Annotated in this window: 52 protein-coding genes (2 of these 52 running past the window's edge); 26 read left to right on the top strand and 26 right to left on the bottom strand. The window is 72.7% G+C overall.

All coding sequences use genetic code 11. The features are described 5' to 3' along the window. A protein-coding gene (locus J4557_RS07885) for a serine/threonine protein kinase (protein WP_208265752.1) crosses the window boundary here: on the top strand, positions 1–331 show its 3' portion. The gene continues 1,346 nt to the left of window position 1, outside the view; the window shows 331 of its 1,677 coding nt (coding positions 1,347–1,677); the start codon falls outside the window, past its left edge; the stop codon is at positions 329–331. Positions 332–441: 110 nt separating this feature from the next. Here J4557_RS07885 and trxA read toward each other — a convergent pair whose 3' ends face one another. Beyond that, positions 442–756: a thioredoxin gene (trxA, locus tag J4557_RS07880; protein ID WP_208265751.1), complete on the bottom strand. Its 315-nt coding sequence runs from the start codon at positions 754–756 to the stop codon at positions 442–444. A gap of 89 nt (positions 757–845) precedes the next feature. Continuing rightward, entirely contained in the window at positions 846–1,805 is a 960-nt protein-coding gene (trxB, locus tag J4557_RS07875; protein ID WP_208265750.1) for a thioredoxin-disulfide reductase, read from the bottom strand. A gap of 198 nt (positions 1,806–2,003) precedes the next feature. Here trxB and J4557_RS07870 point away from each other — a divergent pair, with 198 nt between their 5' ends. Further along, positions 2,004–2,576 carry a dienelactone hydrolase family protein gene (locus tag J4557_RS07870; RefSeq protein ID WP_208265749.1) on the top strand — a complete coding sequence of 191 codons (573 nt, stop codon included), beginning with the start codon at positions 2,004–2,006 and terminating at the stop codon, positions 2,574–2,576. 72 nt (positions 2,577–2,648) lie between these two features. Next, the gene (locus J4557_RS07865) at positions 2,649–2,999 is read left to right on the top strand and encodes a TfoX/Sxy family protein (RefSeq protein WP_208265748.1); all 351 of its coding nucleotides are present in this window, start codon (positions 2,649–2,651) and stop codon (positions 2,997–2,999) included. Between the two features lie 101 nt (positions 3,000–3,100). On the opposite strand, the gene J4557_RS07860 is transcribed toward J4557_RS07865, so the two are convergent. The 6 genes from J4557_RS07860 to J4557_RS07835 all read right to left on the bottom strand — a co-directional run bounded on the left by J4557_RS07860 (position 3,101) and on the right by J4557_RS07835 (position 11,730). Next, a complete protein-coding gene (locus J4557_RS07860) occupies positions 3,101–3,883 on the bottom strand; it encodes an anti-sigma factor family protein (protein WP_208265747.1) in 783 nt (260 codons plus the stop codon). Next, positions 3,880–4,503 carry an RNA polymerase sigma factor SigM gene (sigM, locus tag J4557_RS07855; RefSeq protein ID WP_190857618.1) on the bottom strand — a complete coding sequence of 208 codons (624 nt, stop codon included), beginning with the start codon at positions 4,501–4,503 and terminating at the stop codon, positions 3,880–3,882. Before sigM ends, J4557_RS07860 begins: the two co-directional genes overlap by 4 nt. Positions 4,504–4,708: 205 nt before the next feature. Next, the gene (locus J4557_RS07850) at positions 4,709–6,403 is read right to left on the bottom strand and encodes a protein kinase family protein (protein WP_208265746.1); all 1,695 of its coding nucleotides are present in this window, start codon (positions 6,401–6,403) and stop codon (positions 4,709–4,711) included. A 179-nt stretch (positions 6,404–6,582) separates the two neighbouring features. Further along, positions 6,583–8,280 carry a murein biosynthesis integral membrane protein MurJ gene (gene murJ, locus J4557_RS07845; protein ID WP_208265745.1) on the bottom strand — a complete coding sequence of 566 codons (1,698 nt, stop codon included), beginning with the start codon at positions 8,278–8,280 and terminating at the stop codon, positions 6,583–6,585. Between the two features lie 28 nt (positions 8,281–8,308). Further along, entirely contained in the window at positions 8,309–11,002 is a 2,694-nt protein-coding gene (locus tag J4557_RS07840) for a DUF6049 family protein (RefSeq protein WP_208265744.1), read from the bottom strand. Between the two features lie 146 nt (positions 11,003–11,148). Next, positions 11,149–11,730 (bottom strand): aminoacyl-tRNA deacylase, encoded by a 582-nt coding sequence (locus J4557_RS07835; RefSeq protein WP_208265743.1) that lies wholly within the window; start codon positions 11,728–11,730, stop codon positions 11,149–11,151. A 340-nt stretch (positions 11,731–12,070) separates the two neighbouring features. Between J4557_RS07835 and J4557_RS07830 the strand changes: the two genes are divergently transcribed. The 3 genes from J4557_RS07830 (at position 12,071) to J4557_RS07820 (ending at position 16,163) form a co-directional block, all read left to right on the top strand. Then, on the top strand, positions 12,071–13,585 hold the full coding sequence (locus tag J4557_RS07830) for a CCA tRNA nucleotidyltransferase (protein WP_208265742.1): 1,515 nt from the start codon (positions 12,071–12,073) through the stop codon (positions 13,583–13,585). Continuing rightward, entirely contained in the window at positions 13,582–14,895 is a 1,314-nt protein-coding gene (locus tag J4557_RS07825; RefSeq protein WP_307799516.1) for an adenosylmethionine--8-amino-7-oxononanoate transaminase, read from the top strand. The genes J4557_RS07830 and J4557_RS07825 overlap by 4 nt, the downstream gene beginning before the upstream one ends. An 86-nt stretch (positions 14,896–14,981) precedes the next feature. Next, on the top strand, positions 14,982–16,163 hold the full coding sequence (locus tag J4557_RS07820; RefSeq protein WP_208265741.1) for a serine hydrolase domain-containing protein: 1,182 nt from the start codon (positions 14,982–14,984) through the stop codon (positions 16,161–16,163). Here J4557_RS07820 and J4557_RS07815 read toward each other — a convergent pair. From J4557_RS07815 to J4557_RS07800, 4 genes are all read right to left on the bottom strand, one after another. Beyond that, complete coding sequence (locus tag J4557_RS07815; protein ID WP_208265740.1) at positions 16,160–17,482, bottom strand: MFS transporter; 1,323 nt, start codon at positions 17,480–17,482, stop codon at positions 16,160–16,162. The two genes, J4557_RS07820 and J4557_RS07815, sit on opposite strands and share 4 nt — an antisense overlap. A gap of 69 nt (positions 17,483–17,551) precedes the next feature. Then, positions 17,552–19,321, bottom strand: a complete 1,770-nt coding sequence (locus tag J4557_RS07810; protein ID WP_208265739.1) for an ABC transporter substrate-binding protein — start codon at positions 19,319–19,321, stop codon at positions 17,552–17,554. A 197-nt stretch (positions 19,322–19,518) separates the two neighbouring features. Next, a complete protein-coding gene (locus J4557_RS07805; protein WP_208265738.1) occupies positions 19,519–20,598 on the bottom strand; it encodes an inositol-3-phosphate synthase in 1,080 nt (359 codons plus the stop codon). 112 nt (positions 20,599–20,710) lie between these two features. Beyond that, the gene (locus J4557_RS07800) at positions 20,711–21,331 is read right to left on the bottom strand and encodes a PadR family transcriptional regulator (protein ID WP_208265737.1); all 621 of its coding nucleotides are present in this window, start codon (positions 21,329–21,331) and stop codon (positions 20,711–20,713) included. A gap of 44 nt (positions 21,332–21,375) precedes the next feature. On the opposite strand from J4557_RS07800, the gene J4557_RS50760 reads away from it, so the two are divergent. The 4 genes from J4557_RS50760 to J4557_RS07780 all read left to right on the top strand — a co-directional run bounded on the left by J4557_RS50760 (position 21,376) and on the right by J4557_RS07780 (position 30,147). Then, positions 21,376–21,654: a DUF5318 family protein gene (locus tag J4557_RS50760; protein WP_307799513.1), complete on the top strand. Its 279-nt coding sequence runs from the start codon at positions 21,376–21,378 to the stop codon at positions 21,652–21,654. 1,345 nt (positions 21,655–22,999) lie between these two features. Further along, entirely contained in the window at positions 23,000–25,429 is a 2,430-nt protein-coding gene (locus J4557_RS07790; RefSeq protein ID WP_208265735.1) for a transglycosylase domain-containing protein, read from the top strand. Positions 25,430–26,165: 736 nt separating this feature from the next. Further along, entirely contained in the window at positions 26,166–28,541 is a 2,376-nt protein-coding gene (locus tag J4557_RS07785) for a transglycosylase domain-containing protein (RefSeq protein WP_243775410.1), read from the top strand. A gap of 163 nt (positions 28,542–28,704) precedes the next feature. Then, complete coding sequence (locus J4557_RS07780; protein ID WP_243775409.1) at positions 28,705–30,147, top strand: glycosyltransferase family 87 protein; 1,443 nt, start codon at positions 28,705–28,707, stop codon at positions 30,145–30,147. A gap of 55 nt (positions 30,148–30,202) precedes the next feature. On the opposite strand, the gene J4557_RS07775 is transcribed toward J4557_RS07780, so the two are convergent. After that, complete coding sequence (locus tag J4557_RS07775) at positions 30,203–31,129, bottom strand: MerR family transcriptional regulator (protein ID WP_208265734.1); 927 nt, start codon at positions 31,127–31,129, stop codon at positions 30,203–30,205. 129 nt (positions 31,130–31,258) lie between these two features. Next, a complete protein-coding gene (locus J4557_RS07770; RefSeq protein WP_208265733.1) occupies positions 31,259–31,750 on the bottom strand; it encodes a hypothetical protein in 492 nt (163 codons plus the stop codon). Between the two features lie 294 nt (positions 31,751–32,044). Between J4557_RS07770 and J4557_RS49355 the strand changes: the two genes are divergently transcribed. Beyond that, entirely contained in the window at positions 32,045–32,518 is a 474-nt protein-coding gene (locus tag J4557_RS49355; RefSeq protein WP_208265732.1) for a barstar family protein, read from the top strand. 33 nt (positions 32,519–32,551) lie between these two features. Here the strand turns inward: J4557_RS49355 and J4557_RS07760 are convergent, their stop codons facing one another. From J4557_RS07760 to J4557_RS07750, 3 genes are all read right to left on the bottom strand, one after another. Beyond that, positions 32,552–32,938: a DUF4190 domain-containing protein gene (locus J4557_RS07760; RefSeq protein WP_208265731.1), complete on the bottom strand. Its 387-nt coding sequence runs from the start codon at positions 32,936–32,938 to the stop codon at positions 32,552–32,554. 263 nt (positions 32,939–33,201) lie between these two features. Further along, a complete protein-coding gene (locus tag J4557_RS07755; protein WP_208265730.1) occupies positions 33,202–33,969 on the bottom strand; it encodes a deoxyribonuclease IV in 768 nt (255 codons plus the stop codon). Between the two features lie 158 nt (positions 33,970–34,127). Further along, positions 34,128–34,436 (bottom strand): hypothetical protein, encoded by a 309-nt coding sequence (locus J4557_RS07750; RefSeq protein WP_208265729.1) that lies wholly within the window; start codon positions 34,434–34,436, stop codon positions 34,128–34,130. A 259-nt stretch (positions 34,437–34,695) separates the two neighbouring features. On the opposite strand from J4557_RS07750, the gene J4557_RS07745 reads away from it, so the two are divergent. From J4557_RS07745 to J4557_RS07720, 6 genes are all read left to right on the top strand, one after another. Continuing rightward, positions 34,696–34,860, top strand: coding sequence for a hypothetical protein (locus J4557_RS07745; RefSeq protein WP_208265728.1), 165 nt, complete (start codon positions 34,696–34,698; stop codon positions 34,858–34,860). A 216-nt stretch (positions 34,861–35,076) separates the two neighbouring features. Continuing rightward, a complete protein-coding gene (gene rpsF / locus J4557_RS07740) occupies positions 35,077–35,367 on the top strand; it encodes a 30S ribosomal protein S6 (protein WP_151540987.1) in 291 nt (96 codons plus the stop codon). 37 nt (positions 35,368–35,404) lie between these two features. Then, a complete protein-coding gene (locus J4557_RS07735; RefSeq protein WP_208265727.1) occupies positions 35,405–35,983 on the top strand; it encodes a single-stranded DNA-binding protein in 579 nt (192 codons plus the stop codon). Positions 35,984–36,056: 73 nt separating this feature from the next. Next, positions 36,057–36,293, top strand: a complete 237-nt coding sequence (gene rpsR / locus J4557_RS07730; RefSeq protein ID WP_019631633.1) for a 30S ribosomal protein S18 — start codon at positions 36,057–36,059, stop codon at positions 36,291–36,293. 17 nt (positions 36,294–36,310) lie between these two features. Next, positions 36,311–36,757, top strand: a complete 447-nt coding sequence (gene rplI, locus J4557_RS07725) for a 50S ribosomal protein L9 (RefSeq protein WP_208265726.1) — start codon at positions 36,311–36,313, stop codon at positions 36,755–36,757. Positions 36,758–37,100: 343 nt separating this feature from the next. Then, on the top strand, positions 37,101–38,114 hold the full coding sequence (locus J4557_RS07720) for a peptidoglycan recognition protein family protein (protein ID WP_307799511.1): 1,014 nt from the start codon (positions 37,101–37,103) through the stop codon (positions 38,112–38,114). Between the two features lie 28 nt (positions 38,115–38,142). Here J4557_RS07720 and J4557_RS07715 read toward each other — a convergent pair whose 3' ends face one another. Then, entirely contained in the window at positions 38,143–38,331 is a 189-nt protein-coding gene (locus J4557_RS07715) for a hypothetical protein (protein ID WP_190863092.1), read from the bottom strand. A gap of 73 nt (positions 38,332–38,404) precedes the next feature. Next, complete coding sequence (locus tag J4557_RS07710) at positions 38,405–39,724, bottom strand: MATE family efflux transporter (RefSeq protein ID WP_208265725.1); 1,320 nt, start codon at positions 39,722–39,724, stop codon at positions 38,405–38,407. Between the two features lie 335 nt (positions 39,725–40,059). Here J4557_RS07710 and J4557_RS07705 point away from each other — a divergent pair, with 335 nt between their 5' ends. Further along, a complete protein-coding gene (locus J4557_RS07705; protein ID WP_208265724.1) occupies positions 40,060–43,896 on the top strand; it encodes a replicative DNA helicase in 3,837 nt (1,278 codons plus the stop codon). Positions 43,897–43,939: 43 nt separating this feature from the next. Next, on the top strand, positions 43,940–44,659 hold the full coding sequence (locus J4557_RS07700; protein WP_208265723.1) for a Type 1 glutamine amidotransferase-like domain-containing protein: 720 nt from the start codon (positions 43,940–43,942) through the stop codon (positions 44,657–44,659). Positions 44,660–44,750: 91 nt separating this feature from the next. Here J4557_RS07700 and J4557_RS07695 read toward each other — a convergent pair whose 3' ends face one another. Continuing rightward, positions 44,751–45,020 (bottom strand): hypothetical protein, encoded by a 270-nt coding sequence (locus J4557_RS07695; protein WP_208265722.1) that lies wholly within the window; start codon positions 45,018–45,020, stop codon positions 44,751–44,753. Between the two features lie 83 nt (positions 45,021–45,103). Here J4557_RS07695 and J4557_RS07690 point away from each other — a divergent pair, with 83 nt between their 5' ends. After that, complete coding sequence (locus tag J4557_RS07690) at positions 45,104–46,618, top strand: alpha/beta hydrolase (protein WP_208265721.1); 1,515 nt, start codon at positions 45,104–45,106, stop codon at positions 46,616–46,618. A 10-nt stretch (positions 46,619–46,628) separates the two neighbouring features. Here J4557_RS07690 and J4557_RS07685 read toward each other — a convergent pair whose 3' ends face one another. Then, entirely contained in the window at positions 46,629–47,141 is a 513-nt protein-coding gene (locus J4557_RS07685) for a GNAT family N-acetyltransferase (protein WP_208265720.1), read from the bottom strand. After that, complete coding sequence (locus J4557_RS07680) at positions 47,138–47,596, bottom strand: MarR family winged helix-turn-helix transcriptional regulator (protein WP_208265719.1); 459 nt, start codon at positions 47,594–47,596, stop codon at positions 47,138–47,140. Before J4557_RS07680 ends, J4557_RS07685 begins: the two co-directional genes overlap by 4 nt. Before the next feature lie 90 nt (positions 47,597–47,686). Here J4557_RS07680 and J4557_RS07675 point away from each other — a divergent pair, with 90 nt between their 5' ends. After that, positions 47,687–48,076, top strand: coding sequence for a nuclear transport factor 2 family protein (locus J4557_RS07675; RefSeq protein ID WP_243775408.1), 390 nt, complete (start codon positions 47,687–47,689; stop codon positions 48,074–48,076). A 6-nt stretch (positions 48,077–48,082) separates the two neighbouring features. On the opposite strand, the gene J4557_RS07670 is transcribed toward J4557_RS07675, so the two are convergent. Both J4557_RS07670 and J4557_RS51570 read right to left on the bottom strand, forming a co-directional pair. Next, complete coding sequence (locus J4557_RS07670) at positions 48,083–48,880, bottom strand: SDR family NAD(P)-dependent oxidoreductase (RefSeq protein WP_208265717.1); 798 nt, start codon at positions 48,878–48,880, stop codon at positions 48,083–48,085. A 115-nt stretch (positions 48,881–48,995) separates the two neighbouring features. Continuing rightward, entirely contained in the window at positions 48,996–50,141 is a 1,146-nt protein-coding gene (locus tag J4557_RS51570; protein ID WP_208265716.1) for a methyltransferase, read from the bottom strand. 48 nt (positions 50,142–50,189) lie between these two features. On the opposite strand from J4557_RS51570, the gene J4557_RS07660 reads away from it, so the two are divergent. Further along, positions 50,190–50,561 carry a YrdB family protein gene (locus J4557_RS07660; RefSeq protein WP_243775407.1) on the top strand — a complete coding sequence of 124 codons (372 nt, stop codon included), beginning with the start codon at positions 50,190–50,192 and terminating at the stop codon, positions 50,559–50,561. Between the two features lie 43 nt (positions 50,562–50,604). On the opposite strand, the gene J4557_RS07655 is transcribed toward J4557_RS07660, so the two are convergent. Continuing rightward, positions 50,605–51,492, bottom strand: a complete 888-nt coding sequence (locus J4557_RS07655) for a helix-turn-helix domain-containing protein (protein WP_208265715.1) — start codon at positions 51,490–51,492, stop codon at positions 50,605–50,607. A 92-nt stretch (positions 51,493–51,584) separates the two neighbouring features. Between J4557_RS07655 and J4557_RS07650 the strand changes: the two genes are divergently transcribed. Further along, positions 51,585–52,973 carry an MFS transporter gene (locus J4557_RS07650; RefSeq protein WP_208265714.1) on the top strand — a complete coding sequence of 463 codons (1,389 nt, stop codon included), beginning with the start codon at positions 51,585–51,587 and terminating at the stop codon, positions 52,971–52,973. A gap of 22 nt (positions 52,974–52,995) precedes the next feature. Next, complete coding sequence (locus J4557_RS07645) at positions 52,996–53,757, top strand: SDR family NAD(P)-dependent oxidoreductase (protein WP_208265713.1); 762 nt, start codon at positions 52,996–52,998, stop codon at positions 53,755–53,757. Between the two features lie 60 nt (positions 53,758–53,817). On the opposite strand, the gene J4557_RS07640 is transcribed toward J4557_RS07645, so the two are convergent. Next, entirely contained in the window at positions 53,818–54,180 is a 363-nt protein-coding gene (locus tag J4557_RS07640; RefSeq protein WP_208265712.1) for a nuclear transport factor 2 family protein, read from the bottom strand. Between the two features lie 215 nt (positions 54,181–54,395). On the opposite strand from J4557_RS07640, the gene J4557_RS07635 reads away from it, so the two are divergent. Both J4557_RS07635 and J4557_RS07630 read left to right on the top strand, forming a co-directional pair. Continuing rightward, positions 54,396–55,388, top strand: a complete 993-nt coding sequence (locus tag J4557_RS07635) for a DMT family transporter (protein WP_208265711.1) — start codon at positions 54,396–54,398, stop codon at positions 55,386–55,388. 30 nt (positions 55,389–55,418) lie between these two features. Next, positions 55,419–56,541: the 5' portion of an AlkA N-terminal domain-containing protein gene (locus J4557_RS07630; RefSeq protein ID WP_208265710.1), read on the top strand. 350 nt of this gene lie beyond the right edge of the window; 1,123 of the gene's 1,473 nt are visible here — the first part of the coding sequence; the start codon lies at positions 55,419–55,421; its stop codon lies off the right edge, out of view.

Here is a 56,541-nt window from a genome sequence, read left to right as displayed (position 1 = left end):
CCTGCGGGCGCAAGTGGCGGGCACCTACACGGTGCACGGCCCGTCCGCGCTGGACGAGCTGCGGGCGCAGGTGTGCAAGTACGTTCTGACCGAGGAGGGCGGGAAGGTCGTCATCATGAAGGGGGTGGGGCAGCCACGGTGCGCGGCGCGGAAGATCGTCAACAGCGACATCCCGCTGAGCGGGCTGTCCAGGCCGGACGCGGCGGCGGTGACGAACGGCTCCCTGGCGTTCCCCGGGCAGCAGGCGGCGGAAGCGAAGCTGAGGGAGCTCAACGACCACCTCAACGCCTGCAGGACGAACCCGTCCGGCCAGGACTGCCCGAATTCCTGACCTGCGTGGACGGCGCGCGGCCCGGTACCGCAGGGTACCGGGCCGCGCAGGTGGTGCTCGCGGGCGGCGAGGGCGGGGCACGCCCCGGCCCCCAGGGCCGCCACCTGGGATCAGATGAACTCGGCGAGGTCGCGCAGCAGGGCGGCCTTCGGCTTGGCGCCCATGATCTGCTTGACCACCTCGCCGTTCTTGTAGACGTTCATCGTCGGGATCTGCATGACGCCGTACGTGGCCGGCACCTGCGGGTTCTCGTCGATGTTCAGCTTGACGATCTCGATCTTGTCGCCGTGCGTCTTGGAGATCTCCTCCAGGATCGGCGCCACCATCCGGCACGGGCCGCACCACTCGGCCCAGAAGTCGACCAGGACCGGCTTGTCGCTGTCCAGGACCTCGGAGGCGAAGTCGGCGTCGGTCACGGCTTTCATGGTGTCTCCTTCGGTAACGGGCCCGGCGCGGTTCTCGGGCGCCGGGCCGGGCGTGCGGGCCCGTGCGGTCGGCTCCCGCGGGCCCGCGGTCAGGCCTGGGCCTGCGGGACGGTCTCCGCGGCGCCCTGATCCTGGAGCCAGCGCTCGGCGTCGATGGCCGCCGAGCAGCCGCTGGCGGCCGCGGTGATGGCTTGACGGTAGATGTGGTCGACCACGTCGCCACAGGCGAACACGCCGGGAATCTTCGTCCGGGTGGTCGGGGCGTCGACGAGGAGGTACCCGTCGGCGTCGGTCTCCAGCTGGCCGGTGAACAGCTCGCTGCGCGGGTCGTGGCCGATCGCGATGAACAGGCCGGTGATCTCCAGCGGCGTCCGCTCGTCGGTCTTGAGGTTGCGGACCTGCACGCCGGTGACCCGGTCCTCGCCGTCGATCTTCACGACCTCGCTGTCCCAGAGGAAGCGGATCTTGTCGTTGGCGAACGCCCGGTCCTGCATGATCTTGGACGCGCGGAGCTCGTCGCGGCGGTGGATGACGGTGACGGAGCGGGCGAACTTGGTCAGGAAGATCGCCTCCTCCATCGCGGTGTCGCCGCCGCCGACCACGGCGATGTCCTGCTCGCGGAAGAAGAAGCCGTCACAGGTGGCGCACCAGGACACGCCGCGTCCCGACAGCCGCTTCTCGTCCGGCAGGCCCAGCTCGCGGTAGCCGGAGCCGGTCGCGACGATGACCGACTTGGCCAGGTACGTCTCGTCGCCGACCTTGACGACCTTCGGGTCGGCGGCGAGGTCGACCTCGGTGACGTCGTCGGTGACCAGCTCGGCGCCGAACCGCTCGGCCTGCTTGCGCAGGTTGTCCATCAGGTCGGGGCCCATGACGCCGTCGGGGAAGCCGGGGAAGTTCTCCACGTCGGTGGTGTTCATCAGCGCGCCGCCGGCGGTCACCGACCCCTCGAACAGCAGCGGCCTCAGGTCGCCGCGGGCCGCGTAGATCGCGGCCGTGTAGCCCGCGGGGCCCGAGCCGATGATGATGACGTTACGGACGTCGCTCACTGTTGTGCGCCTCTCCTCTTGGCCTTCGGTGGCCTCACCGCACGGCCTGCCAGTCGCGTCAACCGATCCTAGGGCCAGGGGATTCCCGGCACGTTCGGCCCTTCCCGTGACCTGCCCCGCAATGCGCCGCCGACCCCTCCCCGGGCCGTCGTCCCGGCGGCCCCGGAGGCGGTCCGGTGCGGCCATAGGGTGGTGACCATGGCACGCATTCTGCTTCTCCACTCGATGTACGGGCTGCGTCCGGCGGTGCACCAGGCGGCGGACCGGCTCCGCGCCGCGGGGCACGAGGTGACCGTCCCCGACCTGTACGGCGGCCGGGTCGTCGACACGCCGGACGAGGGCGTCGAGATCAAGGAGGAGATCGGCCGGGACGAGCTGCTGCGCCGCGCGGTCGCGGCGGCGGCGCCGCTGCTGGACGGCGACGGGCTCGTGTACGCGGGGTTCTCGCTCGGCGGGTCCATCGCGCAGAACCTGGCCCTCGGCGACGACAGGGCGCGGGGCCTGCTGCTGATGCACGGGACATCCGACCTGCCCGACGACGCGTCCACCGAGATCCCGGTGCAGCTGCACGTCGCCGACCCCGACACCTACGAGCCGGTCGACTGGCTGAACGCCTGGTACCTGCGGATGCGCAAGGCGGGCGCGGACGTGGAGGTCTTCCGCTACCGGGGCGCCGGGCACCTGTTCACCGATCCGGACCTGCCCGACTACGAGCCCGAGGCCGCCGAGCGCGCCTGGACGATCGCCCTGGACTTCCTGGCGTCGCTGTAGCGGGCGGTGCTTGTGGCGGGCGGTGCCGTGACGGGCGGCGGATCGTCGTAGGCGCCGTGCATAATCCGGGCCATGGCTTACGACCGGGATCTGGCCGAGCTCATCCGCGAGCTGACGGCGGGTGAGGAACGCGTCACCGAGCGGCCGATGTTCGGCGGCCTGGCCTTCCTCGTCGGGGGCAACATGGCGGTCGCCGCGAGCCGCCAGGGCGGCCTGCTGGTCCGGCTGGACCCGGGGGAGGCCGCGGAGCTGGAGGACGGCGACCGGGTGCGCCCGATGGTCATGGGCGGCCGCGAGATGCGCGGCTGGCTGCACGTCGACGCGGACGCCGACGACCGGGCCGGGGACGTCGGACGGTGGGTGGCCCGCGGTGTCTCCTACGCGCGGTCGCTTCCCGCCAAGGACAGGACCAGGCGGCGCTGATCGTCAGGGGCCCGCGGTCCGTCGCCGCGGGCCGTCCGGTGCCCGCTGCCGGGCGGGGGCGGGCCCCCAGGCCGCCCCCTGGACGTCGTTCAGGCCGCGCGTCAGGCCGGCTCGTGGTCGAGCACGTGCGGGTCCTGCGCGCTGCAGTTCGGGCCGACGACCCAGACGTCCCAGCCACCGCCCGCCTCGCCCTGGAGCGCGATCACGGTCGCGGCGCGCCCGTCGTACCTGGCCTGGTCGACCAGGGCGGGCGTGCGGCCATGGGTGACGCCGGTGACGCAGCCGGACATCTGCGCGGTGGGCGGGGATCCGTCGAGCCGCAGCTCCTGCCCCTTGCCGAGCAGCCGGTCGACCTGGCCGACGACCTTGCCGGCCCGGTACTCGGTGCCGCTGCGGGTGACCTTGAAGGTCCCCTTGACCATCGTGGACTCCGACGGCGCGGCCGAGTGCGGCGCCGCGCCGGCGGACAGGCGCCGCGCGTTGTCCCCCTGCGGCGGGGTCGACGCCTGGCTGCCGCTGCCGTCCGAGCCGTCCAGCGCGATCTTGCCGACCGTCGCTCCGCCGCCGAGGACGACGATCGTCGCCGCCGCGGCGGACAGTATCCGCCAATGCCGCCTTCCGCGCCGCTGCTCCATGCTCACCACGGTGGCGTTGTGCATCGACTCCGCCGCGATGGCGGTGTCGATGCGCTCGGCCAGCGAGGGCGGCATGGACGGCGCGGGCGCCTCCGCCAGGATCCGGGAGACGTCCGCAAGGTCGGCGGAGCGGTCCCGGCACTCGGCGCAGGAATCGAGGTGCGCGTTGACGGAGGCGGCCTGGTCGTCTTCGAGCAGTCCTTCGGCCAGGTCGGCCAGGATGTCGTAGTCAAGATGTGCGGGGTTCACTTGGGCATGCCACCTCCTTCCACACCTCCGACGTTTTTGGAGTCGCGTCGGTTCCGGTGGTGGGTCAGAAGTGGCGCGAGCCGCGCCCGGCCCCGCGCGCAGCGGCTCTTGATCGTCCCCGGCGGGACCTCCATCACCTCGGCTGCGTCGTCGACGGAGTAGCCCATCATGTCGACCAGCACGAGCGCGGCGCGCTGCTCGAACGGGAGCTGCTCCAGCGCGGTGCGGACGTCCAGCGACACCCCGTGCGCGTCGGTCGGGTCGGGCATCTTGGGCGCGACGGCGTCGAACGTCGCGTCGTCGCCCATCGGGGTGGCCGGGCGGACGGACTTGCGGCGGATCCGGTCCAGGCAGGCGTTCACCACGATCCGGTGCAGCCAGGTCGTGACGGCGGCGTCGCCGCGGAACCGGCCGGCGGCGCGGAACGCCGACAGGCAGGCGTCCTGCAGCGCGTCGGCGGCCTCCTCCGGATCGCCGAGGGTGCGCAGCGCGACCGCCCACATCCGGTCCCGGTGCCGGTGCACCAGCTCCGCGAACGCGTGCGGATCCCCCTGGGCGTGGCGGGCGAGGAGCTCCTTGTCGGGGACCTCGTCGACTCGACGCATGCTCACCGACGTCATGAGCGACCGCTTTCTCGTACGGGCCGCCCCGCCGGTGCCGGGCGGCTGCGACCGGCTGCGGCTGCTCGGGTGGTCACCACGGTTTCCTGGGGGCGAGGGGACATGGATGCTCACTGGCACGATACAGACAACCGGCAGCTCACGTCACAGGTCGAGACGGCACGGAACGTCCCGGCGCGGGCGGGTGCGGCCCGCCGCGACGCGGTCAGCCGGCCGTCCCGGAGACGGAGATCTCATTGAGCTTGCCCTTGAAGCCTTCGGGCAGCCGGGTGAACCAGACGAGCACGTACTGGCCCTGCACCGCCGGGTTCGCCGCGAACGTCAGCTCGCCGCCGTTGCAGGACTGCTCGCCGACCGCCTTCATGGCGCCCGGCGCGCGGGAAGCACCGATCTTGACCTGGAGGGTTCCGCCGCTGGCCGGGCAGTTGACGCGGATCGTCGACACCTTGGCGGGAGTGCTCAGGGTCAGGGTGACGCCGAGCGCCTTGAGGAAGTTCCCGAACTGCTCGCTGTGGTAGGTCTGCGTCTCCCACACCGTGCCGGGGTCGCCGTCGATGACGGCCGAGGGGTTCTTCTGGCTGGTCCCGTCGAGGTGCTGGTCGGCCGGTTTCTGCGTGGCGGACGCGTCCTGGATCTTCAGCTTCACGGTCGTGGGCCGGGGCGGCGCGCTCTTCTGGCCCTGGTCGGTCTTCTGGCCCTTGGCGCCGTGGTCGTCGCCGGAACCGCCGCCGGACAGCGCCCACGCGCCGAGCCCGACGATGACGGTGAGGGCGGCGGCGGCAACGCCGAGCAGGGCCCGGTTGGCGGGCTTGCGAGCGGGCGACGCGATGGTCGGGGCGTTGGACGGGGGCGCCGGCGGAGGCGTGTCGTACCGGCCGCGCGGCGGCGGGACCTGCCCGGACTGGGCGGGCGGCGCGGGCTGCGCATGCTGTGCATGCTGTGCATGCTGCGCATGCTGCGCGGGCGCACCGCGCGCGCGCCTGCCGGGCCCGCGTGCGTCCTGGCCGTGCGCGGGCCGGGGCGGGTCCTGGACGGGGGGCTGGTGCGGCTGCGTCGTCGCGGCCGTCGAGGGGGTCGCGGGCCGCTTGGGCGCCGCCGGACGCGGGGACGGCGCCGTGCCGAGGCCCGCGAACAGCGGGAGCGGGGTGCGCGGCACGCCGCGCAGCGCCTTGGCCAGCTCGGAGGGCTCGGTGAGCGGCTCCGCGGTGCCGATGCCCAGGCAGCGGCACACGATCGCGTCGATCGCGTGCGAGATGCCGGCCTGCACCTGCCGGGGGGCCTGCGCGACGCCGTCCGCGGCGGGCGCGGCGGGCAGGTCGGAGCGCTCCTCGTCGCCGGGCCAGTGCGCGGTGAGCGCCGCGTACAGCATCCGGCCGAGGCCGCGGACGTCCTCGGCGGCGGGGTCGTCGGAGTAGCGGTCGCCGAGCACGGCGTCGGTGGCGACGCCGAGCAGCTTGACGGTGCCGCCGGTCGTCCAGACGAGGTCGCGCGGGGAGAGGCAGAGGTGCGCGAGCCCGGCCGCGTGCGCGGCGGCGATCGCCTCGGCGGCCTCGTACAGCAGGGTCGCGGCGCGGCCCGGCTCCAGGGGGGCCTTGGCGAGCATCTGCTCCAGCGTCTCGCCCGCCACCCACTCGCTGACGACGTAGGCGCTCTCGCCGCTGTCGTCGGCGTCGAACACCTGGGTGAGGCGGGGGTCGGTGAGGCGGCTGGCGGCGCGGGCGGAGGTGACGACCTCGCCGATGCGGGGGAACTCGGGGTCGAAGGTGCGGACGGCGACGGCCCTGGCCAGGATCTCGTCGATGGCCTTCCAGAGCGAGGACCCGCCCGAGTCGCTGATGCGCTCCTCGAGCCGGTAGCGGCCGGCGAGACGCGTGCCGGGTTCGATCACTGACGTGCTCACGGCAACGTCCTGCGCAGGTGGTCAGATCCCATGTTCGTGGCGTGGCAGCTTACGCCTCCGACCCTCCTCTTTGCGTTCCCCAGGGTGTCAGCCCGCAAGCCGTAGTCCCCCACATGGTAGTGGTTCGAACACGGGAATGGCGGCGTGATCCGGGCGCGTCCCCCTCACTTTGCCACGACTTACCGGCGTCCGCCCGGCAACCTGCGCGCGAACGTGGCGATCGTCGCCTGAACCTCGTCGACCCGCAGCAGTTTGGCGAACACCAGGTACAGCAGCCCGCCGCCGCCGGCGCCCACCACCAGGGTGATCAGAGCGGGCAGCAGCGTGTCGGTGCCGATGGCCGCGTCGGCGACGGCGTGCACCGCGTACGCGAACCCGATCAGCGGCCAGATCGCCACCAGCAGCTTCAGGTGGCCGCCGGCGATGCGGCGGCCGTCCATGCCGCCGAGCTTGCGGCGCAGCACCAGCCAGCACACGAGGGTGCCGACGGCGTTGGTGACGGCGTACCCCCCGGCCATGCCGACCACGATCCACTTGACGCCGAGCAGGTTGTAGGCGGCGAACGCCAGGATGATGTTGGCCGTGACGGACACCGCGCCGATCAGCGCGGGCGTCCGGGTGTCGCCGAAGGAGTAGAAGACCCGCAGCATCAGCTGGTAGGTCGAGAACGGCACCAGCGCGATCGCGAACATCTGCATGACGCGGGCGATCACCAGGGCGTTGTCGGCGCTGGTGTTGCCGTGCGCGAACAGCACCGTGGTGATCTCCGGGCCGAGGACCAGCATCAGCGCCGCCGCCGGCATGATGATCACCGAGGAGAGGCGCAGCCCGCTGGAGAACGCCGACCGCACGTCCGCGATCTTCCCCTCGGCGGCGAACCGGCTCATCCGGGGCAGCAGCGCGGTGATCACCGAGACGCCGACGATCGCGTACGGCAGCTGGAACATCTGGTAGGCGGTGAAGTACGGGGTGTACCCGTAGCCCTCGCCGTAGCCCTTGGCGGCCCCGAGGTCGCCGGCCCGGTTGGCGAGGGCGGTGACGACGGCGAGACCGGCCTGGGTGGCGACGACGTACACCAGCGTCCACCCGGCCATCCGGCCGACCGCCCCGATCTCGCCCCGCTTGAAGTCGAGGCGGGGCCGCCACCGGAACCCGGCGCGGCGCAGCGACGGCCACAGCGCGACCGTCTGCAGCACGATGCCGCCGGTCGTGCCGGCCGCCAGCACCATGAACTCGGTGTCGGAGATGCTGGACGGGTCGACCTTGCCGGCCGCCATCGCCAGGAACACGCCGCCGACGCCGATCACGACGATGTTGTTCAGGATGGGCGCCCACATCGGGGCGGCGAAGCTGTTGCGGGTGTTGAGCATCGCGCCGGCGAACGCGCCGACGCCGTAGAAGAAGATCTGCGGCAGGAAGAACCGGGCGAACATGACCGCGATGTGCCGCTGGTCGCCCTTGTAGCTGCCCGCGAGGACGTCGATGAACAGCGGCGCGGCGATCACCGCGACGACCGTCAGGACCGCGAGGCCGATGACCGCGAGCGTGAACACGCGCTGCTCGTACTGGTCGCCGTAGGCGCGGTCGCGTTCCTTGGCCCGCACCAGCAGCGGCACGACGACGCTGGTCAGGATGCCGCCGAGGAGCAGGTCGTAGATCTGGTTCGGGATCGTGTTCGCGGTGTTGTAGGCGTTGGCGAGCGCGCCGGTGCTCAGCGCCGCGACGAGGACGGCGGTGCGCAGGAAGCCGGTGACGCGGGACACCAGCGTGCCGACCGCCATGATCGCGCCGGAGCGCAGGATGCCTCCGGACGCGGCCTTGCCGCCGTCTGCGCCGCCGTCCGCGGGGGGCGGGACGTCCACGACGGTCTCGCCCATGGGGCCGCCCCCGCCGGGGAGCGGGATGTCAATCGCGGTCTCGGCCGCGATGTTCGCCGCGGTGCGCGGCGGGGCCGTCGGCCCCTGCCCCGGGTGGGCCGCCGGGTTCTGCGGCGCCGGAGGCCCCTGGGGGTGCTGGGGCGCCGGGGGCCGCTGATGGCGCGGCTGCTGGGGGTACGGGGGCTGCTGGCCCCGCGCCGGGTAGCCCTGCGGCGTCTGCTCCGGGTAGCCCTGAGGCCCTGGACGCCCCTGAGGACCCGGGTAGCCCTGCGGAGGACGTCCCGGGGGCGGGCCCTGCGGTGGACCCTGCTGAGGGCCCTGTCGCGGGTCCGGCGGGGGGCTCGGCGGCGGAGGCCCCTGCGGGCGGTACTCCGGACCCCGGGAACCCGGACCCTGGGAACCCGGGACCGGGGAATCCGTTCCCCGGTTCTCCGGTCTCTGCTGGTCCCACTCCGGTCGACCCGTCACCGGCTGCCTCCGCTTTCCGGCGGCGCCTCGCTCTGATGGCCCGCACTCCGACGCCCACGAAGAGTACGGCAAGTCCGCCACCGGTGATGAGCAGGGAGAGCCGCCCGTAACCCGTGGTGCGGACCATGATGACGACGCTGCTGAAGACCCTGTTCGACCCCGGGTCGCGCAGCTCCAGCCGGACGTTGAAGGTGCCGTTGCCCGCCGCCTGCGCGGGGAACCAGCGCTGCACCTGCTCCCCCGGGCGGAGGTCGATGACGTCCTCGCCCTTGTCGAGCTTGCCGAGCTGCAGCTTGGCGGGCGTCACGGACGTGGCGACCAGCCGCACCCGGACCGCCTGGCCGTGCAGCGTGTTCTTGACGGTGACCGGCAGCTTGCCGGAGCTGCCCGCCATGTTCGCGCGCCGGTTCTTGGTGGTGACGATGTGGACCCGCGCCATCTCGTGGTCGACCTCGTTCGACAGCTCGATCCTGGCGCTGCGGGCGCGGGACGGGGTCGTCCGCCAGGAGGCCGACTGCACGCGCAGCAGGGCGCGCTCGTAGGACACGCCGATCGGCGCGGTCATGATCGCGCGGAACCGGGCGGCGCGCCGGGCGATGGCGGTCACCTGGTCGAGGTAGGCGGCGCCGAGCTCGTACTTCTGGTACTCGTCGTTGTAGGCGCGCAGCTCCCGGGCCTGCGCGGGGGCCCGCTCGATCTTGTCGAGGCCCGTCGCGCGCAGCCAGCCGGCGCCCTTGGTGAACTTCAGCAGGTCGCCGGCGAGGCCGGGGGCGGGGTTCCAGGTCCGGTCGGGGGCGATGACGAGGGTGCGCTGGACGTTGGGCGCCTCACCGGCGATCACCGCGGTCTCGGCGAGGAACCGCTGCTCGGTGAGCACCGTGCCGCCGGGGGTCCGCGAGTTCGCGCTGACGATGTCGTTCAGGCCCGAGTCGTAGATCAGCGCCTTGCGGGTGCCCTGGTGGGCCGTCTGGATCGCGCTGGTGGCGTTCGCGGGCACGCCCGCGGGCAGGTCGCCGAACTGGAGGTCGCTCATCAGGAACGGCCCGCCGTTCTTGAGGCCGTACTTGGCGAGCGCGTCGAGCGTGTCGGGGCCCGCGACGCCGTACGGCGGCCACGCGTAGCGGGCGTCGGGCGCGCGGCCGAGGACGTCCGACGCGACGCCGGTGTTGCGCGGGTCGAACGCGGTCGCGATCGGGCCCGTCATCTTGTTGCGGGCGAGCGCCACGACGTCGGGGTCGGCGTAGGGGAGGGTGAAGTAACGGCCGCCCTTCGCCGCGTTCCGCAGCGCGGCCAGCCAGGCGGCCGCCGCGGGGCTCTTCTTCACCGCCTTGGCGGCCGTCTGCCCGCCGGGCGTCAGCACGTGGTAGCCGTGCTGCGCCATCTCCCGGACGTCGTCGAGGAGGGCCGGGTCGATCGCCCAGGTCACCGGGGTCCGGGGATTGGCCGCGACGGCGCCGACCAGGTCGTTCAGCCGGCCGGTGCCGGCCACCTCGCCGGCGAGCCGGTCGTCGAGGAAGACCGAGTCGCCGGCCCGGTGCTGCCGGTCGGCGAGGGGCAGCACCCAGCCGACCGCGACGGGCTTGAAGTGCGTCTGCTTCGGCATGAACGTCACGAACGTCGTCACGCCGCCGACGACCTGCTGGGCGGAGTTGAGGACCTCGACGCCGACCGGGTAGACGCCGGGCGTGGCGCCCGGCGGGATCAGGTGCAGCGCCGTGACCGGGACCTTGAACTGCCAGTCCTGCTTCCCGCCCGCGGCGGCCGCCTGCGGGATCTGCTTGGCCTGGCCGGGGAAGGGGAGCTGGTTCGCCGTCATCCGGGCGTACTGGTCGAGCTGGCTGCGGCTGGTGATCGGCTGGCGGCCGAAGCGCAGCCGCACGGTGGTGCCGGCGATCGCGTGCCCGGACCGGTTCTGCGCCGTGCCCCGGATGTCGAGCGTGGAGTTCGCCTTCAGCGGCTTGGGGCTGACCTTGGTCAGCGCGAGGCCGACCTGGCTGCGGGCGTGCGCCGCGTCGGGCGAGCCGGGCTGCGCGGCCTGCGGCCCCGCGGCTTCGGGCTGCGCGGCTTCGGGCGAGGCGGCTTCGGGTTGTGCGGCGCCGGGCTGGGCGGCCGCGACCGGGAGGAGCGCCGCGTCGGCGGCGAGCGTGCCGGGGAGCGCGGCGGTGCCCGGCGCGGCGGCGAGCGCGGGGCCCGCGCCGACCGCGAGCCAGGGCAGCAGGGCGGCCAGCGTCACCGCGCGTCTGACCGCTCTCACGCCGTGCCCGCCCTCACGCCGTGCCCGCTGACAGGTCCGCCCGGCGGCCGCCCGGCGCCGGGCCGGCCTCGGAGCGGAGGTCGTTTTCCCGCACCACGGCCCCGATGGTAGTCGGGACCGGCGGGGCGGCGGACTTCCGAGGCGGATCAGCCCACCGGATGGCGCCGTCCGGGCGTGTTCGGCCCGCCGTGCCGCGGCGCGGGCGCCGGAACGCCCGCCGGGGCGCCGAGATCGACCGGCTCGGCCTGGCACAACGCGGCGAGGTCGGGGCCGCGGATGCCGAGCGCCGTGGACGGCTCGCCGGTCGGGGTGTAGACGACGCCGGGGCCGGGCGGGCCGTCCACCAGCCGCCGGTCGATCAGCAGCGGCATCGACTCCGGCAGCAGCAGCGGGCAGACCAGCCCGGCCGCGTACTCGGTGACGGCGTTGACCAGGTCGGCGCGGGCCGGCCCGATCCGCCGGGCGCCCATGGCGCGGCGGACCGATTCGGCGGGCGGCCGGTCCCCCGCCCGGACGATCACCCCGGTGAGGAAGCGCCGGCCCGGACGCGCGTCGTCGGGGCCGGAGTCGTCACAGGCGAAGACGCGCGTCACCAGGCACCGGTCCGCCGGCAGGCCGAGCGCCTTCGGCAGCTCGTCGGCGTGCGCGATCCCGATGGGCAGGCGCACGATCTCGTGCACGGCCTCCCACTCGAGCAGCGCGCGGTGGAGGGTGAGCGCGTCCTTCATGTTCTGGCTCCGTCCTGCGGGGGGAACGTCCCGCACATCCCCGTGCCGGTCTCCCTGTGCCCCCGTAGGTCGCACTCTGCGGGGAATGTCCCCACATACCCGAGGTGTTCGGATCAACACTCGCCGAACGGCAGGTGAAGCCTCCCGACGGGCCTGACCCGCAGGTGCGGCGGACCGTACCGCCTGGGGATCCCGCTACCGTTGTGCGTACGGGAGGCTCACCGGCGGTCGCGCCGGCGGCATCGGGGTGCCCAGAACGTGACCCGGGGCCGACGCCGTGTGAAGGGCCCGGACCCGCCGAAAGTCCTTTGTCAGCCCGCTCACCAAGGAAATACGCTCGATGGCCGTGCTCGACCAGGTGCCCGACGACAACGAGAACCCCAGCGCCACGGCGCGGCGCAGGACCGCGATCGCGGAGCTGCTGCGCCGGATAGCGCCGGTCGCCGACGAGCTGGGCGAGCGGTTCGCCGCCGCCGGGTACGAGCTGGCGCTGGTCGGCGGGCCGGTCCGGGACGCGCTGCTGCGCCGCTCGTCCAAGGACGTCGACCTGACCACCGACGCGCCGCCGCAGCGGATCCTGGAGATCATCGACGGCTGGGCGGACGCGGTCTGGACGATCGGCATCGAGTTCGGCACGGTCGGCCTCCGCAAGGACGGCCACGAGCTGGAGATCACCACCTACCGCAGCGAGTCCTACGACCCGAAGTCCCGCAAGCCGGAGGTGTCGTACGGGACGTCCCTCGTCGAGGACCTGCGCCGCCGCGACTTCGCGGTGAACGCGATGGCGGCGCGGCTGCCCGGGTACGAGTTCGTCGACCCGTTCGGCGGCCTCACCGACCTGCAGCGCAAGGTGCTGCGGACGCCGGGGAAGCCGGAGGACTCGTTCAACGACGACCCGCTGCGGATGATGCGCGCCGCCCGGTTCGCCGCGCAGCTCGGCTTCACCGTCGCGCCCGACGTCGTCCAGGCGATGAAGGACATGGCGGGCCGCATCGAGATCGTCTCCGCCGAGCGGGTGCGCGACGAGCTGTCCAAGCTGATCTGCGGCCGGTACCCGCGCGAGGGCCTGGCGCTGCTGGTCGACACGGGGCTCGCCGCGCACGTGCTGCCGGAGCTGCCGAAGCTGCGGCTGGAGATCGACGAGCACCACCGGCACAAGGACGTCTACGAGCACTCGCTGATCGTGCTGGAGCAGGCGATCGCGCAGGAGGAGCAGGGGCCCGACCTCATCCTGCGGCTCGCGGCGCTGCTGCACGACATCGGCAAGCCGCGCACCCGCCGGTTCGAGTCCGGCGGCCGGGTGTCGTTCCACCACCACGAGGTCGTCGGCGCGAAGATGACCCGCAAGCGGCTGACCGCGCTGCGCTATCCGAAGGACGTCATCGCCGACGTGTCGCGCCTGGTGGAGCTGCACCTGCGGTTCCACGGCTACGGCACCGGCGAGTGGACGGACTCGGCCGTCCGCCGGTACGTCCGCGACGCCGGTCCCCTGCTCGCCCGGCTGCACAAGCTGACCCGGGCCGACTGCACCACCCGCAACAAGCGCAAGGCCGACCGGCTCCGCCGCACCTACGACGACCTGGAGGCGCGGATCGAGCGGCTCGCCGAGGAGGAGGAGCTCGCCTCGATCCGCCCGGAGCTCGACGGCAACGAGATCCAGGCGATCCTCGGCATCAGGCCGGGGCCGCTCGTCGGCCGGGCCTACAAGTTCCTCCTCGAGCTGCGCCTCGACCAGGGGATGGTCGGCAAGGAGGCCGCCGAGCGGGAGCTGCGCCGCTGGGCCGCCGGCGAGGGGATCGAGCCCGACCCGCCCGCCGGGGCGGCCGCCGGCCCGACGGCCTCGGAGGAGGAGTGATCCCGCTGCAGCTGGGCCGGATGAGCCCGGCCGAGGCCGAGCGGATGCTCGCGTTCGACCGCGAGCACATCTGGCACCCGTACGCGCCGATGCCCGCGACGGCGCCCGTCCAGCCCGTTGTGTCCGCGGACGGCGTCCGGCTCACCCTCGCCGACGGCACCGAGCTGATCGACGGGATGTCGTCGTGGTGGGCCGCGATCCACGGCTACAACCACCCGAAGCTGAACGCCGCCGTCACCGGGCAGCTCGGCAAGATGGCGCACGTGATGTTCGGCGGGCTGACCCACCCGCCCGCCGTGCGGCTCGCCGAGCGGCTCGTCGAGCTGACGCCCGAGCCGCTCACGAAGGTGTTCTTCGCCGACTCCGGCTCCGTCGCCGTCGAGGTCGCGATCAAGATGGCGATGCAGTACTGGCGGTCGCAGGGCCGCCCGGAACGGCACCGGCTGCTGACCGTCCGCGGCGGCTACCACGGCGACACCTTCGGCGACATGGCCGTCTGCGACCCCGTCAACGGCATGCACCACCTGTTCGGCGACGTCCTCGCCCGGCACGTGTTCGCGCCGGTGCCGCCGCTCGGCTACACCGCCGACCCCGACCAGGCGTACCTCGACGAGGTCGCGAGGCTCGCCGCCGAGCACGCCCACGAGCTCGCCGGGATCATCGCCGAGCCGATCGTCCAGGGCGCCGGCGGGATGCGCTTCTACGCCCCCGAGTACCTGCGCGCGCTCCGCGACATCGCCGACGAGCACGGCCTCCTGCTCGTCCTGGACGAGATCGCCACCGGGTTCGGCCGGACGGGCGAGATGTGGGGCTGCGACCACGCCGAGGTGGTCCCCGACATCATGTCCGTCGGCAAGGCCCTGACCGGCGGGTACATGACGATGGCCGCGACGCTGTGCACCGACCGCGTCGCGCACGGCATCACCTCCGGCGAGGCGGGCGCGCTCATGCACGGGCCGACGTTCATGGCGAACCCGCTCGCCGCCGCCGTCGCGTCCGCGTCCATCGACCTGCTGCTGTCCCGCGACTGGCGGGAGGAGGTCGACACCATCGAGGCCGTCCTCACCAGCGAGCTGTCCGGCGCCGGGGAGCTGCCCGCGGTCGCCGACGTCCGCGTCCTCGGCGCGATCGGCGTGGTCGAGGCCCGCGAACCCGTCGACGTGACCGCCGTCCAGGAGCTCGCGATGGCCCACGGAGTCTGGCTCCGCCCGTTCGGGAAGCTGGTCTACACGATGCCGCCGTACGTGTGCACCGAGGACGAGGTCGGGCACATCGGCTCCGCCCTCTACGCGATCGCCGAGTCCCTCTGAGCCGAACCGGGTAACGGCCGGGAAACACACGATCAGATTGCCTCTCCTCACCAGTTCGCCGCTGTGAGGGGAGAAGCAGGATGGGCATGAACCGACGTTCCGCGCTCGGGGTGATGGGGACCGTACCGCTCGCCGCGGGAGGGCTGCTGGCGGCCACCGGAACGGCGAGTGCCGGCGGCGCCACCGGGCGGGCACGGATTCCCGCAGGTCTGCGGCCAGGTGGCGAGTTCGACCGGTTCGTCCGGCAGCAGGCGGCCAACGACCGTTTCTCCGGCACCGTCCTGCTCGTGAACCGCGGGAGGACCGTGCTCTCCAGGTCCTACGGGATGGCCGACAAGGAACGCTCCATCCGCAACGGGCCGGACACCGTCTTCGCGCTCGCCTCCGTCAGCAAGGTCTTCGTCGGGGTGGCGGTCGCGCAGCTGGCCGAGGCGGGGAAGATCGCCTACGAGGCCAAACTGGGCACGTATCTCGACGGGTTCCCCGCCGAGATCGCCGACACCGTCACCGTGCACCAGATGCTCACCCACACCTCCGGCATGGGGGACTACCACCAGGAGAACCCCGAGTACCCGCGACTCCAGGACACCTGGACCAGCGCCGACCAGGTCATGGACGGCACCATGGCGCTCATCCGCCGGAACAGGCTGCACTTCACGCCGGGAACGGGCTACCTGTACAGCAACTCGGCCTTCGTCACGCTGGGCGCGATCGTGGCGAAGGTGTCCGGCCTGTCCTACTACGACTACGTCCGCCGGTACGTCTTCAAAGCGGCGGGGATGACCGGGGCGGACTTCTACGCCCGGCCGCAGGCGCGGAACGACCGGCGCATCGCCCACCCCTACACCACCACGTCCTCGGGGCAGCGCGAGGATCTGGCGGGACGCGACTTCATGGGACTGCCCGACGGCGGCGCCTTCGCCACCGCGCCGGACATGGCGCGCTTCACCTCGGCCCTGAACGGCCACAAGCTCCTCAGCCGTCTCCACACCGAACTCATCACCACCCCGAAGGTGCCGATCGCCACGCTGCCCCCCAAGGACGGCAAGCCCGCCAAAACGATGTTCGCGGGATACGGGCCGGACAGCGCGCTCGTCAACGGGCAGCGGATCCTCGGCCACAACGGCGGTTCCCAGGGCATCGACACCGCCTGGTACACCTACCCGTACTCGGAATGGACCACCGTGATCCTCTGCAACTACGACGCGCAGACCAGCGCACCGATCGAGTCGCTCCTGGAGAAGCTGATCCTCGCGCAGGACGCCTAGTCCCGCACCGGGACGGTCTTCGGGGCGCGCACCGACGCCGTCCAGAACGCCGCGGCGCCCGCCGCGTACGCGACGACCACCGCGACCAGGGTCATCGACGCGACCCCGTCCGACGGCAGCCAGGTCGCCGCGAGCGCGGCGGCCGCGGCGAACGTCGTGTTGAACAGCATGTCGTAGACCGAGAACACCCGGCCCCGGTACGCGTCGTCGATCGACTCCTGGAGCGTCGTGTCGACGCACAGCTTCACGCCCTGCGACACGACGCCGAGCCCGAACGCGCCCGCCGTCCACGCCGTCTCGGAGAACGGCAGGCCGAGCAGCAGCATCCCCGCCGCCGCGGCGGCCAGCAGCAGCGCGATCCACGCCTGCTTGCTGATCCGCCGCACCACCGGCGGCGTCACGAGCGCCGCCGCGAAGTACCCCGCCCCCGACACGCCCAGCATCAGCGCCAGCGTCGCCAGCCCCTCGTCGGCGTCGCCGGCGAAATGGCCGCGGCACAGCAGCAGCGTCATCATCAGGATGATCCCGTACAGGAACCGGTGGAACGAGATCGCGCCGAGCGCCAGCGCCGCCGGCCGCCGTCCCGCGATGTGCCGCGCCCCGTCGGCCAGCCCGGACAGCACCGCGCCGAACGCGTCCCGCACCCCCGGCGCGCCACGCCCGGGACCGCGGCCCGCCAGCGCCTCCGCCTCCGCCGGGTACGGGCCGAGCAGCCCGCGCGGCAGCAGCGTCGCGATCGCCCCGGCGGCCAGGTACATCCCCGCGGCCGACGCCAGGATCAGCGCCGTCCCCCGCTCCCCGCCGCCGAACAGGGTGCGCAGCAGGTAGCCGGTGCCGCCCCCGACGAACGCGATCACCGTCCCGCTCGTCACCGAGAACGCGTTCGCCGTCACCAGGTGCTCGCGCCGCACCACGTGCGGCAGCGCCGCCGACAGCGCCGACAGGAAGAACCGGTTGACGCCGAGCACCACCAGCACGGCCAGGAAGAAACCGGCGCCGTCCCGCCCGCTCGCGACCAGCGCCGCGACGAGCAGCACGACCATCGCCCGCAGGACCGGCGTCCACACGAGGATCTGCCGCCGCTGCCACCGGTCGATGAACACCCCGGCGAACGGCCCGAGCGCCGAGTACGGCAGCAGCGTCACCGCGAACGCCGCCGCGGCCTTACCCGCCGTCGCCTGCCGCTCCGGCGAGAAGAACACGTAGCCGGCCAGCGCGACCTGGAAGACGCCGTCGGTGAGCTGGGACGTCAGCCGCGTCGCGTACAGGCGGCGGAAGTCCCGCCCCCGCACGATCGCGCCCAGCTCACCGGCTTTCACCTGATCAAAGTACCTGGGGCGGCGACCCCCGCGACCCCCGCGACCCGCGCGACCCGCGCGACCCCTCCGCTAGGACAACCACAGCCTCGTGTAGTCGTAGCCGGCGGCCGTGGGGACGAACACCGCCCCGTGGACCCGCTCCGAACGGAAGATCGTGTGCGCGCGGTCGAGGAGCGGGACGATCGCCGCGTCCGCCATGATCAGCTGGTCGGCCTGCTGCCAGTAGCCGGCCGCGTGCCCGGCGTCCGTCGCCGTGAGCGCGCTGTCGATCAGCGCGTTGACCTGCGGATTGTTGTAGCCGCCGTAGTCGGTGGAGTTCTGCCCGTAGCCGCGCCCGTCGAACAGCGGCTGGATGATCGAGCGGCCGTTGTTGCCGTACCAGTCGGGCGTCCAGCCGGGCGCGGCGATGTCCCACTGGCCCTCGCGGGCGCGCGCGGGCGTCGCGATGGTGCTGGAGTAGAACGAGCCGCCGGTGTCCGGGGTGAGCCGGGTGTCGACGCCGCACGCGGACAGGTTCTCGGCGATGGACTGGGCGATGAGCTTGTGGACGCTGTTGGTGCGGTACGGGAACTTCAGCGTGAGCTTCCGGTGGCCCGTCTTCGCCAGGAGTTGCCGGCACTTGCCCGGGTCGCCCAACTCGTTCGGCGTCGGGTACGGGTTCGACGCGGCGTAGCCCGAGTTGCCCGGCGGGATCACGGTGTGCAGCGGCTGCGCCACCGACGGCCCCCCGACGATCTTGATGAGGGCGCTGCGGTCGACCGCGTACTCCAGCGCCTGCCGGACCGCCCGGTCGCCGAGCGCGCCGCCGTTGTTCGGGCTGCGCAGGTTGAACACCAGGTAGGGGCTGTTGTTCGGGGTCTCCCGGATGGCGAAGCGCGGGTCGTCGCGCAGCCGCGGGATCGCCGACGTCGGGACGGGCTGGTCCCACGCGAGATCGGCGGCGCCCTGCTCGATCTGCTGCTGCACCGTCTCCGGCGAGTCCTGGCCGAGGGTGATCTGGATCCGCGCCACGTGCCGCTCGCGGATCGGGTCGGCGTCCTGCCGCCAGACCGGGTTCCGCGTCAGCAGGTAGGAGATCCCCGGACGGTACTGCTCGAGCCGGTACGGGCCGTCCGAGATCATGTGCTGCCGCAGCTCGGGGCCGTCGGGCACGTACGCGTCGTACTCGCGCGGCGCGGCGGCGGTGAACGGCAGCGACAGCAGGTTGAGGAAGTCGCTGGCCGGGTGCTTCAGCCGGAACACGAGCGTCCGGTCGTCCTTCGCGCGGACCCCCTCGATCGGGTGGCCGTGCTGGTAGGCGGCGATCGCCCGCGCGTCCCTGGCGTTCACGCCGCCGAAGCCGCGGCAGAACCCGTCCATCCCCTTGATCGTCGAGATGTAGTAGCCCTTCCCGGCGGACGGGGACGCCGGGTTGCACAGCCGCTGGAACCCGCGGACGAAGTCCTGCGCGGTCACCGGCCGCGGCGGCGAGGTGTCCCACATGAGGCCGTCGCGCAGCCGGATCGTGTAGGTGCGCCCGTCCTTGCCGATGTCGCCGTTCTCCCTGCTGGGCAGCCGGGCCGCGGCGTCCGCCTGGACGGCGAGGGTCTCGGCGAAGTCGTTGGACGCGCGGGTGGCGAACAGCGTCCGGGCGAACGTGCGGGCGAGCCCGTACCCGCCGACGCTGGCGACCGACGCGGTGTCCAGGTGCTCGACGTCGGACGAGCCGACGATCCGGAGCGTCCGGCCGTCGCGGGGCGGGCCGTCGGCGGACGCGCCGTCGCCCCCGCCGCCGCACGCGGCCAGCCCGACGGCGAGCCCGGCGATGCCCGCCGTCACCTTGATCACCTCGCGCGCCATGTCGTCCTCCAGTCCGGCACCCGGCAGCTGGTCTGCGATAACCGGCGGTGTCACAGTAGGGCCAGAGCGTGACAAAGAGCCGCTACATCACCGTTTTATGTAGAGAAGTAAGTACGCCCTGACAGCGGGATGTCCACTGTCAGGGCGTCCTTGGAGAGCTTTGTGACGAGACTCTCAGCGCGCGGAGGTCCGCTGGATCAGCGCTCGACCTCGCCGGCGATGAACTTCTCGACGGCCTGGCGGGCCTGGTCGTCGTTGTACTGCTCCGGCGGCGACTTCATGAAGTAGGAGCTGGCGGACAGGATCGGGCCGCCGATGCCGCGGTCCTTGGCGATCTTCGCGGCGCGGACCGCGTCGATGATGACGCCGGCGGAGTTCGGGGAGTCCCAGACCTCCAGCTTGTACTCCAGGTTCAGCGGGGTGTCGCCGAAGGACTTGCCCTCCAGGCGGACGTACGCCCACTTGCGGTCGTCCAGCCACGGCACGTGGTCGGACGGGCCGATGTGCACGTCGGCCTTCGCCATCTCGTGCGGGATCTGCGAGGTGACCGACTGCGTCTTGGAGATCTTCTTGGACTGGAGCCGCTTGCGCTCCAGCATGTTCATGAAGTCCATGTTGCCGCCGAAGTTGAGCTGGTACGTGCGCAGCAGCTCGACCCCGCGGTCCTCGAAGAGCTTCGCCATGACGCGGTGCGTGATGGTGGCGCCGACCTGCGACTTGATGTCGTCGCCGACGATCGGCACGCCGGCCTCGGTGAACTTGGCGGCCCACTCGGGGTCGGAGGCGATGAACACCGGCAGCGCGTTCACGAACGCGACCTTGGCGTCGATGGCGCACTGGGCGTAGAAGCGGTCGGCCTCCTCCGAGCCCACCGGCAGGTACGACACCAGCACGTCGACCTTCGCGTCCTTCAGCGCCTGCACGACGTCGACCGGCTCGGCGTCGGACTCCTCGATGATGTCGAGGTAGTACTCGCCGAGGCCGTCGAACGTGTGGCCGCGCTGGACGGTCACGCCGGTCGGCGGGACGTCGGCGAACTTGATGGTGTTGTTCTCGCTGGCGTGGATGGCCTCGGACAGGTCCATCCCGACCTTCTTGGCGTCCACGTCGAACGCGGCGACGAACTCGACGTCGCCGACGTGGTAGTCGCCGAACTGGACGTGCATGAGGCCGGGGACCCGCGTCTCGGGGCTCGCGTCCTTGTAGAACTCGACACCCTGGACGAGCGAAGAGGCGCAGTTGCCCACACCCACGATGGCTACGCGCACGGAACCCATCCGATTGCTCCTTAATTCTCTTGCGGTTGCGATCCTCGCCCGCCCCGGAGGGCGAACGCCACCACTGGCGGGACCTGAGGTGGAGTTCACCCGTCCCAGGTGGGGCCGCTCCTCAGCGGCCCTTGTCCCGAGGCATGTCCTTAGTGCTTTCGAAAGATCTGGCTTGCTGTTCCTGCTCGGCCCGCTCGCGCCCGATCAGCTCGTTGAGCCAGCGGACCTCGCGCTCGACCGACTCCAGCCCGTGGTTCTGCAGCTCCAGGGTGTAGGAGTCGACCCGTTCCCGGGTGCGGCCGAGGGCGGCGCGGACGGCCTCCAGGCGTTCCTCGAGCCGGCTGCGCCGGCCTTCGAGGATCCGCAGCCGGACGTCGGCGCGGGTGTGCGAGAAGAAGGCGAAGTGCACGCCGAACCCCTCGTCCTCCCAGGACGCCGGACCGGCCTCGGTCAGGAGGTTCTGGAGCCGTTCCTTGCCGTCGGCGGTGAGCTTGTAGACGATCTTCGACCGGCGGCTCTGCAGTGCGAGCGTCGCGTTCGGCTCCTCCGGCCGGTCCTCGACGATCAGCCCGTTGGCGAGGAGCTGCTTGAGGCACGGATAGAGGGTCCCGTACGAGAAGGCGCGGAACATGCCGAGCAGGGTGTTGAGCCGCTTGCGCAGCTCGTACCCGTGCATCGGGGACTCGTGGAGCAGGCCGAGCACGGCGAGCTCCAGCACGCCCGCGCCCTTCTTGCCCGCCATCGCGAATCCCTCCGCAGAGTCGATGTCTCCGTTCGATGTATCGAGTGAATGTATCGGCTCGATACATCGCCAAGATACGTACCGGACCGCATCATGGCAAGCCGCCCGCCGAAAACGGGGCTGTTCGAGGTGATCTGCCGGCGCGGGCGCGGGCGCGGCCCGCCGCGCCGGGACGGGCGGAGGCGACCGCGGAGCCCGCCGAGATGGGCCGCGAATACGGCGAATTCAGGGTGTATGTGGTGGAAGTGTGCCAAAGTGGCGACTGGAACCACCTGACCGTGTCCTACGTCCTCGGCCGCGGGGAGCAGCGCCCCGAGCGGTGACCAGGTAAGGAGGATCAGCCGAGGAGAGGGCGTCCGACCAGCAGGAACGGTCTCCGCCCCTGCACCGTGCTCCCCCCGCTCACCAGCCCGCACAGTACTCTTCGGACGGCGCACGAGTCGCCGCGGCACCGGAGCCCCCTCTGGTACGCACGGCATGCCGCCCGTCGTCGTCCCCTGTTGATGAGGTCGCGTGAGTAATCCAAGCCAGCCCCGACCGGAGTCCGGGTCGCCAGGGCCGGGCGGGCACCAGATCCCCCGTCTCGGCCGAACCGGCGAACCGGAGGTTCCGGACGCCCGGAGCCGTGCCGGCGACGCCGACGCCGGCGGACCGACGCCCCCGCCTCCGCCGGCCGCGCCCGGCCAGAGCCCCGGGCCGCTCGGCTCCCCGCCGCCGCCCGTGGACCCCGCGGGGATCAGACTCGACGCGACCGCCGTCTTCGGCCCTCCGCCGTCCGGCTCGCCTGGTTCGTCCGGTTCACCCGCTGCAGCGGGGCCGGGATCTGCTGCTCCCGCGCCGCCGTCCACCGGCCCGGCGAGCCTCCCCGGGCCGGCCGGGCCCGTGAGCCCGCAACCGGGCGCCGCCTTCCTCCCGGACGACCCGCTCGGCTCGTCCTTCATGGGGAGCGCCGCCGGCGGAGGCCAGGGCGGCGCGGGTGCCGCGGAACGGAGCAGCACCCCGAACGACTACGGCGGTGACCCGCTGGGGCAGGGTCCGGCCTTCGGATCCGCGACGCCCGCGTACGGCCCGTCCGCGTCCGGCCCGTCCGCCGGTCCCCCCAGGGATCCTCTCGGCCAAGGGCCGCTCGGCGCTCCCGCCCCGTCCGGGCCCGGCGCTCCCGGTCCCTCCGGCGGCGCCGGTTCGCCCGGCCCGCTCAGCGCTCCCCCTGGCAACGCGGGTCCCCCGGCGGGCGGCGATCCCGGGCCTCTCACCATGCCCGACCTCCACGGCGCCGCGATCTCGCCGCACCCCGGCCCGTCCGGTCCCGGCTCCGCGCCCGGTGCGCCGCGGTCGAACGGTCCCGCGGGCCCGGGTGGTCCGATGGGCTCCCCCGGTGGCCTGGCCGGCCCGGGGGGTCCGGGGGGTCCAGGTGGCCCGGGCGTGCCGATGGGGCCCGGCGGTCCCGGCGGTCCCGGCGCCCCGGGCGGTCCCGGAGGCCCGGGCGGTCCCGGAGGCCCGGGCGGTCCCGGAGGCCCGGGGGGCCGGGGCGGTCCGGGTGGTCCCGGCGGGCCGGCCGGATTCAACTCGCCCGGAATGCCCGGCGGTTTCGGTGCACCCGGCGGCGCCGGTGGTGCGGGCGCCGCGGGCGGTGCCGGATCAGGTGTCGGCGCGAGCGTCAGCGCGGGAGTGACCGCGGCGCTCGGCGCGGTCAGCGGCGTCCTGGCCAAGTTCCGCAGCGGCGGCACACCCGGCGGCCCCGGCGGCCCCGGCGGCCCTGGCGGCCCTGGCGGACCGGGCAGGCCCGGTGGTCCCGGCGCGCCCGGCCGGCGGGCCGCGAAGAAGGGCTTCGTCGACCATCTGCGGTCGCGCAGCACGGGCTGGCGCCGGTTCCTCCCGTCGTGGAAGGTCGTGGCCGGGGTCTTCCTGCTCGGCGTCGCCGGCGTCGTCACCATGATCGGGGTGGCGTACGCGAACACGCCGACGCCCGCGGAGCCCACGGTGGCGGGTGTCGAGGACCAGGCGTCGATCTTCTACTACACCGACGGCACCGAGATCGGCCGGATCGGCAAGAAGCGGCAGAGCGTCGAGCTGAAGCAGGTCCCGACCTTCGTGCAGGACGCGGTGCTCGCGGCGGAGAACCGCAGCTTCCGCACCGACCCCGGGTTCTCGATCAAGGGCACGGGACGCGCGGTGTGGGTCAACCTGACCGGCGGCCACGGCGGCGGCTCGACGATCACGCAGCAGCTCGCGAAGAACTACTACTCCGACCCGAACAACCGGACGATGAGCCGGAAGTTCAAGGAGCTGTTCATCGCGGTGAAGCTCGACAAGAGCCGGTCCAAGGACGAGATCCTCAAGCTGTACCTGAACACGATCTACTTCGGCCGCGACACCTACGGCATCCAGGCCGCGTCCCGCGAGTACTTCGGCGTCAACGTGTGGCAGCTCAAGCCGGACCAGGCGGCGCTGCTCGGCGGCATGATCCAGGACGCCAACCGGGACCCGGCCGACAAGGCCAACCAGGCGTACGTGACGAGCCGGTACCAGTACACGCTCAAGGGCATGGTCTCGATGGGCAAGCTGTCGAAGGCCGACGCCGACAGGTACATGCAGCACGTGCCGAAGGTGAAGGGCGCGGGCACCGGCGACCAGCTGTACGGCGGCCAGCGCGGCTACATGCTGATGCGCGCGAAGGAGGAGCTGCGCCGGGAGCACATCGACCAGAAGGAGCTGACGACCAAGGGCCTGCGGGTCTACACGACGTTCGACCGCAAGCGGATGGCGATGGCCAAGCAGGCCGCCGAGCACACCGTCACGCAGGTGAACCCGAAGAAGCTCGCGAAGAAGGGCATCCGGGTCGGGCTGGTGTCGGTGAACACCGCGAACGGCGAGGTCGTGGCGTTCTACGGCGGGCCGGACTACCTGCAGCAGGCGTTCGACAACGTGTGGAGCGGGTCGGCGCAGGCGGGGTCGGCGATGAAGCCGTACGTGCTGGCGACGGCGCTGAAGCAGAACTACAGCCTGAAGAGCATGGTCGAGGGCAAGTCGAAGACCCCGATCGATCCCGCCACCGGCAACGTCGTCCCGAAGGGGACGCCGGGCGCGGTCGTGGTGCCGAACAGCCATGACGTGGCGCCGGCCGTCGACCTCGTCACGGCGTTGAAGGAGTCGGTGAACACCGCCTTCATCCAGCTCATCGCGAAGGTGGGCGTCCCGGAGACGATCGAGACGGCGGAGGACGCCGGGGTCGCGTCCACCATGCTGGAGGGCTACAAGCACCAGCTGAACCTCGCGCTGGGCGTCAACGACATCCGGCCGATCGAGCAGGCGGCGGGCTACCAGGCGTTCGCCAACGGCGGCGTGTACCACGAGCCCCACGTGATCCGGCTCGTCAAGCAGAGCGACAACCGGACCCTGCGGCTGAAGCCGAAGGTCACGTCCCGGCGGGTGTTCGACCCGAAGGTGGCGGCGGACGCGACGTACGCGCTGCAGCAGGTCATCAAGAGCGGCACGGCGACGGCGGCGGCGCTGCCGGACGGCCGTCCCGCCGCGGGCAAGACGGGGACCACCGACCGGAACGTGTCGTCGTGGTTCATCGGGTTCGTCCCGCAGGTGTCGACCGCGGTGACGATGTACAACGACAAGCTCGGGCCGGACCACCGGAAGCAGTCGGTGGTGCTGCCGCAGATCGGCGAGGTCGAGGGCGGGACGATCCCGGCGCGCATCTGGCGGTCCTACATGGCGCAGGCGACCAGGGGCATGGACATCGAGCCGTTCCCGAACCCGGTCTGGGGCGGCATCGTCCAGAAGTGGGCGAAGCTGCCGCCCAAGAAGAAGAAGCACGACAACCGGCCGCCGTGGTGCAACAGCCCGATCGGCAAGTACGACCCGCGCTGCCAGGGCGACGGGAACGGCGGGAACCAGGGGAACGGGCAGCCGTGCCAGTCGCCGTTCCAGACCGACTGCGACCCGAACAAGCCGCCGAGCGACCTGCCGCCGAAGTGGTGGTGCACGATCCACCGGGGCGACCCCGCGTGCCGCAAGCAGCGGGGCGGCAACCAGCCGAACAGCGCGGCGGTGGCGCCGCTGCTGCCGCTCGCGAGGCCGCCCGAATGAACCGGCGGCGACCGAACCGGGCACGAGCGGACCGGCCGGGGATGAACCGGCGGGGGCGTCCGCGCACGTATTCATGGCCGACGGCCGGGCCCCGTCCCGCAGGGAGACGGGACCCGGCCCGCCCCGGCCGCGACCAGAGCCCCCTCGACGGATCGGGGTGTGACATGAGCCATGTCCGCGGAACGCCGTGCGGCGCGGTGGCGGACGTCGCGCACCCCGATGCGCCGGGGCAGGCCGGGCCACGGCGGGGCAGGTCGTCCCGCCCGCCCGGCCCCGCCCGTCAGCGGTCCGGACATCCCGGACTCAACGGGCACGTTCCAGTGCGTTCGTCCGGGACGGGGGAGGGCGTCGTTCCTCCCCCGCCCCCTACGCCTCCGGGCGAGCAGTACGCTCGGACGACGCAAAGCCGTACCCCAGTTGATGAGGTCGCGTGAGCAACCCAAGCCGTTACGGACCCGAATACGGAGAGGGCCCCCCTCCGAGGAGGGGCTCCCCCCGCCCCGGCGCCCCGGGCATGTCCCAGGGCGGGCCGCGCGGGGGTCAGGGCACGCCGCGCGGAGCCCAGGGGGCGCCGCGCGGCTCGCAGATGGGCGCGCCGACGCCCGGGAGGGCCGCGCCGCGGCCCGGCGCGCGGCCGGCCGGGCGGGGCGCGGGTCCCGCGCGGACCGGCGGGCCGGGCGGCCCCGGTAATCCCGGTGGCCCCGGAGGGCGGCGCCGCGCCGCACCGCCGAACGCCATGCGGTCCGGGCCCGGCGGCCCTGGAGGTCCGGGCGGTCCGGGGGGGCCGGGCGGCCCCGGAGGGCCGGGCGGTCCCGGCGGGGGCGGCGGCGGACGCAGCGGCAGGCGCGGGCGGCGCAAGGAGAAGCCGAAGAAGACCGGCTGGCGCAAATACGTCCCGAACTGGAAGATCGTCGTCGCGGTCGTCACGGTGAGCATCCTCGGGATGGCGACGCTCGTCGCGGTGGCGTACGCGAACACCCCGATCCCGCAGGCCACGCAGAAGGACGCCACCAAGCAGGAGGCGGTGATCACCTACGAGGACGGCAAGACGACGCTCGCGCGGGTCGGCATGCACCGCCAGATCCTGCCCCTCAAGCAGATCCCCGACGTCGTGCAGCACGCGGTGCTCGCCGCGGAGGATCGCGAGTTCTACAACGAGCCCGGCATCTCGCCGAGCGGCATCGCCGGCGCGCTGTACCGGGCCGCGACCGGGGGGGACGTCAACGGCGCCTCGACGATCACCCAGCAGCTCGCCCGCAACTACTACCAGGGCCTGAGCCAGGAGCGGACGGTCAGCCGCAAGCTCAAGGAGATCCTGATCTCGGTCCGGTTGGGCAACGAGAAGTCCAAGGACTGGGTGCTCGAGCAGTACCTCAACACCGTCCCCTTCGGGCGCAGCGCGTACGGTGTCCAGGCCGCGTCACTCGCCTACTTCCACAAGCCCGTCAAGGAGATCACCGCCCCGCAGGCCGCGATGCTGGCCGCCATGATCCAGCAGCCGGGCTACTTCAAGTCCTACGGTCCCGACACCGATCCGGCCAAGAAGGCGCTCATCGCCCGTTGGAACTACGTCCTCGACGGGATGGTCAAGAAGAAGTGGATGTCGCAGGAGGACCGGGCCAAGGCGACGTTCCCGAAGACGTACAAGAACTGGAGTGACGTCAAGGCCACGGGGCAGACCGGATACCTCACCGCCCGTGTCGTCAACGAGCTCAAGCAACTCGGAATCTCCCAGACCCGCGCCGAGACCGCGGGGCTGCGGATCAGGACGACGTTCAACAAGGACCTGCAGAACTACACCGCCACGGCCGTCAAGCAGCTCAAGCAGCAGAAGGGGTTCAAGAGCGACATCCACTTCGGGCTCACCGCGATCGACCCGAAGACCGGCGGGGTCCTGGCCGCCTACGGCGGTCCGAGCTTCGAGACCCAGCAGTTCGACGACTCTTTCCAGGGCGGTGTGCAGCCGGGTTCGTCGTTCAAGCCGATCGTGCTGGCCACCGCCCTCGACCAAGGCGTCAGCCTGAAGACGACGATGGACGGCCACTACCGCCGGACGATCAACGGTGCGACGTTCACCAACGACAGCCCCTCGGAGAACGGCGTCTTCGACCTCAAGCAGATGACGGCGAAGTCCATCAACACCGCCTACGTCGACCTGGGCCAGAAGGTCGGGCTCGACAAGGTGGTCGACATGGCGGTGAAGATGGGGATCCCGGCGAACACCCCGGGCCTCAATCCCAGCACGGGCCCCTACACCTCGCTGCCCCTCGGTGTCATCGACGCGACGTCCGTCACGATGGCGTCGGTGTACTCGACGTTCGCGGCCGGCGGCGTGCACCGTCAGGCGCACGTGATCCAATCGATCACCGACGTCAACGGCAATCCCGTCCGGAACGACGCGGGCAAGCTGCTGAAGAAGGAGCCCTGGGGCGACAAGAAGACCCAGGTGTTCAGCGCGGGCGTCGCGGCGGACGCCACGGAGGCGATGCGCGCGGTGGTCACGTCCGGTACCGGTAAGGAGGCGAGCCTCGGGGCCCGGCCGGTCGCCGGTAAGACCGGTACGTCCTCGCAGAACAAGTCCGCCTGGTTCGTCGGCTACACGCCGGACCTGGTGACGGCGGCCGCGATGTGGCGGCAGGACAAGAAGGGCAACCGCCTGTCCCTGGTCGGCGTCGGCAATTACAGCCAGGTCTACGGTGGTACCGTCCCGGCCGAGCTGTTCAAGATGTTCATGCTGCACGCGCTCGAGGGCAAGGACATCACGCCGTTCCCGCCGGCGGTCTACGGCGGCAGCATCGCCCCCTGGGCGGCGGCGAAGCCGGAGCCGACGACGTCGCCGACGACGTCCCCGACGCCGTCGAACACGCCGACCTGCACCAACAACGGCCAGGGGCAGCAGCAGAACGGGCAGCCCTGCCACAGCAAGTCGCCGGACCCGACGAACACGCCGACGGCCCCGGCGACGGGGCAGCCGTGCAACCGGCTCGGCATGCCTGTCGCCTGCGATCCGAACAAGCCGCCGACCAACCCGCCGCCGAAGTGGTGGTGCGACCAGCACCCTGACGCCACCGAATGCAAGCAGCAGAACCCGACCAGTCCGAACGGTTTCTGACCGCGGGTGCGTGAACGGAACGGCCCGGAGCCCATGGCGGCTCCGGGCCGTTCCGCTTTCCGGGGAGTTCGCCGGAGGACTTTCCCGAGGGTTTCCTGGACGTCCGGAGGCACGGGCGGTGCGCGGGCGCGTTCTTTGCGCGCCGACCAATAGTCTGCTGTCCATGTCGTCGTCTTTTGAGAGGGTCGCGATGGCCGGCGCCGGGGCCGGGGAGGGCCCCGCGCGGGAACGCGGCCGGGTGGCGCGGCTCGCGCCGGTCCTGGCGGGCGTCGCGGCCGCGGTGTGCGCGCTCGGCTGGCTGCAGAAACGGCCGTGCGCGTCGGTGAAGTTCGACTTCATCCAGACGACGAAGAACGCCTGCTATACGGACGTGTACCCGCTGTACTACGTGCGCGGGCTGAACGACGGGAAGATCCCGTACTTCGACTCGTTCACCGGCTCCGACATCCACCACGTCGAGTACCCGGTGCTGAGCGGCGGCTTCATGCAGCTCGTCGCGTGGCTGGTCAAGCCGTTCGGGGCCGGCGAGCGCGGGATGGCGTTCTACAACGTCACGGCGCTGCTGCTGGCGGTGCTCGCGATCGTCGCGGTGCTCGCGACGGCGTACGCGGCGGGGCGGCGGTCGCTGCGCGCCGGGCTGATGGTGGCGCTGTCGCCGTCGCTGCTGCTCACCGCGTACATCAACTGGGACCTGCTGGCGGTGGCGCTGGCGGCGCTGGGGCTGGCGGCGTGGTCGGCGCGGCGCCCGGCGCTGGCGGGCGCGATGCTCGGGCTCGCGATCGCGGCGAAGTTCTATCCGCTGCTGTTCCTCGGTCCGCTGGTACTGCTGTGCGTCCGCGCCGGGCGGTGGCGGGCGATGGGGCGGATGCTCGCGGGCACCGCCGGCGCGTGGCTGGCCGTGAACGTGCCGGTGATGGTGTTCGCGTGGGACGGCTGGGTCGAGTTCTACGGCTTCAGCCAGAAGCGCGGCATCGACTGGGGCTCGATCTTCTTCGTGCTGCAGGACCACGGGCTGTCCGGTCTCGCGTCCGACACCGACCAGCTGAACCTGGCGGGGACGGGGACGTTCCTCGTGCTCGCCGCCGGGATCGCGGTGCTGGCGCTCGCCGCGCCGCGCCGTCCGCGGCTGCCGCAGCTGATGTTCCTGGTGCTGGTCGCGTTCATGCTGCCGAACAAGGTCTGGTCGCCGCAGTACGTGCTGTGGCTGCTGCCGCTCGCGGTGCTGGCCCGCCCGAAGGTGCCGGCGTTCGTGGTCTGGCAGGTCGGGGAGATCATCTACTTCTTCGGCATCTGGTGGTACCTGATGTCGGTGTCGCTGCAGGTGCCGGGGGCGGACCTGTCGTCGACGCTGTCGGCGGCCGCGCACCTCGGCGCCCCGGCGGGCGGGATCAGCCACGACGTGTACACCCTCGCGCTGCTCGCCCGGTTCGTGACGGTGCTGGCGATGGCGGTGCTGGTGGTGTGGGACGTCCTGCGCCCGTCCGGCGACATCGTGCGGACGGGCGGCGAGGACGACCCGGCGGGCGGGGTGCTCGACGGCGCGGACGACGTCGTGTCGCTCCGCCGGTGGCGCGGCGCCCGGCACCTCGCCGTCGACACGGTCTGACACCCCGCCGCGCCGCGCCGGTGCGGTGTCCGGGCGTCAGCCGCGCAGCGCGGCGTCAGCGGCGCAGCGCTGCGATGAACCACTCGAACACCGGGACCAGCGAGGGCGGGACGGGCCAGCCGTTGATCACGGCGAGCAGCTGCCAGTACCGCTCGGCGCGCCGGTCGCTGCCGACCTCGAGGCGGTGCAGCAGCCGGGCGCGGAAGTCCGGGCCGTCCTGCTCGCCGAACGCGTCGGCGTAGGTGGCGGCGAGGCCGTCCACGACGGGACGGGCGGCGTCCGACGCCGGGTCCACGCCGCCGTCGATGGCCGCGCTCACCTTCTCGACGGTGACGGCAGTGAGGTCCTGCCAGCCCTCTTGGGCGCCGCCGCGCGCGGACTCCTCGGACTGGAACTCCGCCATCCGCCGGACGGCGGCGCGGAAGCCGGGGTCGCCGACCAGTTCCGCCAGCTCCACCCACGCGTCGACCTGCTCGGGCGACGGGTCGTCGGGCAGCTCCGGCAGTGCCGCGCGCATCTTCGCGGCGAACTCCGGGTTCACCTCCAGCCCGGCGAACGTCTCGTCGATGAATCCGGTGATGATCCGGTTGCGTTCCTCGTCGGACAGTTTGGCGAGCCTGTGCATCAGCTGGACCTCCTCTGGGGCGGAACCGCGCTTCGCCACCGCGCGCAGCACGGCCCGGCGCAGCCGGAGCGTGCGGATCTGCGCGTCGAGCGCCTCGGCGTGCGTCGCCGCGACGTCCCCGACGGTGACCTCGCGGGCCAGCACACGCCGCACGGTGTCGAGGTCGACGCCGAGGTCGCGCAGCGTGCGGACGAGGTCGAGGCGGGTGGCGGCCGCGATGTCGTAGAGCCGGTAGCCGGCCGGCGACCGGTCGGTCGGCGGCACCACGCCGGCGTCGGAGTAGAACCGGATCGTCCGGACCGGGAGGCCGGTCCGCCGGGCCAGTTCCCCGATCGTGTACAGGGTGTCGCCGTCCATGTCCTCCACCTTGCGGGTTCCAGTCGGTGGAGACTCAAGCCCGTTCGCGGGGCGTCCGCGAACCCGCCACGCCGCGACGCGCGGAGAGCGCGCACGGCGAGGCCGTGCGCGCTCTCCGCAGGGGATCGGTCAGCCGGCGTGTGAGGGGTCGGCGACGGCCGGGGTGGTGCCCTCGCGGCGGGCGCGCCGGGCGTCCTGGACGAACTCCTTGGTGAAGAGCGCGGACAGGGTCGCGACGCCGCCGCGGTGGACGCGGATCTCGCCGTGCTTGATCTCGCCGGTGATCCGGATCCGGCGCCCGCCGCCGTTCTCCCCCGTCCAGTCCTTGACGCGGCCCCGGCCGGTGTAGCGCAGGTCCCAGTGGTCGATCTCGGCGTCCTGCGGGACGAGCAGCTTGACCATCGAGTGGTCGATGCCGATCTCGATCTCGATGTCGCCGTCCGGGATGTGCGGGGAGCGCAGGTCGAGGACGGCCGAGGCGCGGCGGGCGCGCACCTCGAAGCGGCGCGCGCCGGTCCAGTGGCCGAGCTTCTTGACGGAGCCGTAGTAGGCGTGGACGCGCTCGGTGGCCTGGTCGCCGGCGGTGTTGTTGTCGGTGGTGGTGGTGGGCGTGGTGTTCATCTCTGGCTTCCTTCACGGAATCGGGCAACTACCTCGCTCCGAGAGCAGCTCCTCTTCAGAGTCTCTCGATATAAGAGAGATTAGGGTAGGGGGCGGCGCCCGTCAACCCTCGGGAAGGCCCGATCCGGGCCGAGCCGCGGCACGACGGGGCGGCCGCGGGCGCGTCGGGATCGCCGGGACGATTGCGGCGTCTTGAGGATTTCGTAGGTGAATGCCGGGGATGATCGCGGCCGGCGGGGCGCGCGGCCCCGAGCGTCCCGCGCGCGCGGGGGAGGACGACTGCCGGGAGACGACGTGAACGCGAATCGAGCACTGGACGAGCTGCTCGCCGGACGGCTGCGGCCGGGCGTCTACCAGTGGCGGACGCCCGCCGTCCCCGGCGCGGTCGGCGACACGTCCTGGACGGAGCGGGCCGAGGAGGCGGGCTGGCACGCCGTCCACCTGGACGGCCGCCGCGCCCGCGACAAGGACGGGTTCCTGCGGGTGTGCGCGGAGGCCTTCGAGTTCCCCGACTGGTTCGGCGGCAACTGGGACGCCCTGGAGGACTGCCTGTCCGACCTGTCGTGGACGCCCGCCAAGAGCGGCTACCTCGTCCTCTACGAGTCGTGGTCGGAACTCGCCGACGCCGACCAGAGCGCGTTCCGGACCGTCCTGGACGTCTTCGGAAGCGCGGTCAAGACGTGGCGGGAGACCTCCACGCCCATGGTGGTGCTGCTGGCGAGCGTGGGCGTGGAGGTCGCGGGCGTCCCCCGGCTAGCGTTCGAGTGAAGGCGCCTGGGGCCGCCGCGGGGCGCGCCGGCCCTAGTACGTCGTGCTGGTGGTCGCGGCGCTGCCGAACACGATCGCCCACAGCCAGAGGTAGAAGACCCAGACGATCAGCCAGAGGCCGGTCACGATGTAGCCGAGGATCAGGCCGGCCGTGGCCATGCCCTGCCCCTCCTCGTGCGTCCGCTTGATCTGGCTCTGCGCGACGTGCCCGAAGATGATCGCCAGGATGGACGTCGTACCGCAGCTGACGATGCCGATCAGGCCCAGGACCATCGCCGCGGTCGCCATGCCGTTGGTCCCGCGGCTGACCGGCGCCGCGCCGCCGTAGTAGTGGTGCTGTACGGGCGGCTGCGAGTACGGCTGGGGAGCGTAGGGGTCGTTCGACCCGTAGCCGTAGGGATCGTACGGGGGCTGGGCCATGGGGGGCTCCCGATCGGTTCGCGCGCCCGCCGCCGAGAGGACGCGCGTGCGCTGATGGGCTGAGGTTCCGGATTATGCCAGTGTGACGTGCCATCGCGAGTTTGTCGCCATGCCGGTCGTCAATGGGTTGGATGCCCCGCGAGCCGTCCGGGTTCCCCCCTTGGCCTGATCTTGCCAGGAGTGTTCGCCCGCCGCGCGGCGCCGGTGCCCGCCGGCCTGCGCCGGGCCCCCGCCGGAGGCGGGCCGCCGGAAGCCGGGGGAGGTCAGAGTTCGTCGCGCAGCCAGGAGATGTCGGCGGCCTGGCCGGCGGCGGGCGTCTCCACCACGACCGGCGCGTCCGCCGCCCGCACCACGGTCAGGATCAGCTCGGGGTCGATGCTGCCGCTGCCGAGGTTGGCGTGCCGGTCGGCGCCGGAGCCGAACGCGTCCCGGCTGTCGTTGCAGTGCACGAGATCGATGCGGCCGGTGATGGCCTTGATCCGGTCGACCGCGTCGACCAGTTCCTCGCCGGCGGCGTGCGCGTGGCAGGTGTCGAGGCAGAACCCGAGCTTGGAGTCCAGCCCCGGGACGCCGGACAGGACCTCCCACAGCCGGGCGATCCGGTCGAACCTGCGGGCCATCGCGTTGCCGCCGCCCGCGGTGTTCTCGATGAGCACCGGGATCGGGCACTCGGTGCGCTCGAACACCTTGCGCCAGTTCTCGAAGCCGGTCTCCGGGTCGTCGTCCTTCAGCACGTGGCCGCCGTGCACGATCAGGCCCTTCGCGCCGATCGACGCGGCCGCCTCCAGCTGCTGCGCGAGGTTCTTGCGGCTCGGGATCCGGATCCGGTTGTTCGAGGTCGCCACGTTGATCGTGTACGGCGCGTGCACGTAGACGTCCACGCCGGAGCCCTCCAGCGCCTCGACGCCCTCCGGCAGGACGGGCTTCTTCCAGCCCTGCGGGTCGCCCAGGAAGAACTGGACGACGTCGGCTCCGACCGCGCGGGCGTTGTCGAGCGGGTTGGTCTGGTCGACGTGGGCTCCGATGCGCATGGCACCGAGGTTAGCCGCGCCGTCCGACGTTTCGGTCCGCAACGCGCTCCGCGGCCCGGGAGCCCCGGGCCGATGCCCGTCCGCGGGCATGCGTCAGCGGCCTCCGGGGCCGGAGGCGCGGTCGCGCCGGGCCGGCGGGGGCGGCGCCGGGGGTGCGGTCAGAGCGAGAAGCCGCCGTGGCTGATCGCGAAGCCGGCGCCGACGAACGACCCCACCATGCCGATGACGTTCAGCCAGCGCTCGTTGGTCGTCGCCGAGATCATCTGCGAGACGAGCGCGAGCGGCAGGCCGATGATGCCGACCAGCAGGCCGACGAAGTGGGCCGAGGGAACGCCCCCGCCGAGGACGAGCGCGGCGATCCCCAGCGTGAACGCCAGGACGGCGAGGACGTCCTGGAGCCGGTGGCTCTCGGCCTCGGCCCGGCTCTCCGCGGTCGCGTGCCCACTGCCGGCTGCGTGCTCTGGCATCGGGACCTCCTCACTTCGTGGTGCCCCGCGCGGTGCGCATGGTGAACGCGGGACCGGACGGACCATGTGCGGTAAAGGAATGCCCAGCGGACAGGAAGATCAACCGGAAGGGCCGCTCGGAAATGTCGGCGCCACCCGGTACGGTCGAACATGGATTCGAGAACACCGGCCGGGATCCGGGGGGACGCCGGGTCCGGGAGGAGCGCGACGTGAGGGAGAGCGTGCCGGCCCGCGCGGGCCGGGGAGCGGAGGCGAGGCGATGAACTCCAGCGAACTCGGGGTCATCGGCGACGCGGAGCTCGTCGAGGAGCTGTCCATGCTGACGACCCAGACCGCCCGCATGCGGGCCCGGATGGCCGACATCATGGCGGAGCTGGATCGGCGGCGCCGCAGGGCGCCCGGCCATCCGGCCACCCGGCGCTAGCCGCGGCCCGGTCCCCCGGCCGCCATGGCGCCGGGCGTCGCCCGGTCCGCTGCCGACCCGGAACCGGCTCGTACGCTGCCGACTGTTGGTAGCCTGTACCGGTCCCGCGGCATGTGCGCCCGGCTAATCCGGGCCCGGCGCGGCCGTGGGGGACGCAAGAGCCCTCCTGTCACGGAGAGACCGTGACCGCCAGTCCAGAGGAGGTAGGGACACAGCATGCGTCGATACGAACTGATGGCGATCCTCGACCCCGGCATCGACGAGCGCACCGCGAACGCGGCGCTCGACCCGTTCCTGAAGGTCGTCAAGGACGGCGGCGGCAGCGTCGAGAAGGTCGACGTCTGGGGCCGGCGGCGCCTGGCGTACGACATCCAGAAGAAGTCCGAAGGCATCTACGCGGTGGTCGACCTGTCGGCTGAGCCTGCCACGGTCAAGGAGCTCGACCGGCAGCTCAACCTGAGCGAGTCGATCCTCCGTACCAAGGTCATCCGCCCCGAGGTCCACTGAGCCCGGCTCAGCCCTCACACCAGCCGGAGCGAGCCCCATGGCAGGCGACACCGTAATCACGATCGTCGGGAACCTCGTCGAGGACCCGAACCTGCGCTTCACCCCCAGCGGCCAGGCGGTCGCGTCCTTCCGCATCGCGTCGACGCCGCGGTTCTTCGACCGCCAGTCGAACGACTGGAAGGACGGCGAGGCGCTCTTCCTCACCTGCAACGTCTGGCGGCAGGCCGCCGAGAACTGCGCCGAGAGCCTGCAGCGCGGCATGCGGGTGATCGTGCAGGGGCGGCTCAAGCAGCGCTCGTACGAGACCCGCGAGGGTGAGAAGCGCACCGTCTTCGAGATCGAGGTCGACGAGGTCGGCCCGTCGCTGCGCAACGCCACCGCCAAGGTCAACAAGACCCAGCGGCAGGGCGGCGGCGGCGGCTTCGGAGGCGGCGGCCAGGGCGGCGGCGGCTTCGGCGGCGGCGGTGGCCAGGGCGGCGGTTTCGGTGACGGCGGCCAGGGTGGCGGCGGCGGCGGCTTCGGCGGCGGCCAGCAGGGCGCCCCGGCCAACGACCCCTGGGCCACCGGCGGCGGCGGCGGTGGGGGCGGCGGTTTCTCCGACGACCCGCCGTTCTAGCCGTCCGGCAAGACTGAACGACACATCCACGTCCATTCCCGCGTGAGCGGGGCTCTCTCGAAGGAGCACCACGATGGCGAAGCCACCTCCCCGCAAGCCGAAGAAGAAGGTTTGCGTTTTCTGCCAGGAGAAGATCTCCTACGTCGACTACAAGGACACGGGCCTGCTGCGGAAGTTCATCTCCGACCGCGGCAAGATCCGTGCCCGGCGGGTGACCGGCAACTGCACCCAGCACCAGCGGGACGTCGCCACGGCGATCAAGAACGCCCGCGAGATGGCGCTGCTGCCGTACACCAGCACCGCGCGCTGAGGCCGGGGGTAACGATCATGAAGCTCATCCTGACCCAGCAGGTCTCCGGGCTCGGCGAGCCCGGCGACGTCATCGAGGTCCGCGACGGCTACGGCCGCAACTACCTCGTCCCGCGCGGATTCGCGATCCAGTGGACCCGCGGCGCCGAGAAGCAGATCGACTCGATCAAGAAGGCCCGCGCGGCCCGCGAGATCGCGACCGTCGAGCACGCCAAGGAGGTCGCCGGCCAGCTGGCGGCCCTGCGGGTGACGCTGCGCACCCGGACCGGCAGCAACGGCCGCCTGTTCGGCGCCGTGACCGCCGCGGACATCGCCGACGCGGTGCGCGCGGCCGACGGCCCCGAGCTGGACCGCCGCCGGATCGAGATCGGCAACCCGATCAAGACGGTCGGCACCCACCGCGTCAGCGTGCGGCTGCACAGCGACGTCAACGCCACGATCGACGTCAACGTCGTCGAGGCCTGAGGCCGCCTGAAGGGCTCCGCCTGAAAGGGTGAGGCCGGAGACCCCGCCGACGGCGGAGGTCCGAGGCCGCGGGAGCCCGCGCCGGCCGCCGGCGCACGCGTTCAGGACGACCCTCGCGTACCGGGATCAACCCGGGCGCGGGGGTCGTTCTGCGTCCGGCCGGGCGTCCGCCCCCGGTCCGGGTCGTCCCCTTTTCCTGCAATCTCTTGCACAAGAACAGGGCTTCCCTCTCCCAGATCTCTCTGGGTTTCATGTGAAACGTCCCTGAACCGCCCGGTGTTTCGGTGATCGTCTGAGCGGCCATGACGTTCCGTGATCACTTCATCGGGGGCGAAGGGGGACGGTGTTGATCGCGCATTCGGGGGACGGCGCGGCCGGCCGGGAACGCGACGGGACGGCGGTGACGCGCCGGTCGGTGATCGGCGGCGTGGTGGGGGCGGGGCTGCTGGAGGTCCTGGCGTTCGGGTCGCCGTTCGGCGACAGGGCGATGGCGGACGGTGCCCCGGCGAGCCCGGACCTGGACGGCGTGACCGGCACGGTGCCGCCCGACGGCACGGTGCCGTCCGACGCGGCCGCCAGCCGCCTGCTCGACGAGCGTGCGCCCCTCTTCACGGCGGACGCACCCCACATCTACACGCGCGCGCAGTGGTCGGCCCGTTCGCCCAAGCGTCCCGCCAAGATCCTGGACCGCGCGCCGGACCACATCGTCGTGCACCACACCGACACGGGGAACTCCACCGACCTCTCGCTCGGGCACGCGTTCAGCCTGTCCCGGTACATCCAGAACTTCCACATGGACAAGCGCGGCTGGGACGACAGCGGCCAGCACCTCACGATCAGCCGGGGCGGCGCCGTGATGGAGGGCCGCAACCGGAGCCTGGCGTCCATCCGGGCCGGTGACCTGGCGGTGGGCGCCCAGGTGCTGCACAACAACGAGCACACCCTCGGGATCGAGAACGAGGGCAACTACATGAACACGGCGCCCCCCGGCCGCCTGTGGGCCTCCCTGATGGAGGTGTGCGTCTGGCTCTGCCGGGCGTACGACCTCGACCCGGGCGAGGCCATCGTCGGGCACCGCGACTACAACGAGACCTCGTGTCCGGGCGACGTGCTGTACTCGCGGCTGCCGGCACTGCGCAGGGCGGTCGCGGACCGGCTGGAGGGCTCGGCGGCGGCGGCGCCGAAGCCGAAGAGCAAACCGAAGAGCAAGCCGAAGGTGAAGCCGAAGGTGAAGCCGAAGAGCAAGCCCAAGCCGCCGCCGAAGCCGAACGGCGGCGACGACTACGGGCCCGGGAACCCGAGCCAGTACTACCACGACGACGACGACTGGCCTGGGCTGCTGAACCTGAACTGGTGATCCGGCCGGGCGGCGCGCGGCCGGCCGGTCAGTTCTCGGGCGTGGTGTAGCGGGTGCGGCGGCGGGCGATCTCGGGGTCGATGCCCTCGACCAGCGACCAGATGCCGGCGACGCGTTCCACCAGCGTCTCGGGCGGCAGCCCGGCCAGGCCCTCCGCCGCCAGGTCGTCGATCGCCTGCGTGAGCCGGGCCATCCGCTCGCCGTGGGTGGAACACATGTTCGAATAGTAGCGAGTGGGATGGGTGAGGCGGGTGGGCTTCCGGAAATCCTCCGGCGCTCCCCCGGCACCGCTACCGGACGGCGCCCGTCACCATCCACCGGTCGCCCCGGGCCCGCAGGGCGAGCGTGACCATCCGCGTCGCCATCCACAGCCCGATCGCCGCCCACAGGCCGACGATGCCCGCGTCCGCCCCGTACAGCAGCAGCGCCGCCGGGAGGAACACGACCGTCGCGACCAGCGTCGTCACCGCCAGGTAGGCGCCGTCGCCCGCCCCGATCAGGATTCCGTCGAGCACGAACACCACGCCCGCGACCGGCTGCAGCACCGCGACCATCACCAGCGACACCAGCAGCAGGTGCCGGACGTCGCCGTCGGAGGTGAACAGGTCCGGCAGCCACGGCCGCACAGCGAGCACGGCCAGCCCGAACACCACCCCGCACGCCACGCCCCAGCCGACCATCCGGCGGGTGACGTCGCGGGTCCCGGAGACGTCCGCCGCGCCCAGGTACCGTCCGGTGATCGCCTGGCCCGCGATCGCGATGGCGTCCAGCGCGAACGCCAGCAGCGTCCACACCTGGAACCCGACCTGGTAAGCGGCGATCTCCGCGTCGCCCATCCGCGCGGCGATCGACGTCCCGACGATCAGCACGATCCGCAGCGCCGCCGTCCGCAGCAGCAGCCCGAGCCCGGCCGTCGCTGACGTCCGCAGCCCGGCCCAGTCCGGCCGGACCGGCGCGCCCTCCCGCCGCGCCGCGCGCAGCACCACCGCCACGTACACCGCCGCGCTTCCGGTCTGCGCGAGCACGGTGCCCCACGCCGACCCGGCGATCCCCCACCCGAGCACCAGCACGAACACCGCGTTGAGCAGCAGGTTCAGGCTGAACCCGCCGATCGAGACGGCCAGCGGCGTCCGGGTGTCCTGGAGGCCGCGCAGCACGCCCGTCCCGGCCAGCACCACCAGCATCGACGGGATCCCGAAGAGGCTGATCCGCAGGTACGTCTCCGCGAACGGCGCCACCGCGGCGGACGCGCCGAACGCGTCCACGATCGGCGGGATCAGCGGCCAGCCCGCCGCGATCAGCACCGCGCCGATCGCGACCGCCAGCCACATCCCGTCGATGCCCTGCCGCACCGCCGCCCGCCGGTCCCCCGCGCCGATCTGCCGCGCGACGCCCGCCGTCGTACCGTAGGCGAGGAAGACGCACAGGTAGACCAGCGTGTTCAGGGCCTGCCCGGCGACGCCGAGACCGCCGAGTTGCGCCGTCCCGAGATGGCCCACGATGGCCGAGTCCGACAGCAGGAACAGCGGTTCCGCGACGAGGGCGCCGAACGCGGGCACCGCCAGCCGCAGGATCTCCCGGTCATGCCGGCTCGCCCGGAACCTCACCATGCGCTCTCCGGCCTCTGTAACTCTTCAAAGAAGTTCACACATTACATCACCCGGATCGCCCGACTTTCTCTTCCCCACACCCGGTGGACGACGTTCTCGCAGCTCACGCGGTACCGCCAAAAGCAGCGAACGAACTTTCCCCAGAGTTGTCCACAGGTCGTGCACAACGTGTCCCGCGTGTCTGCACAGGTATTCCACAGGTTCGTCCACACGCTGCTTTGCCCTCACCCGCGTGGGCTCGGGAGAATGTCCGACGCCTGAGGTAGACGTGATGAGGAACGGTCGGCGAGGGGCGGACGGGGCGCCCGGCGGCCGGGAGGAAGGGGGTGCGCCAGGTGAGCGTCACCGAGCTCGGACCGCACGAGCAGGAGTTCGAACGCACCCCACCGCACGACATCGCGGCCGAGCAGGGCGTCCTCGGCGGCATGCTGCTCTCCCAGGACGCCATCGCCGAGGTCGTCGAGGTGCTCCGCACCCAGGACTTCTACCGCCCCGCGCACCAGATCATCTACGACATCGTCCTCGACCTGTACGGCCGCGGCGACCCCGCCGACGCCGTCACCGTCGCCGGCGAGCTGACCAAGCGCGGCGAGATCGGCCGCATCGGCGGCGCCCCCTACCTGCACACGCTCATCTCGTCGGTGCCCACCGCCGCGAACGCCGGCTACTACGCCAAGATCGTCCACGAGCGCTCGGTGCTGCGCCGCCTCGTGGAGACCGGCACCCGCATCGTCCAGATGGGCTACGCCGCCGACGGCGCCGACGCCGACGAGGTCCTCGACCGCGCCCAGGCCGAGGTCTTCGCCATCGCCGAGAAGCGCGCCGGCGAGGACTACGTGCCGCTCAGCGAGATCATGCCCGGCGCCCTCGACGAGATCGAGGCGATCGGCAGCCGCGGCGGCCAGATGGTCGGCTGCCCCACCGGCTTCGCCGACCTCGACGCCCTCACCAACGGCCTGCACCCCGGCCAGATGATCGTCGTCGCCGCCCGCCCCGCGATGGGCAAGGCGCTCGAGCTGGACACGCCGCTTCCGACGCCGACCGGCTGGACGACGATGGGCCGGGTCGCGGTAGGCGACCACCTGATCGGGGCGGACGGCAGGCCGACCCGCGTGGTCGCGGCGACCGAGGTCATGCACGGCCGCCCCTGCTACGAGATCGAGTTCTCCGACGGCGAGGTCATCGTCGCCGACGCCGAGCACCAGTGGCGCACCGTCACCGACGACGGGCACGGCGCGCCCCGCGACATCACGACGCCCGCGCACGGCACCGAGCGTCCTCCAGGCGGGGACGCTGCGCCGCCCACCACCTGCGGCCCGCACGCCCGGCACGGCGCGGCCGCGCACCGGAGGGCCGTCGCGCACCTCACCGCCCGGACTCCCGCCCCGGTCGTCGCCACCGCCACTCCATGGGGCTCCCAGATCACCGTGGAGGCCGCCCGCCACAGCGGCATCGCCTGCCGGAACCGCCGCGCCGGCGCGCGCGCGGCCGACCCGTCGGGGCCGGCCCGGATCCGGACGACCGAGGAGATCTTCGCCGACCTGCGCCGCGGCGCGCGCCGCCACGCCGTCGAGGTCGCCGCCGCGCTCGACCTGCCCGACGCCGACCTGCCCGTCGACCCGTACGTCCTCGGCGTGTGGCTCGGCGCGGGCGAGGACGGCGACGGCCGCATCACCTGCCTCGACGGGGCCGTCATCACCGAGGTCGAGTTGGCCGGGCAGCCGGTCGTCCCCGAACCCCTCCCCGGCTGCTACGTCCTGCCCGGCCTCGACGGGCGGCTCGCCGCCCTCGGCCTGCTGGACGGCAGGCACGTCCCCGCCGCCTACCTGCGGGCGTCCGCCGCCCAGCGGCGCGCGCTGCTGGCCGGGCTCCTCGACACGTGCGGCAAGACGTCCCCGGCCGGGCGCGTCGACGTGGCCCTCCCGTCCCCGCGGCTCGCCGAGGGGATCCGCGAACTCCTCGTCGGCCTCGGCCATCTCGCCGTCCTGGACCCCCGCGACGAGCCGGTGCACCACATCGCCTTCACCCCGGACGAGCCGGTGTTCCGGGCCCGCCACTCGACCGACCGGCACCGCACGGCCGCGCACCCCGATGCGCGGATGCGGCACATCGTGGACGTGCGCCCGGTCGCGAGCGTGCCGGTCCGGTGCGTCCAGGTCGACAACGCCGACCACATGTACCTCGCCGGGCGCTCCTGCGTCCCGACGCACAACTCGACCCTCGCGCTCGACTTCGCCCGCGCCGCGTCCATCAAGCACGGCCTGACCTCGGCGTTCTTCAGCCTGGAGATGGGCCGCAACGAGATCACGATGCGGCTGCTGTCGGCGGAGGCGCGTGTGGCGCTGCACGCCATGCGGTCCGGCACCATGCAGGACGAGGACTGGACGCGCCTCGCCCGGCGGATGAGCGAGGTCGCCGAGGCACCGCTGTTCATCGACGACTCGCCGAACATGTCGATGATGGAGATCCGGGCGAAGTGCCGGCGGCTGAAGCAGCAGCACGACCTCCGCCTGGTGATCATCGACTACCTGCAGCTGATGACGTCCGGCAAGCGGGTCGAGAGCCGCCAGGTCGAGGTGTCGGAGTTCTCCCGCTCGCTGAAGCTGCTCGCCAAGGAGCTGGGCGTCCCCGTCATCGCGCTGTCGCAGCTCAACCGTGGTCCCGAGCAGCGAACCGACAAGAAGCCCATGGTGTCCGACCTGCGCGAATCGGGGTGCGTGACCGCCTCCACCCGCCTCATGCGCGCGGACACGAACGAGGAGGTCACGATCGGGGAACTGCTCGCGAGCGGGGCCCGCGACGTTCCGGTCTGGGCCTTGGACGAGCGGTTGAAGTTCGTTCCTCGTACGATGACCCACGCGTTTCCGAGCGGACGCAAGGAGGTCTTCCGCGTGACGCTGGCCTCCGGGAAGCAGATCGAGGCCACTGCCAACCATCCTTTCCTCACCTATGGCGGCTGGACGCCCCTGGGCGAGTTGGAGCCCGGGGCGCGCGTCGCGACCGCCAGGCATGTGCCGCCGCCGCTGAAGCCCGTCGCCTGGCCCGAGGCCGAGGTCGTGCTCCTCGCTCACCTCATCGGCGACGGTTCCTTCGTCAAGCGCCAGCCAATTCGCTATGCCAGCAAGGACGAAGCCTGCCTGCGGGCGGTGACCGAGGCGGCCGGACACTTCGGCATCACAGCCGTCAGGGACGAGTACGCAGCCGCTCGGGTGACGACACTGCGCCTTCCTGCGCCGCACCGGCTCACGCACGGCCGCCGGAACCCGATCGCCGCGTGGCTCGACGGATTGGGACTGTTCGGGCTGCGCTCGCACGAGAAGTTCGTGCCCGCGCCGGTGTTCGCTCTGCCGAAGGGGCAGATCGCGCTCTTCCTCAGGCACCTGTGGGCGACCGATGGATGCGTCCACTGGGACGCCCGCCGACGACGATGCGGCGTCTATTACGCGTCCACGAGCCGACGCTTGGTCGAGGACGTTTCCAGGCTTCTCCTGCGCTTCGGCATACACTCCCGCGTGAAGACCGTCATCAAGGGGGACTACCGTCCCGGCTATCAGCTACATCTGTACGGCGCCGAGAACCAACTGGCGTTCTTCGACGCCGTACGGGTGCACGGCGCACGTGGAGTGGTGGCCGCCAGAGCCGCGGAAGACCTTCGACGTCTGCGAGCCAACACCAACCGAGACACCGTTCCCATGGAAGTCTGGGACGACGTTCGACGGATTCTTGCCGAGCAACAAATGCCCCATCGGGAGTTCGCTGCGGCGATCGGGACCGAGTTCTGCGGCAGCAGCCTTTGGAAGCGCGCTCCCAGCCGTGCACGCCTCGGTCGCGTGGCGAGCGTGCTGGAGAGCACCGAACTGGAGATGCTGTGCACCAACGATGTGTTCTGGGATGAGATCACCGAGGTGGAGAGCATCGGTGAGCAAGACGTCTACGACGCCACCGTGCTCGGTCTGCACAACTTCCTCGCCAACGGCGTCTCCCTCCACAACAGCATCGAACAGGACGCGGACATGGTGATCCTGCTGCACCGCGAGGACGCCTACGAGAAGGAGTCGCCGCGCGCGGGCGAGGCCGACCTGATCGTCGCGAAGCACCGCAACGGCCCCACCGCCACGGTGACGGTCGCCTTCCAGGGCCACTACAGCCGCTTCGTCGACATGGCCCAATAACGCCCCATCGAGGAGACCGCCGCCCCGCGCCATAATGCCGATCATGGGGCGCCCTCCGCAGATCCTGGCATGCTCGGGCATCGTCCATCCGCCCGGCGATCTGCCGCCCGAGCGGCTGGGCGACCAGATCGGCCAGGCGATGCGGCTGGCCGAGGTCGCGCGCCCGCGGGTCTGCTACATCGCGACGGCCGTGGGCGACCAGCGCCCCTACATCGACCGCTGGTACGAACGGGCCTCGCGATACAGGCCCGCCGACCTGACGCACCTGGAGCTGTTCGTCCGGCCCAACGTCCCTGACACGGCCGCGCACCTGCTGAAGCAGGACGTCGTCTTCGTGTCCGGTGGCAGCGTGGTGAACCTGCTGGCGGTCTGGCGTGCTCACCGCCTGGACGAGATTCTGCGCGAGTGCTGGGACAAGGGAGTCGTCCTCGCCGGCCGGAGCGCAGGCAGCCTGTGCCGGCACTCCGGAGGCGTGACCGACTCCTTCGGTGACTCGCTGTCGGTGCTGGACGACGGCCTCGGATTCCTGCCCTTCAGCAACGGCGTCCACGACGACCTGCCCGACCAGCCGCGCCGGGCACGGTACCGGCAGGCGGTGGCGGACGGGCTGCTGCCTGCGGGCCACGCCACCGAAGACGGTGTCGGCCTCCACTACGTCGGCACCCACTTGCACAGGGCACTGGCTGTGTTGCCCGGTCGCCGCGCGTGGCACGTCCGGCCCGACCGGGTTACGGCGATAGAAGCGGAACTACGCCTTCCGTGAGCGCCCAGCGGCAGGGGCTGCGTGAGCGGGTTGCGGGGCGTCTTGGGGGTTGCCGGAATCGGCGGGGGTGTGACGGTGTTCGGGGCGGGTTTCAGATGGGGACGGTGATTCCGGCGGCGCGCAGTTCGGCCAGTGCTCTGGAGAGGCATTGGTCGGCGGTGGCGCCGTCGGCGCGTATGCCGTGAGGCAAGGGGCCGCTGCTCGCCGCGAAGGTCCAGGCGGGGCGGCCTTCGGCGAGGCGTTCGGCGTCCACTCTGAGGAGGGCGTTGACGCCCTGTTCGGCGAGCCATTCCAGGATGAGCAGAGCGGCGTCCTCGATGCCGTCCCGTGTCTTCGGCCATCGGTGCCTGCGCGTCGCCACGCCACGACTCTAGTGACGCGGGTGTTTCGGGGAACTCGGGTGGATTCGGTCACGTCCATCTGGGGGTGCAGGGGAGTCGGTGGGTGTGCGTGGTGGTCGCCGTCGTGGCGGCCGTTGCGGGGGGCGTCGGGCTGGGGACGGCGGACCGGGGGATCGAGCGGCGGTCCGCGGTGGTGTCCGGGGTGCCGGTCGAGGTGGTGCGGCCGGACGGCGCGGCGGGGCGGCTTCCGGGGGTGGTGGTCGCGCCCGGTCTGGCGTCGAGCATGCAGCTCATGCGGGGCTTCGCGGACACGCTGGCGCGGCGGGGGTACGTGGTCGAGCTGGTGGACCTGGCGGGCGGCGGTGCCAGTACGGAGCGGTTGCCGGGCCTGGGGGACGGGCCGGCGGCGGATGCGCGGCTGGACCGGGACCTGGACGTCGCGGTCCGCCATCTGCGGGCCGTGCCGGGGGTGGACGGGGACCGGATCGGGCTTCTCGGGCATTCGATGGGCGCGGCGGCCGCGGTGCGTTACGCGGGCGCGCATCCGGACGTGGCGGCGACGGTGGCGATCTCGCAGGGGGCGATGCCCTTCGGCGGGTCGGCGTCGAGCCCGCGGGATCTGCTGCTGATCGCGGGCGGGTTGGAGTTCGCCGGCTACCGGGACGGGGCCGTCGGGGCGTTGCGGGCGGCGTACCCGCAGGGGCGGGCGGGGGTCACGTACGGGGATCCGCGTGCCGGGACGGCGCGGCGGGCCGTCATCGTGGGCGGCGCCGAGCATGTGGGCGTCCTCTTCCAGCCGCGGACGCACCGCGAGGTCGCGGCGTGGTTCGATCGGGCCTTCGGGCGCGCCGGCGGGGCGCCCCGCGTCGGGATCCGGCCCTTCCAGCGGGCGGGTTCGGCGATGCTGCTGCATCTGGCGGCGGTGCTGAGCTTCGCGGCGATCGCGTCGGCGCTGCTGGGGCGGCCCGCCGGTGAGCGCGGCGCGGTCGCGAAGCTTCCTCTGGGCCTCGCGCTGGGGGTGCCGGTGGTGGCCGTTCTTGCGGCGGTCGGGGTTGTGGGGGCGATTCCGCGTGGGGTGCTTCCGGTCGGGGTCGCGGGGCCGCTGGCCGGGTTCTTCGGCGTCGTCGGTCTCCTGTGCGCCGCGTTGCCGGTCATGCGAGGGAAGGGGCGTGAGGGGCTGGGACGGCCGCGGATCGTCGCGTCCGCCGCCGTGCTGGTCGTGCTGACCGTGGTGTCGTTCGCCGTGCCCGCTCAGCTGGGGTGGGCGCATGCCGTTCCGGTCGGGCCGAGGGTGTGGGCGCTGATACCGGTCGTCGTGTGCGCCATGGTGTTCTTCGCGGGGATCGAGCTGCTGTGCGACGGATACAGCGCGCGCGCCGCCGCGCTGATCCACGCGTGGACGGCGGCAGGCGCGCTGGCGGGTCTGGCGCTCGCCGCGGCGCTCGGGCTGGTGTCGTGGCTGGTGCTGCTGGCGGCGCCGCTGATCGCCGGGTTGCTGGTCTGGCAGGGCGTCCAGGCGGCGGCGTTGCGCGCCGTCCGCGCGCCGGTGTGGGTGACGGCGCTGGTGGGCGGCGTCCTGCTGGCCTGGCCGATCGCCGTGACGATGCCGATCGGCTGACCCGGGGGTCTCAGCGGGCGGGGCGTTCGAAGATGAGCTCGCGGCCGTCGCGTTCGTCCCACTGCTCGCCGACGTGGCGGAATCCGTTGCCGGCGAGCGTCGCCAGGGACGCGGCGTTGTCGGGGCTGATCGTGGCCCGGACGGTCCGGACGGACGGTTCGGCGGCGGCCCGGGCGAGGAGCGCGGCGAGCATCGCGGTGGCGTGTCCGCGACGCCGGTGGGCGGGGGCGACGGAGTAGGAGATCTCGACGGTGCCGTTCTCGTCGGGCGCGGAGTGGAAGCCCGTGTGGCCGACGACGGCGCCCTCGGGTTCGGCGACGGCGGCGCGGACGATCCAGGCGGCGTCCTCGGGGGACCGTTCCAGCTGGTCGAGCCGGTACCGCCACAGCCATTTCGCGTCCTCGGTGAGGAAGTACGCGGTGAGGGGGGCTCCGGCGAGGGCGGAGGCGGTCGGGAGGTCGCCGTCCAGCAGCGCGGTCATCACCGGGGGCGGGAGTTCGACGAAGCGGAGGGTCGAGGTCATGGGCGGTTCCCGGCGTGGTGTTCGCTGACGCGGGCGAGCATCTCGGTGAAGCGGGCGCGTTCCGGCGGGGACAGCGGCGCGAGCAGCTCGTCCTGGATGCCGGCGAGGACGCGGTCGAGTTCGCGCAGGTGGCTGCGGCCGGCGGGGGTGAGCGTGATGATGTTGCGGCGCCGGTCGGCGGGGTCGGGGGCGCGCTCGACGAGCTTCTTGTCGGCCATCTGGTTGAGCGCGGCGACGACGTCGCTGCGGTCGATGGCGGCGCGGCGGCCGAGGTCGGCCTGGCTGGCCGGGCCGTACTCCTCCAGCGTGGCGAGCAGCCGGTAGTGGTAGCCGCGGGCGCCGGCGGCGGCGAAGCGGTCGGCGACGAGCCGGTGGCTGTGCGCGGACACCTGGTTGATCAGCCAGCTGGCGGCGTGCCGGAGCCGTTCGGGCTGCCGGGCGTCGTCGGTGATCATGCGGGCCAGTCTACTTGTTGGCAGCACCAATGAATAGCTGTACTGTTGGCTCTACCAACGTTGGCCATGCCAATGAATCTAGGAGGAGTCATGGAACAGCGCGACCGCGACGAGCTCACCGACCTGATCGGGCGGCTCGGCCAGTGGCTGGACGGCAAGCGGTTCGACGACCCGCGCGCGGTCTTCACCGAGGACGCCGAGGTCACGACGCCCGGCGGGACGTCCAAGGGGGCCGACGCGCTCGCCGCGCAGGCCCGCCGCAACCACACCGTCCCGACCCAGCACTTCGTCACGAACCCGCTCATCGAGGTCGACGGCGACCGCGCCGCCATCGGCGCCAACCTGCTGGTCGTCTTCGCGCACGAGGACGGCCCGCGCATGATCGGCGAGCGCTACGACCTCCAGGCCGCGCGGACGCCGGACGGCTGGCGCATCGCCGGCGTCCGCTCGACCCTGATCTGGGACCTGCGGGCCGCCTGACCCCGGTCAGGGCGAGGTGAATGAGGTGAGTTGCTCGGACAGCTCGCGGAGGCGGGCGCGGGCCCGCGGGTCGTACGCCTGGCCGTCGGCGCGGGACTCGCGCAGCCCGTCGAAGAACCGGCCGGACACCTCGTCGAGCGCCGGATCGGTGACGAGCCGGTGCGTCGCGCGGACGCCCTCCTCCAGCGTGCTGATCGGCGAGGCGACCATCTTCGTCGGCATGTAGGTGGCCGGGTGCAGGGCGTTCGCGGTGACGCCCGTCCCGGCCAGCTCGCCGGCCAGGTCGATGGTGAACAGGATCTGCGCGAGCTTGCTCTGGCAGTACGCCCGCGTCCCGCTGTAGCCGCGGGTGATCATCGGGTCGTCGAAGTCGATGGCGGTCTGGCCGAGGCTGCTGACGTTGACGATCCGGGCCGGCGCCGACGCGGTCAGCGTGGGCAGCAGCAGCCGGGTCAGCAGGTACCCGGACAGGTAGTTGACCTGGAAGGTCAGCTCGTGGCCGTCGGCGCTCTCGCGGCGCGGTCCGGCGCTGCCGATGCCCGCGTTGTTGACCAGGACGTCCAGCCGGGGGTGGTCGGCGCGGACCGCCTCGGCGAGCGCGCGGGTCTCGGCGAGCGACGACAGGTCCGCCCGGTACCAGGACGCCCTGCCGCCGATCTCCTTGAGGGTCTCCTCGCCGCGCCGGTCGTCGCGGCCGTGCACCAGGACCGTCGCGCCCTCGGCGGCGAGCTCGGCGGCCAGGGCGCGGCCGAGGCCGTCGGTCGCGCCGGTGATCAGGATGGTCTGCTGGTCGATGGGACGCATGATCCCATGGTGCTCGGCGGGCGGCGGTCGTAACCAGGGCGCGCCCAGCCTGGTATCCGGACCAACAGGCTGGACGCCCCGGGCGCGTCGACCTGCGTGCCGAGCGTCTCGAAGGTCAGCGGGGCCGCGCGGCCACGAGCCGCCACAGCGACGTGGTCTCGGACGAGCGGGCCGCGTGGAGCGGGTCGTCCGGATCGGCGGCGCGCGGGTGCGCGGGGCGCGCGTCGAGGCGCCCGGCGACGGCCAGGCCGGCCGCGTCGACCAGCCGCGGCAGCTCGTCGCGGGTGCGCAGGCCGAGGTGCTCGGCCAGGTCGGACAGGATCAGCCAGCCCTCGCCGCCCGGTTCCAGGCGGTCCGCGAGGCCGGTGAGGAAACCGCGGAGCATCCGGCTCTCCGGGTCGTACACGGCGCGTTCCAGCGGCGTGGCCGGCTTCCCCGGAACCCACGGCGGGTTGCACACGACGAGCGGGGCGCGTCCCGCCGGGAACAGGTCGGCCTCGACGAGTTCGACGTGCTTCGCCACGTCCAGCCGCTCGATGTTCTCCTGGGCGCACGCGAGCGCGCGCGGGTCCTGGTCGGTCGCGACGATGCGCCGCACTCCCCGGCGTGCCAGCACCGCGGCGAGCACACCGGTTCCCGTGCCGATGTCGAACGCGACCGTGGTCGCGGGCAGCGGCGCCTGCGCGACCAGGTCGACGTACTCGCCCCGCACAGGGGAGAACACCCCGTAGTGCGGGTGGATGCGGTCGCCTCCCAGCGCGGGGATCGGAACGCCCTTCTCGCGCCATTCGTGCGCGCCGATGAGGCCGAGAAGCTCCCGCAGGGACATGACGTAAGGCTCGTCGTCCGGCCCGTACGCCTCCGTGCACGCCTGCGCCACGTCCGGCGCCCGCCGCAAGGGGATCGTGTGACCGGCCTCGAAGGGGATGAGCAGCATGCCGAGCGTCCGGGCGCGCTGCGCGCGCGCCTGCCGGTAGAGGTGGAACGCCTGCACCTGCGACGGTTCGGGTTTCCGCCTGCGCTTGCGCGGCGTCCGGTCGGCCCGCCGCGCCATCGCCGCGAGCAGCTGCCGCGCGTTCTGGAAGTCGCCGCGCCACAGCAGCGCCGTCCCCTCGCACGCCAGCCGGTACGCCTCGTCCGCGCGCGTCGCGTCGTCGGTGACCACCACGCGGCGGGGCGGGGCGGCGCCGCTCTCCGACCGCCACCGCGCCGAGCGGTCCCGGCCGTCCTCGCGCCAGCCGATCACGGTCCGCTCGTCCACACCGAGCAGGGTAGCGGCGGCGACGGGACAGGTGGGACGATCACCCCCATGCGCCTACCAGGTCCGTTGCACGTGCTGAACGAGGGCTTGGCCTTCCTCCTGGAGCTCGCCGCGCTGGCCGCGCTGGCGTGGTGGGGCTTCACGGCGGGCGGGAACGTGATCGTGCACATCGTCCTCGGCCTGGGGACGCCGGTGGCCGCGATGGTCCTGTGGGGCATGTTCGCCGCGCCCCGCGCCCGCTTCAAGGTCGCGCTGCCGTTCGTCCTGCTGGTGAAGGCGGTCGTCTTCGGCGCCGGGGCGCTCGCGCTGTACGGCGTGGGGCGGTCGGCCCTCGCGGTCGGGTTCGCCGTCGTCGCGCTTCTCAACACCGCCCTCGCCACCCTCGACCGCGACGCCGCCTTCCGCACCGCCGCCCGATGAGCTGAATCCCGCCACGCCTCTACGGGGGCGGGAACCGGCCGGGTCAGTCGGCGGCTTCCGCGAGTTCCTCGGTGGCGGCGAGGTCGGCGCTGGACAGGTGACGGGACGTCTCGGCGAGCGCGCGCAGCGCCGCCTCCGACGGCGAGCCGGGCTCGGCCGCGTACAGCATCAGGCGGCTGAGCTCGGGATCGCCGGGCAGGTGCAGCGTCTCGAACGGCAGGACGAGCCGCCCGACGCCGGGATGGTCGATCCGGGCCTCGCCGTGCGTCAGGTCTGTGACGTGGTGCGCCGACCACAGCCGCCGAAACTCCGGGCTGCGCGCGCGCAGGTCGTCGATGAGCGCGCGCAGGTGCGGGTCGTCCGGGTCCTGACCGGAGCGGAAGCGCAGGTAGGCGACGTTGCGGCGGGCGACGGTGGTCCAGTTGTCGCCGAGCCGCGCCCGGTAGTCGGCGTTGAGGTGGATCTGGTGCGACCAGGTCCGCTCGTCCGGCGGGACGTTCGCGAGGTCCACGAAGATCGCGGCGGTGAGCCGGTTCCACGCGACGACGTTGGTGTAGTGCCCGACGACGTACGCGGGCGCGTGGGTGATCGAGTCGAGCAGGTGCTGCAGCGGCGGGCGCAGCCGGGCGGGCGCGTGCGGGCGGGGCCGGCGCGGCGGGTGCGCGAGGCGGTGCAGGTGGGCGTGCTCGTCGGCGTCCAGCCGCAGCGCCCGCGAGATCGCGTCGAGGACCTCGGCGGACACCCCGTCCGCGGTGCCCTGCTCCAGCCGGATGTAGTAGGCGACGCTCACGCCCGCGAGCTGCGCCAGCTCCTCGCGCCGCAGGCCCGGGACGCGGCGGCGGGTCCCGTAGGTGGTGACCCCGGCGTCCTCGGGGCGCAGCCGGGCCCGCCGCGACTTGAGGAACTCGCCGAGTTCGGTGTTGCGCGCCATGCCGGTGAGGCTATCCGGTGATCCTGCCACTGACGGTGGTACGAACGGGCGGGGGCTGGGTGTGCGCGCGGCGCGGCGCGAGAGTCGCTGCCATGAGCGTTCTCACGAGCGCCGCGGTGACCGCCCCCGAGCGGATGTCGCCGCGGCACAAGCTGATCCTGACCCTGCTGCTCGGCGCGCAGTTCATGCTCGCCATCGACTTCTCCATCCTCAACGTGGCGCTTCCCGTGGTCGGCCGGGGCCTCGGCTTCGGCCTCGGGCAGCTGCAGTGGATCGCGACGGCGTTCGCGCTGCCCGCCGCCGGGTTCACGCTGCTGTTCGGACGCGTCGCCGACCTGGCCGGACGCCGCCGCATGCTGCTCGCCGGGATGGCGCTGCTGGCCGCCGGCTCGCTGGTCGGCGGGCTCGCCGCGTCGCCCGGGATACTGCTGGCCGGCCGCGTCCTGCAGGGCCTCGCGACCGCGATCGCGACGCCCGCGGCGCTGTCGCTGCTGACCACCTCGTTCCCGGAGGGGCCGCTGCGGACGCGGGCGCTCGGGCTGAGCGGCGCGCTGATGTCCGCCGGGTTCACCGTCGGCGCGGTGCTCGGCGGCGTGCTCACCGACCTGCTGAGCTGGCGCTGGGCGTTCCTGGTCAACGTGCCGGTCGCGGTGCTGATCCTGGCGGTGACGCCGGCGCTGGTCGCCGAGAGCCGGTCGCGGGACGGCGCGCGGCTGGACGTCCCCGGCGCGGTCACCGTCACCGGCGGCCTCCTCGCCCTCGTCTACGGGATCACGACCGCCGGGCAGCACGGCTGGGGCGACCCGGTCGCGCTGGCCGCGCTGGCCGCCGCCGCCGTCCTGCTGGTCGCGTTCGTGCTGGTGGAGCGGCGCTCCCCGGCTCCGCTCGCGCCGCTGAACGTGCTGACCCGGCGCAGCGTGAGCTGGGGCAACGCGGGCGGGTTCGTGGCGTTCGCCACCGAGACGTCGCTGGTGTTCCTGATGACCCTCTACCTGCAGCAGGTCCTCGACTTCTCGCCGCTGACCACCGGCCTCGCGCTCGGCGTCCTCGGCGCCGGGACGTTCGCGGGCGGCGTCGCCGCGCCGCGCATCATGGGCCGGTTCGGCGGCCGGGCGACGCTCGTCGGCGGGCTCGTCCTGCAGGCCGCCGCGACGGCCGCGCTGCTCGGCCTCGGCGCGGAGCGCTCGGCGCTGCCGCTGATGCTCGCCGCGACCGCGATCGGCGGGTTCGGGAACCTCGTCGCGATCGTCGCGTTCATGGGGACCGCGACGTCCGGGCTGCCGGACGGCGAGCAGGGCCTCGCGACCGGCCTCGCCACCATGACGCAGCAGGTCGCGATCACCCTCGGCATCCCGGTGATGAGCGCCGTCGCCACGGCGCACGCCTCCGTCCTCGGCGGCGTGCACGCCGCGACGCTGGTCAACGCGCTCATCGCGGTCGCGGGCGGCGCCCTCGTCGGGCTGTTCCTCCGCCGCTCCTGAACTCCTGGAAGGGACGAATCCGATGGATCTCGAACTCGCCGGAAGGGTGTTCATCGTGACCGGCGCCTCCGCCGGGATCGGTGAGGCGACCGCGCGGCTCCTCGCGGACGAGGGCGCGCAGGTCGTCGGCGTCGCCCGCACCCCGCGCGGGGACGGCGTCGCCGCCGACCTCACCGACCCGTCCGCCGCGCAGCGGATCGTGGACGCGGCGCTCGACCGGCACGGCCGCCTCGACGGCCTCGTCAACAACGCCGGGGCGCTCGACTCGCGGATCGGCTTCCTGGACGTCACCGACGACCAGTGGCACGCCACGTTCGAGCTGAACTTCCACGCCGCCGTCCGGATGGCGCGCGCCGCGCTCCCCGCGCTGATCGACCAGGGCGCGGGCAGCCTGGTGCACGTGTCCAGCGAGGCGGGGCGGTTCCCCGACACCCCGCTGGTCGACTACGCGGCGTCCAAGACGGCGCTGCTGTCGGTGTCGAAGACGCTGGCGGGGGAGTTCGGCCGGTGCCGCATCCGGTCCAACGTCGTCTCGCCGGGCCCCACCCGCACCCGGCTGTGGGACGAGCCCGGCGGGTTCGCCGAGCAGCTGTCGGCGCAGTACGGGCTGCCGGTGGAGGAGGCGATCGACCGGTTCGTCCGGGAGGAGCGCCGGCTGCCGACCGGACGGCTCGGCGCGCCGCAGGACGTGGCGCGCGTCATCGCGTTCCTGCTGTCGCCGCTGTCCGCCCAGGTGACGGGCGCCGAATGGGCCGTCGACGGGGGAGCCCTCCGGCAGCTCTGAACGCGGCGGGGACCGCAAGGCGATGGGCCGGGCGCGGGGTGCCCGGCCCATCCCCGTCCTTCAGGCGGGGACCTTGTCGAGGAAGCCGGTCACGCGGTCGAAGCGGCCGTCGTCGTCGAAGGTCGCCACGTCGAAGCCGACCACGATCGCCTCGCCGCCCTCGGGGCCGAGCTCCCAGGTGAACCGGGCCACGTTGTGGTGGGCGTCGACCGCGCCCGCCGCCCGGAACACCAGGCCGGCGAACTGGCCCTGCGCGGCGGCGATGAACGCGTCGATCGCGTCGCGGCCCTCGGCGACGCCGAGCGGGTCGACGTAGATGGGGTTCTCGGTCCACAGCGCGTCGATCGCGGCGCGGCGGGCGGCGGGGTCGGTCTCGTTCCAGGCGGCCAGGTACTGCTCGACCCGCTGCTGAACGTCGCTCATCTCGGTTCTCCTGTCGTCCGTCCGGGTTCGTCCGCCCCGGTGATCTCTACGGTGCCGTGCCGGCGTCCGAAGATCGATTACCTGGGAGGTCATGCGGGGTCCGACCTGATTCGCCCGCCTTGGTGCCGGATAGTGTCGGGCTGCGAAACCCCGGGCGGGCCCGCGACGGCCGCCCCGCGGGGACGGACCCGCACCTGGGAAGGAACGTTCCAGCAGTGACCGCCGAGGCCCCCGCGCACCCCCTGCGCGCGACCGGACGCGCGGGCGCGACCGCCTCCATCGGCCTGGGCGTGCTCGGCGCGCTGTTCTTCTCCGCCTCGTTCATCGCGAACCGGATGATGGCGGTCGGCGGCGGCGCCTGGGAGTGGACCGGCGCGCTCCGCTTCCTCTTCTCGCTGCCGATCCTCCTCGCGATCGTCGGGGCGCGCGGCGGCGTCCGGCCCGTCCTGCGCGCGCTGCGCGCCGACCCGCTGCCGTGGACGCTGTGGAGCACCGTCGGATTCGGGTTCTTCTACGCCCCGCTGTGCCTGGCCGCCGACCTCGCGCCCGGCTGGACGGTCGCCGCGACCTGGCAGGTCACGATCGTCTGCGGGATGCTCCTCGCGCCGCTGCTGTACGACGACGAGCGCGGCCGGATCCCCGGCCGGGGCGCCGCGCTGTCGCTGCTGATCCTCGCCGGGGTGTTCCTCAGCCAGGTCGGCGGGCACGGCGGGACGCCCGCGGGGGCGGCGGGCGGCGCCGCGGTCGTGCTGGTCGCCGCCGTCGCCTACCCGGTCGGGAACCGCCGGACGATGGAGCTGGCCGGGGCCCGGCTGGACACCTTCCAGCGGCTGCTGGCCATGTCGGTCGGCAGCCTGCCGTTCTGGCTCGCCGTCGCCGCGGCCGGGGGCGTCCGGGCGGGAGCGCCGACGTCCGGGCAGCTCCTCGCGAGCCTGGTCGTCGCGGTGAGCTCCGGCGTGATCGCGACGTCGCTGTTCTTCGCCGCGACGCACCGCGTCCGCCGGCACCCGCTCCGGCTCGCCGCGGTGGAGGCCACGCAGGCCGCCGAGGTGGTGTTCGTCGCCCTGCTGGAACCGCTGTTCACCGCCACGGACCCGCCCGGCGCCGTAGCATGGACGGGCATCGCCGCGATCGCGCTCGGGGTCGTCCTCTATGCCTTCGCGGGCCGTCCCGCCCCCCGGGGGATGATGTCGTTTTTCTGCCAGTGAGCATGCCTGACCATGGGTGATGCTGGAGGCATGCACGAGGACGTGGAAAGATGCGTGCGGGCCGTCCGGTCGAAGGACGCCCGCTTCGACGGGTGGTTCTTCACCGGGGTCGTCACCACCGGGATCTACTGCCGCCCGAGCTGCCCGGTCGTGCCGCCGAAGCCCGAGAACATGCGGTTCTACCCCAGCGCCGCCGCCGCGCAGCAGGCCGGGTTCCGCGCCTGCAAGCGCTGCCGGCCCGACACCAGCCCCGGCTCCCCCGAATGGAATCACCGCGCGGACGTCGTCGCCCGCGCCATGCGGCTGATCGCGGACGGCGTCGTCGACCGCGAGGGCGTGCCCGGCCTCGCGGGGCGCCTCGGCTACAGCACCCGCCAGATCGAACGGCAGCTCAACGCCGAACTCGGCGCGGGGCCGCTCGCGCTCGCGCGCGCGCAACGGGCCCAGACCGCCCGGCTGCTCATCGAGACGACGCCGCTGCCCATGGGCGACATCGCGTTCGCGGCCGGATTCGCCAGCATCCGCGCGTTCAACGACACCGTCCGGGAGGTGTTCGCGCTCACCCCGACCCAGCTGCGCGACCGCGTCGCCAAGGGCCACCCGCCCGCCGGCTCGGGAACGCTGTCGCTGCGGCTGCCGTTCCGCGCGCCGCTGTGCCCCGACAACCTGTTCGGGCACCTCGCCGCCACCGCCGTCCCCGGCGTCGAGGAGTGGCGGGACGGCGCGTTCCGCCGCACCATGCGGCTCCCCCACGGGCACGGCATCGCCGCCCTGAGCCCGCGTCCCGACCACGTCGCCTGCACCCTGACGCTGAGCGACCTGCGCGACCTCACCATCGCGATCAGCCGCTGCCGCTGGATGCTCGACCTCGACGCCGACCCCGTGGCCGTCGACGACCTGCTCCGGGCGGACCCCGCCATGGCACCGCTTGTCGACAAATCACCCGGACGCCGTGTCCCGCGCACGATGGACGCCCCGGAGTTCGCCGTCCGTGCCGTGCTCGGGCAGCAGGTCTCCGTCGCCGCCGCGCGCACACACGCGGCGCGCCTCGTCACCGCCTACGGCGACCCCGTCACCGACCCGGGCGGCGGCCTCACCCACCTCTTCCCGACCCCGGCCGCGCTCGCGGAACTGGACCCCGAGGCGCTCGCCT

It is taken from the genome of Actinomadura nitritigenes, assembly GCF_017573545.1.
In the GTDB taxonomy this organism is placed as follows: domain Bacteria; phylum Actinomycetota; class Actinomycetes; order Streptosporangiales; family Streptosporangiaceae; genus Spirillospora; species Spirillospora nitritigenes.
The sequence above is the reverse complement of the archived record's forward strand: the minus strand, read 5'-3'. Positions and strand labels throughout refer to the sequence as shown.

Bases quoted from the DNA above. Each gene is read 5' to 3' on its own strand.
- trxA (WP_208265751.1), bottom strand. From the start codon at position 756: ATGAAAGCCGTGACCGACGCCGACTTCGCCTCCGAGGTCCTGGACAGC.
- J4557_RS07870 (WP_208265749.1), top strand. From the start codon at position 2,004: ATGGCACGCATTCTGCTTCTCCACTCGATGTACGGGCTGCGTCCGGCG.
- J4557_RS07865 (WP_208265748.1), top strand. From the start codon at position 2,649: ATGGCTTACGACCGGGATCTGGCCGAGCTCATCCGCGAGCTGACGGCG.
- sigM (WP_190857618.1), bottom strand. From the start codon at position 4,503: ATGACGTCGGTGAGCATGCGTCGAGTCGACGAGGTCCCCGACAAGGAG.
- murJ (WP_208265745.1), bottom strand. From the start codon at position 8,280: ATGGGCGAGACCGTCGTGGACGTCCCGCCCCCCGCGGACGGCGGCGCA.
- J4557_RS07835 (WP_208265743.1), bottom strand. From the start codon at position 11,730: ATGAAGGACGCGCTCACCCTCCACCGCGCGCTGCTCGAGTGGGAGGCC.
- J4557_RS07830 (WP_208265742.1), top strand. From the start codon at position 12,071: ATGGCCGTGCTCGACCAGGTGCCCGACGACAACGAGAACCCCAGCGCC.
- J4557_RS07820 (WP_208265741.1), top strand. From the start codon at position 14,982: ATGAACCGACGTTCCGCGCTCGGGGTGATGGGGACCGTACCGCTCGCC.
- J4557_RS07810 (WP_208265739.1), bottom strand. From the start codon at position 19,321: ATGGCGCGCGAGGTGATCAAGGTGACGGCGGGCATCGCCGGGCTCGCC.
- J4557_RS07805 (WP_208265738.1), bottom strand. From the start codon at position 20,598: ATGGGTTCCGTGCGCGTAGCCATCGTGGGTGTGGGCAACTGCGCCTCT.
- J4557_RS07800 (WP_208265737.1), bottom strand. From the start codon at position 21,331: ATGGCGGGCAAGAAGGGCGCGGGCGTGCTGGAGCTCGCCGTGCTCGGC.
- J4557_RS07785 (WP_243775410.1), top strand. From the start codon at position 26,166: ATGCGGTCCGGGCCCGGCGGCCCTGGAGGTCCGGGCGGTCCGGGGGGG.
- J4557_RS07780 (WP_243775409.1), top strand. From the start codon at position 28,705: ATGTCGTCGTCTTTTGAGAGGGTCGCGATGGCCGGCGCCGGGGCCGGG.
- J4557_RS07775 (WP_208265734.1), bottom strand. From the start codon at position 31,129: ATGGACGGCGACACCCTGTACACGATCGGGGAACTGGCCCGGCGGACC.
- J4557_RS07770 (WP_208265733.1), bottom strand. From the start codon at position 31,750: ATGAACACCACGCCCACCACCACCACCGACAACAACACCGCCGGCGAC.
- J4557_RS07760 (WP_208265731.1), bottom strand. From the start codon at position 32,938: ATGGCCCAGCCCCCGTACGATCCCTACGGCTACGGGTCGAACGACCCC.
- J4557_RS07755 (WP_208265730.1), bottom strand. From the start codon at position 33,969: ATGCGCATCGGAGCCCACGTCGACCAGACCAACCCGCTCGACAACGCC.
- J4557_RS07750 (WP_208265729.1), bottom strand. From the start codon at position 34,436: ATGCCAGAGCACGCAGCCGGCAGTGGGCACGCGACCGCGGAGAGCCGG.
- J4557_RS07745 (WP_208265728.1), top strand. From the start codon at position 34,696: ATGAACTCCAGCGAACTCGGGGTCATCGGCGACGCGGAGCTCGTCGAG.
- rpsF (WP_151540987.1), top strand. From the start codon at position 35,077: ATGCGTCGATACGAACTGATGGCGATCCTCGACCCCGGCATCGACGAG.
- J4557_RS07735 (WP_208265727.1), top strand. From the start codon at position 35,405: ATGGCAGGCGACACCGTAATCACGATCGTCGGGAACCTCGTCGAGGAC.
- rpsR (WP_019631633.1), top strand. From the start codon at position 36,057: ATGGCGAAGCCACCTCCCCGCAAGCCGAAGAAGAAGGTTTGCGTTTTC.
- rplI (WP_208265726.1), top strand. From the start codon at position 36,311: ATGAAGCTCATCCTGACCCAGCAGGTCTCCGGGCTCGGCGAGCCCGGC.
- J4557_RS07715 (WP_190863092.1), bottom strand. From the start codon at position 38,331: ATGTGTTCCACCCACGGCGAGCGGATGGCCCGGCTCACGCAGGCGATC.
- J4557_RS07710 (WP_208265725.1), bottom strand. From the start codon at position 39,724: ATGGTGAGGTTCCGGGCGAGCCGGCATGACCGGGAGATCCTGCGGCTG.
- J4557_RS07700 (WP_208265723.1), top strand. From the start codon at position 43,940: ATGGGGCGCCCTCCGCAGATCCTGGCATGCTCGGGCATCGTCCATCCG.
- J4557_RS07685 (WP_208265720.1), bottom strand. From the start codon at position 47,141: ATGACCTCGACCCTCCGCTTCGTCGAACTCCCGCCCCCGGTGATGACC.
- J4557_RS07680 (WP_208265719.1), bottom strand. From the start codon at position 47,596: ATGATCACCGACGACGCCCGGCAGCCCGAACGGCTCCGGCACGCCGCC.
- J4557_RS07675 (WP_243775408.1), top strand. From the start codon at position 47,687: ATGGAACAGCGCGACCGCGACGAGCTCACCGACCTGATCGGGCGGCTC.
- J4557_RS07670 (WP_208265717.1), bottom strand. From the start codon at position 48,880: ATGCGTCCCATCGACCAGCAGACCATCCTGATCACCGGCGCGACCGAC.
- J4557_RS07660 (WP_243775407.1), top strand. From the start codon at position 50,190: ATGCGCCTACCAGGTCCGTTGCACGTGCTGAACGAGGGCTTGGCCTTC.
- J4557_RS07655 (WP_208265715.1), bottom strand. From the start codon at position 51,492: ATGGCGCGCAACACCGAACTCGGCGAGTTCCTCAAGTCGCGGCGGGCC.
- J4557_RS07650 (WP_208265714.1), top strand. From the start codon at position 51,585: ATGAGCGTTCTCACGAGCGCCGCGGTGACCGCCCCCGAGCGGATGTCG.
- J4557_RS07645 (WP_208265713.1), top strand. From the start codon at position 52,996: ATGGATCTCGAACTCGCCGGAAGGGTGTTCATCGTGACCGGCGCCTCC.
- J4557_RS07640 (WP_208265712.1), bottom strand. From the start codon at position 54,180: ATGAGCGACGTTCAGCAGCGGGTCGAGCAGTACCTGGCCGCCTGGAAC.